The sequence below is a fragment of the Thermaurantimonas sp. genome (assembly GCF_046299575.1).
GTDB lineage: Bacteria > Bacteroidota > Bacteroidia > Flavobacteriales > Schleiferiaceae > Thermaurantimonas.
The window spans coordinates 131677-189347 of the sequence record NZ_JBKBHX010000007.1 but is presented as its reverse complement, the minus strand read 5'-3'; the positions used below and the strand labels follow the sequence as shown (position 1 = coordinate 189347).

At 43.9% G+C, this 57671-nt stretch carries 46 protein-coding genes (1 of these 46 running past the window's edge); 27 read left to right on the top strand and 19 right to left on the bottom strand.

Translation table 11 applies throughout. From position 1 onward, the window contains the following. From mgtE to ACK4EX_RS10250, 3 genes are all read left to right on the top strand, one after another. Positions 1 to 453, top strand: partial view of a magnesium transporter gene (mgtE, locus tag ACK4EX_RS10260; RefSeq protein WP_409772451.1) — the final stretch only. It extends 918 nt beyond the left edge of the window; 453 of the gene's 1371 nt are visible here — the last part of the coding sequence; the start codon falls outside the window, past its left edge; its stop codon occupies positions 451 to 453. Positions 454 to 489: 36 nt separating this feature from the next. Further along, positions 490 to 1950 (top strand): Omp85 family outer membrane protein, encoded by a 1461-nt coding sequence (gene omp85, locus ACK4EX_RS10255; protein WP_409772449.1) that lies wholly within the window; start codon positions 490 to 492, stop codon positions 1948 to 1950. Positions 1951 to 2326: 376 nt separating this feature from the next. After that, complete coding sequence (locus tag ACK4EX_RS10250; RefSeq protein ID WP_409772447.1) at positions 2327 to 2746, top strand: nucleoside-diphosphate kinase; 420 nt, start codon at positions 2327 to 2329, stop codon at positions 2744 to 2746. A gap of 56 nt (positions 2747 to 2802) precedes the next feature. Here the strand turns inward: ACK4EX_RS10250 and ACK4EX_RS10245 are convergent, their stop codons facing one another. Continuing rightward, complete coding sequence (locus tag ACK4EX_RS10245) at positions 2803 to 3363, bottom strand: thioredoxin family protein (protein WP_409772445.1); 561 nt, start codon at positions 3361 to 3363, stop codon at positions 2803 to 2805. Positions 3364 to 3424: 61 nt separating this feature from the next. On the opposite strand from ACK4EX_RS10245, the gene ACK4EX_RS10240 reads away from it, so the two are divergent. The 10 genes from ACK4EX_RS10240 to ftcD all read left to right on the top strand — a co-directional run bounded on the left by ACK4EX_RS10240 (position 3425) and on the right by ftcD (position 18384). Further along, positions 3425 to 4564 carry an OmpA family protein gene (locus ACK4EX_RS10240; RefSeq protein ID WP_409772443.1) on the top strand — a complete coding sequence of 380 codons (1140 nt, stop codon included), beginning with the start codon at positions 3425 to 3427 and terminating at the stop codon, positions 4562 to 4564. A gap of 124 nt (positions 4565 to 4688) precedes the next feature. Further along, positions 4689 to 7586, top strand: a complete 2898-nt coding sequence (locus tag ACK4EX_RS10235) for a glycoside hydrolase family 3 N-terminal domain-containing protein (protein ID WP_409772440.1) — start codon at positions 4689 to 4691, stop codon at positions 7584 to 7586. A 257-nt stretch (positions 7587 to 7843) separates the two neighbouring features. Beyond that, complete coding sequence (locus tag ACK4EX_RS10230; protein WP_409772437.1) at positions 7844 to 8341, top strand: MarR family winged helix-turn-helix transcriptional regulator; 498 nt, start codon at positions 7844 to 7846, stop codon at positions 8339 to 8341. 16 nt (positions 8342 to 8357) lie between these two features. After that, a complete protein-coding gene (locus ACK4EX_RS10225) occupies positions 8358 to 9410 on the top strand; it encodes an efflux RND transporter periplasmic adaptor subunit (protein WP_409772436.1) in 1053 nt (350 codons plus the stop codon). An 8-nt stretch (positions 9411 to 9418) separates the two neighbouring features. Beyond that, positions 9419 to 12490 (top strand): efflux RND transporter permease subunit, encoded by a 3072-nt coding sequence (locus ACK4EX_RS10220; RefSeq protein ID WP_409772434.1) that lies wholly within the window; start codon positions 9419 to 9421, stop codon positions 12488 to 12490. Beyond that, a complete protein-coding gene (locus tag ACK4EX_RS10215; protein ID WP_409772432.1) occupies positions 12477 to 13796 on the top strand; it encodes a TolC family protein in 1320 nt (439 codons plus the stop codon). The genes ACK4EX_RS10220 and ACK4EX_RS10215 overlap by 14 nt, the downstream gene beginning before the upstream one ends. Before the next feature lie 28 nt (positions 13797 to 13824). Then, positions 13825 to 14925 carry a glycosyltransferase family 4 protein gene (locus tag ACK4EX_RS10210; protein WP_409772429.1) on the top strand — a complete coding sequence of 367 codons (1101 nt, stop codon included), beginning with the start codon at positions 13825 to 13827 and terminating at the stop codon, positions 14923 to 14925. A 113-nt stretch (positions 14926 to 15038) separates the two neighbouring features. Further along, a complete protein-coding gene (hutI, locus tag ACK4EX_RS10205) occupies positions 15039 to 16280 on the top strand; it encodes an imidazolonepropionase (protein WP_409772426.1) in 1242 nt (413 codons plus the stop codon). Further along, on the top strand, positions 16264 to 17331 hold the full coding sequence (locus tag ACK4EX_RS10200) for a formimidoylglutamase (protein ID WP_409772424.1): 1068 nt from the start codon (positions 16264 to 16266) through the stop codon (positions 17329 to 17331). Before hutI ends, ACK4EX_RS10200 begins: the two co-directional genes overlap by 17 nt. 6 nt (positions 17332 to 17337) lie before the next feature. After that, the gene (gene ftcD / locus ACK4EX_RS10195) at positions 17338 to 18384 is read left to right on the top strand and encodes a glutamate formimidoyltransferase (RefSeq protein WP_409772422.1); all 1047 of its coding nucleotides are present in this window, start codon (positions 17338 to 17340) and stop codon (positions 18382 to 18384) included. Positions 18385 to 18431: 47 nt separating this feature from the next. Here ftcD and pheT read toward each other — a convergent pair whose 3' ends face one another. The 8 genes from pheT to ACK4EX_RS10155 all read right to left on the bottom strand — a co-directional run bounded on the left by pheT (position 18432) and on the right by ACK4EX_RS10155 (position 29932). Further along, entirely contained in the window at positions 18432 to 20855 is a 2424-nt protein-coding gene (gene pheT / locus ACK4EX_RS10190; RefSeq protein ID WP_409772420.1) for a phenylalanine--tRNA ligase subunit beta, read from the bottom strand. Positions 20856 to 20984: 129 nt separating this feature from the next. After that, entirely contained in the window at positions 20985 to 22181 is a 1197-nt protein-coding gene (locus ACK4EX_RS10185) for a peroxiredoxin family protein (RefSeq protein ID WP_409772418.1), read from the bottom strand. After that, a complete protein-coding gene (locus tag ACK4EX_RS10180; RefSeq protein ID WP_409772416.1) occupies positions 22171 to 23853 on the bottom strand; it encodes an ArnT family glycosyltransferase in 1683 nt (560 codons plus the stop codon). The genes ACK4EX_RS10185 and ACK4EX_RS10180 overlap by 11 nt, the downstream gene beginning before the upstream one ends. Positions 23854 to 23865: 12 nt before the next feature. Further along, entirely contained in the window at positions 23866 to 25578 is a 1713-nt protein-coding gene (locus ACK4EX_RS10175; protein ID WP_409772415.1) for a phospho-sugar mutase, read from the bottom strand. Positions 25579 to 25592: 14 nt separating this feature from the next. Further along, entirely contained in the window at positions 25593 to 26303 is a 711-nt protein-coding gene (locus ACK4EX_RS10170; protein WP_409772414.1) for a head GIN domain-containing protein, read from the bottom strand. 172 nt (positions 26304 to 26475) lie between these two features. Beyond that, complete coding sequence (locus ACK4EX_RS10165; RefSeq protein WP_124398579.1) at positions 26476 to 27219, bottom strand: succinate dehydrogenase/fumarate reductase iron-sulfur subunit; 744 nt, start codon at positions 27217 to 27219, stop codon at positions 26476 to 26478. Positions 27220 to 27236: 17 nt separating this feature from the next. Further along, positions 27237 to 29237, bottom strand: a complete 2001-nt coding sequence (locus ACK4EX_RS10160) for a fumarate reductase/succinate dehydrogenase flavoprotein subunit (RefSeq protein ID WP_409772411.1) — start codon at positions 29235 to 29237, stop codon at positions 27237 to 27239. Between the two features lie 11 nt (positions 29238 to 29248). Further along, the gene (locus tag ACK4EX_RS10155) at positions 29249 to 29932 is read right to left on the bottom strand and encodes a succinate dehydrogenase cytochrome b subunit (RefSeq protein ID WP_409772409.1); all 684 of its coding nucleotides are present in this window, start codon (positions 29930 to 29932) and stop codon (positions 29249 to 29251) included. A 244-nt stretch (positions 29933 to 30176) separates the two neighbouring features. Between ACK4EX_RS10155 and ACK4EX_RS10150 the strand changes: the two genes are divergently transcribed. From ACK4EX_RS10150 to ACK4EX_RS10140, 3 genes are all read left to right on the top strand, one after another. Beyond that, a complete protein-coding gene (locus ACK4EX_RS10150) occupies positions 30177 to 30734 on the top strand; it encodes a hypothetical protein (protein WP_409772407.1) in 558 nt (185 codons plus the stop codon). 184 nt (positions 30735 to 30918) lie between these two features. Beyond that, the gene (locus ACK4EX_RS10145) at positions 30919 to 31566 is read left to right on the top strand and encodes a response regulator transcription factor (RefSeq protein ID WP_409772405.1); all 648 of its coding nucleotides are present in this window, start codon (positions 30919 to 30921) and stop codon (positions 31564 to 31566) included. A gap of 129 nt (positions 31567 to 31695) precedes the next feature. After that, a complete protein-coding gene (locus ACK4EX_RS10140) occupies positions 31696 to 32994 on the top strand; it encodes an alpha/beta fold hydrolase (protein WP_409772403.1) in 1299 nt (432 codons plus the stop codon). Positions 32995 to 33021: 27 nt separating this feature from the next. Here ACK4EX_RS10140 and ACK4EX_RS10135 read toward each other — a convergent pair whose 3' ends face one another. Together ACK4EX_RS10135 and ACK4EX_RS10130 are read right to left on the bottom strand one after the other, a co-directional pair. Then, positions 33022 to 33825 (bottom strand): SDR family NAD(P)-dependent oxidoreductase, encoded by an 804-nt coding sequence (locus ACK4EX_RS10135; RefSeq protein WP_409772401.1) that lies wholly within the window; start codon positions 33823 to 33825, stop codon positions 33022 to 33024. After that, entirely contained in the window at positions 33822 to 35480 is a 1659-nt protein-coding gene (locus ACK4EX_RS10130) for an FAD-dependent oxidoreductase (RefSeq protein WP_409772398.1), read from the bottom strand. The genes ACK4EX_RS10135 and ACK4EX_RS10130 overlap by 4 nt, the downstream gene beginning before the upstream one ends. 89 nt (positions 35481 to 35569) lie before the next feature. On the opposite strand from ACK4EX_RS10130, the gene ACK4EX_RS10125 reads away from it, so the two are divergent. Continuing rightward, on the top strand, positions 35570 to 36106 hold the full coding sequence (locus tag ACK4EX_RS10125) for a TetR/AcrR family transcriptional regulator (protein WP_409772396.1): 537 nt from the start codon (positions 35570 to 35572) through the stop codon (positions 36104 to 36106). Here the strand turns inward: ACK4EX_RS10125 and ACK4EX_RS10120 are convergent, their stop codons facing one another. The 4 genes from ACK4EX_RS10120 to meaB all read right to left on the bottom strand — a co-directional run bounded on the left by ACK4EX_RS10120 (position 36107) and on the right by meaB (position 43056). Further along, a complete protein-coding gene (locus tag ACK4EX_RS10120; RefSeq protein ID WP_409772394.1) occupies positions 36107 to 37186 on the bottom strand; it encodes a hypothetical protein in 1080 nt (359 codons plus the stop codon). A gap of 22 nt (positions 37187 to 37208) precedes the next feature. Then, complete coding sequence (locus ACK4EX_RS10115) at positions 37209 to 38681, bottom strand: hypothetical protein (protein WP_409772391.1); 1473 nt, start codon at positions 38679 to 38681, stop codon at positions 37209 to 37211. A gap of 206 nt (positions 38682 to 38887) precedes the next feature. Further along, complete coding sequence (locus tag ACK4EX_RS10110) at positions 38888 to 41836, bottom strand: DNA polymerase III subunit alpha (protein ID WP_409772390.1); 2949 nt, start codon at positions 41834 to 41836, stop codon at positions 38888 to 38890. Between the two features lie 212 nt (positions 41837 to 42048). Further along, positions 42049 to 43056, bottom strand: a complete 1008-nt coding sequence (gene meaB / locus ACK4EX_RS10105; protein ID WP_409772458.1) for a methylmalonyl Co-A mutase-associated GTPase MeaB — start codon at positions 43054 to 43056, stop codon at positions 42049 to 42051. Between the two features lie 51 nt (positions 43057 to 43107). Here meaB and ACK4EX_RS10100 point away from each other — a divergent pair, with 51 nt between their 5' ends. The 8 genes from ACK4EX_RS10100 (at position 43108) to ACK4EX_RS10065 (ending at position 50598) form a co-directional block, all read left to right on the top strand. After that, positions 43108 to 44067, top strand: coding sequence for a 1-aminocyclopropane-1-carboxylate deaminase/D-cysteine desulfhydrase (locus ACK4EX_RS10100; protein WP_409772388.1), 960 nt, complete (start codon positions 43108 to 43110; stop codon positions 44065 to 44067). Next, entirely contained in the window at positions 44000 to 44884 is an 885-nt protein-coding gene (locus tag ACK4EX_RS10095; RefSeq protein ID WP_409772386.1) for a glucosaminidase domain-containing protein, read from the top strand. The genes ACK4EX_RS10100 and ACK4EX_RS10095 overlap by 68 nt, the downstream gene beginning before the upstream one ends. Before the next feature lie 76 nt (positions 44885 to 44960). Beyond that, a complete protein-coding gene (gene kynU / locus ACK4EX_RS10090; RefSeq protein ID WP_409772384.1) occupies positions 44961 to 46229 on the top strand; it encodes a kynureninase in 1269 nt (422 codons plus the stop codon). Further along, the gene (locus ACK4EX_RS10085; protein WP_409772382.1) at positions 46226 to 47578 is read left to right on the top strand and encodes an FAD-dependent oxidoreductase; all 1353 of its coding nucleotides are present in this window, start codon (positions 46226 to 46228) and stop codon (positions 47576 to 47578) included. Before kynU ends, ACK4EX_RS10085 begins: the two co-directional genes overlap by 4 nt. Continuing rightward, positions 47575 to 48234: a YggS family pyridoxal phosphate-dependent enzyme gene (locus tag ACK4EX_RS10080; protein WP_409772380.1), complete on the top strand. Its 660-nt coding sequence runs from the start codon at positions 47575 to 47577 to the stop codon at positions 48232 to 48234. Before ACK4EX_RS10085 ends, ACK4EX_RS10080 begins: the two co-directional genes overlap by 4 nt. 17 nt (positions 48235 to 48251) lie before the next feature. Continuing rightward, on the top strand, positions 48252 to 48599 hold the full coding sequence (locus ACK4EX_RS10075; RefSeq protein ID WP_409772378.1) for a hypothetical protein: 348 nt from the start codon (positions 48252 to 48254) through the stop codon (positions 48597 to 48599). A gap of 224 nt (positions 48600 to 48823) precedes the next feature. Further along, positions 48824 to 49852: a quinone-dependent dihydroorotate dehydrogenase gene (locus ACK4EX_RS10070; RefSeq protein ID WP_409772376.1), complete on the top strand. Its 1029-nt coding sequence runs from the start codon at positions 48824 to 48826 to the stop codon at positions 49850 to 49852. Next, entirely contained in the window at positions 49849 to 50598 is a 750-nt protein-coding gene (locus ACK4EX_RS10065) for a pyridoxine 5'-phosphate synthase (protein ID WP_409772375.1), read from the top strand. The genes ACK4EX_RS10070 and ACK4EX_RS10065 overlap by 4 nt, the downstream gene beginning before the upstream one ends. 7 nt (positions 50599 to 50605) lie before the next feature. Here ACK4EX_RS10065 and ACK4EX_RS10060 read toward each other — a convergent pair whose 3' ends face one another. Genes ACK4EX_RS10060 through ACK4EX_RS10045 form a run of 4 tightly spaced genes read right to left on the bottom strand, consistent with a single transcriptional unit; the run spans position 50606 to position 56383 of the window. Then, entirely contained in the window at positions 50606 to 52093 is a 1488-nt protein-coding gene (locus ACK4EX_RS10060) for a hypothetical protein (protein WP_409772374.1), read from the bottom strand. Continuing rightward, the gene (gene prmC / locus ACK4EX_RS10055; protein WP_409772372.1) at positions 52090 to 52950 is read right to left on the bottom strand and encodes a peptide chain release factor N(5)-glutamine methyltransferase; all 861 of its coding nucleotides are present in this window, start codon (positions 52948 to 52950) and stop codon (positions 52090 to 52092) included. The genes ACK4EX_RS10060 and prmC overlap by 4 nt, the downstream gene beginning before the upstream one ends. Then, complete coding sequence (gene scpA, locus ACK4EX_RS10050; protein WP_409772371.1) at positions 52947 to 55100, bottom strand: methylmalonyl-CoA mutase; 2154 nt, start codon at positions 55098 to 55100, stop codon at positions 52947 to 52949. Before scpA ends, prmC begins: the two co-directional genes overlap by 4 nt. Next, a complete protein-coding gene (locus ACK4EX_RS10045) occupies positions 55097 to 56383 on the bottom strand; it encodes a methylmalonyl-CoA mutase family protein (protein WP_409772369.1) in 1287 nt (428 codons plus the stop codon). Before ACK4EX_RS10045 ends, scpA begins: the two co-directional genes overlap by 4 nt. A gap of 178 nt (positions 56384 to 56561) precedes the next feature. Between ACK4EX_RS10045 and ACK4EX_RS10040 the strand changes: the two genes are divergently transcribed. Continuing rightward, on the top strand, positions 56562 to 56747 hold the full coding sequence (locus ACK4EX_RS10040; protein WP_409772368.1) for a Lacal_2735 family protein: 186 nt from the start codon (positions 56562 to 56564) through the stop codon (positions 56745 to 56747). A gap of 117 nt (positions 56748 to 56864) precedes the next feature. After that, positions 56865 to 57512, top strand: coding sequence for a M15 family metallopeptidase (locus ACK4EX_RS10035; RefSeq protein WP_409772366.1), 648 nt, complete (start codon positions 56865 to 56867; stop codon positions 57510 to 57512). Positions 57513 to 57671: the final 159 nt, after the last annotated feature.

The window sequence follows — 57671 nt, the reverse complement described above, 5'->3', positions numbered from 1 at the left end:
ATTGAAAAGCTCCTAATCCTGGCGCTCTACATGCCAATGGTGGCCGATACTGGCGGAAACGCCGGCAGCCAGGCTGCTACTGTAGTAGTTAGAGCTTTAGCTTTAGGACAACTTACCTTCAAAGACTGGCTGAAAGTCATTTGGAAGGAAACCAAAGTATCTACCTTATTGGCCATTTGTCTAGGAGTTTTGGCTTTTGCCAAAGTACTTTTCCTCAGCTGGGAGACCGAGATACCCTCTCAATATTCGTTGTCCGTCATTGCATTCGTTATCTCCCTTGCTCTTTCGTTACAAGTTATCTCAGCTACCATAATTGGAGCAGCACTTCCACTGGTAGTTCGAAGATTTGGAGGCGACCCGGCCGTAGCAGCCAGTCCGGCTATAACCACTGTAGTTGATATTACCGGTTTACTCATCTACTTTGGAGTGGCCACAGCCTTTTTCCACCTTTAATCAAATAGAAACCAAGTAACAATAAACCAAAATCCAATGAAACTTAAGTACCTCTTTTTAATTTTAACATTTTATAGCTTTACAACCATAGCACAACAAGTCACTGTAACTGAGCCAACTGAAGATCGCTTGCCGTTTTACATTGATCCGAGCAAGAGAATACCAGATTCAGAGCTCGAAGACAAGAAAGAAGGCTTTTTTATGACTGGTGTACCGCGCTTTGAGTTCGATCCCATTCGCGGCTTTGGAATCGGCGGTAACGCATTTTTATTTTGGAACAATACGAAAGACGATCCCTTTTTCGAATACACACCTTATCGCCATAGATTAAATGCCGAATTTTTCATCTTTCAAAACGGCCGCGTTCGCTATGCACTCAATTACGATGCACCTTATTTATTTAATTCTAAGTGGCGTATGCGTGCCGACATGGTCGTGTGGGAAGATCCCAACGCCCAATACTGGGGTATAGGCCGCGACTTCATTAAACCTCTAACTTTTCGAGACAAGCGCACCGGTCAGCTGCGCGAATTCCGCAATGTGAACGACTACGAAGAAAACCTGGAGCTCGCTGAGCTAGGCAGCGATGGCAACTACTACACCGACATCAACTATAACAGCATGATTCAGCGCGAGCGACTCTACAACATCCTGGGCGAACGTGTGTTAATTGGCGGTAAGCTGCGCCTAATGTTTGGTTATGAAGCCCTCTTCACATCTTTTTCCTCCTACCAAGGCGAACGCTTCAAAGTACCCACCGCCGATGGACAAACAGTTGAAGCTACTCACAACCCTACCCTAATCGATAAGCAAATAGCCGATGGCACCTGGCAGCGCTTCAATCTAACTGGCTTTACCGGCGACGAAACCTACCGCTTCACTTCTATGATCGCATGGGCAGTTATTTACGATACCCGCGACTTTGAGCCCGACCCCTCTAAGGGAATCTTTTTGCAGTACTCCCACGAGTATTCTGACCGCTGGTTTGGCTCTTATTTCAGCTTTAATAAATTTATGCTACAGGCACAGTACATCTCCACACTGCATCGCTGGCGTCGCGATAAGAATCGAATTACCTTCGCCGGTCTAGCCGCCTTTGGCCACATATTTGGCAGCCGCATCAATTTCATCGAAATGTGGGATCTCAGCTCCCAGGCCGAGGCCGGCGGCATACTCGTGCTCGGCGGTGGACGCTCCATCCGGGGATTTCGCGAAGCTCGGTTTTTGGCACCTACCGTTACCTTGGTCAATCTCGAGCTGCGCACCCGCTTCTACGATTTTACCATTGGTAAACAGCATTTCTCCCTTGGCCTCACTCCCTTTTACGATTTCGGGTCAGTTTTCGATTCGCCTCGCCAGCTTAGCTTTCAGAAGTGGGTCGGTGCCCCGGGCATTGGTGGTCGCATCAATTGGAATCAATCCACTATCTTGAGACTCGACTACGGCATTAGCCGCGAAGGTAGCCAGTTCTTTTTCGGCTTCGGACACATTTTTTAAAGTATTATCCGTCTACTTTCATAGCCCGAGTCTATAAATGGCACGGGCTTTTTTTGTTTATACCCTATAACTTCTAAAAAAGAGCCAGCGATTCTTTTTCTCTTGAACAGGCTCCAGCAGCTTTTAAAAACTTTAACCAAAACTAAGAATAAAGATTTACAAGAATTTAGCTTTAAATTTTTACGTTTGGATTATTGCTCACATTACATCCCTTTGTGCATCCTAAAGCTGTAGAAAGAGGAGGAAGTGGAAATAATAAATTAGTACCTCTTTACTCTGCAGGTATCAGTTTTTACGTATTTATAACACATTAAGTCCATCTCAATCGCTCTCCTCAGATAAACACGTGTATACTTTTGCCCGAAAATCAATTGAAATGAAAGGAAATATCACATTTACAATGATTAAGCCAGATGCTGTGGCCGATGGCAATACTGGTGCTATTCTCAGTAGAATTGAAGGAGCGGGTTTCCGTATTGTGGCTATAAAAAAAACCATGCTCTCAAAAGCCGATGCCGAAAAATTCTACGCTATCCATCGCGAACGCCCCTTCTTTGGCGAACTTGTTGAATACATGACATCTGGCCCTATCGTAGCAGCCATACTTGAGAAAGAAAATGCCGTAGACGACTTTAGAAAATTGATCGGCGCAACCGATCCGGCTAAGGCAGAAGAAGGCACCATCCGCAAAATGTTTGCAAAAAGCATTGCTGCAAACGCTATTCACGGCAGCGACAGTGACGAAAACGCCCAAATCGAAGCAAATTTTTTCTTCTCTGTTCGGGAAAGATATTAATTCACTAATCAAACTTCATAAAAACAACAAAGCCGCCTCATAAGGCGGCTTTTATTTTAGTTCCATTCCGGTTTAAAGTCCTTCATAAAATCTTCAAAACTCTTGCTCAGATACGCTTTAGAGCCAAAGTATTTTAAAATGGGCTCAATGTGTTGAGGAGTCAGAAATCCCTGAATTGGCTGCACCAGATGTCTGAGCTCTGAATCCATATAAGCTGTAGTTGGGTATGCCAATCCCCCACCCTGTACTGCGAAGTAACCCGCAAATGGATGTGTGGAATTGCGTGAATAGGCACGAGAGGGATCGTAATTTTCATTAATATACATCTTCCCTTGGAAGACAATGGTGTCATTTCCCTCAGCATTAAACTTTACGGGATAAAAATGTTTGTTAAGATACTCTGCTACCCTTGCATCGCCAAAGGTCTGAGCATCGAGCATCTTGCATGGCCCACACCAGTTGGTGTACACATCTACAAATATGGGCTTTTGTTGTTTTTTTTGCAGCTTTTGCACTTCGCTGAACTTGTACCACTGCACTTTTGTTTGTGCCTGAAGGCTGACAGCGGAAATCAGAAAGAGGAAAATGGTCAGATTTTTGAAAAGTCGGTAGTGCATTTTCGTTTATTTTGCAGAGATTTTACTAAAATTATACCACAAATAAAAGTCACAGCGATTAATGATTCTTCGAAAACTAGTCACATTTTTTCTCTTGTTTTTATTTCTAAAGTCAATTCAAGGGCAAAATGTTGAAATAAGAGAATTTGAAATTTATTTCATTTACGACTCAGATAAACTCACCCGCGAAGCTCGCAATCACATTGACGAGTGGCTCTTTGGCAAAGATCGTCTTCGACTCGTGGCTGTAGAACTAATTGGACACTGCGACTCTCTGGGAAACGACGAGTACAATCTCGACCTTTCGCGCCGGAGAGCTGAAAACACGCGTCTTTACCTTCTTAGCAAGGGATTTGAGCTCAACGATATCACCATTAAATATTACGGCCGCACCAAACCCAAATACAGCAACGCCACAGAAGAAGGTAAAGCCAAAAATCGCCGTTGTGAAATCATCGCTGAGTTTGTGGATGCATCACCCATCAAGACGGAAGAAAGAATAGCCGATCTCCCCTTTGAGACAGGACAAAAGTATGTATTGCCTAATCTGCACTTTATCGCCAATCAAATTGTGCCTCATTGGTATTCACTTGACGTAATGAATGAACTTCTGCTCGTTCTTCTACAGCGGTGTGGAATAAGAACGGAAATTCAAGGGCATGTGTGTTGTAACAACGACCATCGTCTTTCTGAAGCACGTGCTCGTTACATCACCCAGTTTTTGATAACTAACGGTGTCGATCCTCAGAGACTTCAATACAAAGGATTTGGCAATCGACGACCAGCAGAGAAGGAAATCAACGAAGAAACACGAATGAAAAACCGCAGAATAGAGGCTCTTATCCTATACGACAGTGGCGAACAAATAAAAGTCACCAATTTTAAACCCGTGACCGAGTGGACTTTTGAATTGCCTGATATTCGCTTTTTCCCGGCAAAAAACAATATGCCTCCCGCCTCTCGTTTCAATCTAAAACTCATAGCCGCTGACATCGAAAAAAGCAAATCGCTTCAGTACACTTTTTACATAAAAGCCGATAACGAAACACTTATGCGCCAACGAATAGCGTTTATAGAAAAAGAACTTTCGGCTGAAATATCCTCCAAACAAAAATTTCAAGTGCTGCCCTGGGAAGATATACCTATCAATAAATTTCATATTTTTCCAGATATGTATTTGGTAATTAAGAAAATAAAGTAATCCAAAATAGTTAACAATTGCATATCTGCATTAAATCTGCCCTATTGATATCTTTTTGAAAACCTGAGCAATAGTTCTGCATTTTCTTAGTTTTTTTGATTATCGCCTGGGTAATGTGCCGATCATGAAGAAAACACTTGCACTCCTAATTTTTTCCACGCAGTTGCTCTTAGCCCAGCAGCCGAAAGCTGTTTTTTGGTATGAAGATCAACGCTGGGCTGATAGCGTACTAAAAACCATGACACTGGAGCAAAAAATCGGTCAGCTCTACATGGTAGCCGCCTACAGCAATCGCGATGACAAACACTTGCGCGAACTAAAAAACCTCGTTGAAAAATACCATATCGGCGGACTAATCTTCTTTCAAGGCGCTCCTGTAAAGCAGGCTGAAATGACAAACACCCTGCAGTCGGTGGCCAAAATTCCTCTGATGATCGCAATGGATGCCGAATGGGGACCTGCCATGCGCTTGAAAACGTTAGAAAATCTCCCTTGGGCAATGACAATTGGTGCTACAGCCGATACCCTGATGGCTTTCGAAGTGGGTCGTGAAATCGCCCGTCAGTGCCGACGGTTGGGAGTGCATATCAATTTTGGTCCCGTCGTAGATATCAATACAAATCCCAAAAATCCCATTATCAATGCGCGATCTTTTGGCGAAGATCCTGACCTGGTCGGCCGAATGGCAAAAGCCTATGCCAACGGGCAACAGAGGCTTCGCGTATTAGCATGCGCCAAACACTTCCCTGGGCATGGAGATACAAAAGATGATTCACACCTTACCTTGCCTACCGTAGATCACTCACTACAGAGACTTCAACAAATCGAGCTCAAACCTTTTAAAGTTCTCTTTGATGCAGGAGTAGGCTCAGTAATGGTAGCGCATTTGAATGTTACATCTTTAGATGACTCAGGTACACCTTCTTCGCTTTCAGAAAAAATCAGCTCTGATTTGCTTGTAAAAGAGTTGAAATTCGACGGCCTAATCTTTACAGATGCTCTCAATATGAAAGGAGCATCTAGCTACAAAGGGAAAGAACACATCGATGTACTGGCAATAGCTGCAGGAGCCGACGTAGTACTCATGTCTGAAGATGTTCCTGGAGGCATCACTGCAATCAAAAAAGCCCTTGATAGCGGAAAAATTACCTTTGAGCAACTCGATCGGAAAGTTTTAAAAATTCTTCAAGCCAAATATTGGATGGGACTTCATCAACTCAAACCCATTCAAACCGATCAATTAGAAAAAGACCTCACTACAAATGAAACCGAAAACATACGTTTTCGAATTGCTGAAAAATCACTAACCCTTTTAGTAAACAAGGAGCGCGCGCTCCCAATTCTACCACCATACCCAAAATCTGTAATGGCGGTCAGTCTAGGAAAAGCCGATTCCCTTCTACTTCACCTTCTGAATATTTACGTACCAACCACACACCTCGAATTTGACAGCACCCGAATGCTGGAGATTTTAAACAATCTTTGGCAACACGATTACTTATTCATCATTGCCTCACCTGTAAGCAACTCGCCCTGGGTGCGATTTCGCTATTCAGAAAGCCTGAAAAAATTGATTAACCTTGCCAGTCTGCAAACCAAAGTAGTACTTCTGCATCTTGGCAACCCTTATGACTTAATGAATGTTGAAGAAATACGCTACACGGCTGCAACAGTAGTAAGCTACCAGAACTACAGAGAAACGAGCTTAGCCGTTGTAAACACCTTGTTTGGACACAGTTCCTTCCAAGGGCAGCTGCCTGTGAGTATACTACCCAATTTTCCCGCAGGTTACGGCATAAAAACTCCATCGTTTCCAGTTCTTGGCTTTGCTACGCCTAATCTTGCCGGGTTTAATCAACAAATTCTATTAAATATAGACAAAATCGCTCAAGATGGGATAGCTCTTGGTGCCTATCCCGGTTGTCAAATTCTTGTGGCGCGTAATGGCAAGGTGGTATATCACAAAGCCTTTGGAAAACAGACATATGCAGCCGGATCTTCTACCGTGCAGTTGCATCATCTCTATGATCTCGCATCGATCACTAAAATTGCCGCTGCTGTTCCTGCACTCATGTACCTGGTAGAGACCGGAAAACTCGACCTCGAAGGCAGTATCGGACAATATTATCCACCGGCCAGAGGAACCAATAAAGAAAATCTGATATTGCGCGACATCTTGACTCACAGAGCCGGTTTACAGGCCTGGATCCCTTTTTATCAATCAACCGTCACAAAAACAGGTTATAAAACAGGCATTTACTCCAGAACGCAATCTCTTGAGTATCCATATCAGGTAGCAGATAGCCTCTATATTCATAAGAATTATAGAGATACCATCAGAAAACGTATACTAGAATCGCCCCTGGGGGAATATGGCAAATATGTTTACAGTGATTTGGGGTATTATATGCTAAAAGATATAATTGAAAATCAATTAAATCAACCCTTTGATCAGTGGCTTTATACTAATATTTACTCAAAGATAGGAGCTAATACACTGATATTCAATCCACTTAAAAAGTTCTCCAGGAGCGAAATTGCACCAACAGAGAACGATCAAACCTTTAGAAATCAACTTGTTCATGGATATGTGCACGATCAGGGAGCAGCAATGCTCGGTGGTATCAGCGGCCACGCCGGCCTTTTTGGCAATGCTTTTGACCTTGCTAAACTGATGCAACTGTATGTGAACTACGGGCGTTATGCACAATCACAAATTTTTGATTCGCTGGTTATTTCAGAATTTATTCGCTGCCAATTTTGCGCTGAAGGAAATAGACGTGGCATCGGATTCGACAAGCCACAGCTCTCAGGGCAAGGGCCTACCTGTGGATGCCTTTCGTTCGAAAGTTTTGGTCACACTGGCTTTACAGGTACCCTAGCATGGGCTGATCCATCGGAAAAAATTGTATACATCTTCCTCTCAAATCGCGTACATCCAGATGCTTCAAATGAAAAACTGCTAAAAAATGCCTATCGCACACGCATTCAGCAAGTTATTTACGACGCCTTAGTAAAGTAAAACAACAATTATCACAAGAATTATTTCACTTTTTACTTTTAAAAAAATGTAGGATTACTTCTTAAAATTCATTGTGTTTAAAAGCATGAGTTTGCTGTAAAACCTGTAACTGTAAATTTTAACACTTTGATAATATTTTTAACAAATTGAAATCCAACCCTGGTATTAATTAATTGTTTTATTTGTATCAACATTCATTTAATTTTGCATCATTAATATCGAAACTAATTTAGTAATAAACTCTAAATCCCAAAACTATGAAAATCGATCCAAATCAGCCGCTGGCAATATATTTTGCCTACCTTACCAAACAATACATAGGCGCAGTTTCCAAAAAACTTAAGAATCTCGAAATCGATAGATATTATTACACCTTACTCACCATTCACGATCATCAACCAGAAATTACCCAGCAGCAACTCGCTGATAAATTACAAACCGATAAAGTAACTACTTTCAGAGTGGTTGATCACTTCTGCAAGGTGGGTTATGTGCGCAGAGAGGTTAATCCTGAAGACCGCCGTTCCATGTATTTATACCTTACTCCTAAAGGTATGAAAGTAATTCCTGAGATAAAAAAAGCGTACACGGCTTTAAACAATATCTGCTTAGAAGGTATAGACGAGAGCGAGAGAGAGATCTTTTTCAAAGTGCTCGGCAAAATGATTGAAAACATCGAAAGAGAACCAAAAGTTTCTATTAAAATCAACTACAAACAGGAAAAAACCCGCAAAAAGCTGGATTATGCGAGGTAATATGTGGGTTTATAATATGAAAATTCAGTTTACTTACCCTTTAATGGGTGTTTTGCTGATCTCATCAGGATGTGAAAACTCAAGTAAACAAAAAACAACAGTTAATAAACCCATCATTCAGGTTGATTACTTCATTGCAGCCTCTTTAAAAGCAGAAGAAACCTTTGTGACAAATGCTGAGGTTTTGCCTTTTGAGTGGGTCGATATCACGGCTGAAGTGGCTGCTAAAGTTCAGTCTATTCACTTTGATGAGGGAAAAGCCGTGAAAAAGGGAGACGTATTGGTAAAGCTCGATGCAGAGGAGGCCTTAGCACGTATGCAATCGCTTGAGGCCCAGGTAGAATTGGCTGAAAAAAACTTCAATCGCACCGAAACATTATATAAACAAGGAGGTGTTTCTGCTGAAGAATACGAAACAGCAAAGAGTAGATACCAACAATTAAAAGCTGATCTATCTGCAGCCCGTGCAATAGTAAATAAACACATTATCAAAGCGCCCTTCGATGGGATCACTGGTGTGAGAAATTTTAGTCCAGGTACTTTTGTCAATCCTCAGCAAGTGCTTGTAAAACTCTGGCAAACCAATCTTCTGAAGGTTGAAATCGACCTGCCCGAGCGCTACAGCGGGTATGTAAGCCCTGGAGATGCGGTCGAGATTAGAAGTCAGTTTCATCCTGAAGGGTTAATTGCAAAAGTTTATGCGATAGAACCGGTAATTGACAAAACACTTAGATCAAGTAAGGTGAGAGCTAAAATCGCCAATAGCGACCAAAAGCTGATACCCGGTACATTTGTAAAAGCCACACTAAAACTACAAAACAAAGGAAATGCACTTAAGATTCCGGCCGAATGCATCGTGCCTCAGCTCGGAAAATTGATTGTGTACACCATCGACAGTGGCTTGGTGAAGCCGAAACCCGTGGAAATTAGTCAACGAAACCCCGTATTTGTAGAAGTAGTCGATGGCCTTCAGCCGGGTGATACAGTAATTGCTTCCGGACTTCAGCAAATCAAACCGGGCATTCCAGTAATTCCTTCAAAACCGGTTTCTCTTCAAATTGCCCTGTAAGTGCATCCATGAGTAAAAAGTCTAAGTCATTAGCCTCTATTAGTATTGATAGACCGGTATTGGCCACTGTTATGTCGCTGGTCATCATTCTGTTTGGGGCAATCAGTTATATCTTTTTAGGAGTGCGGGAGTTGCCCTCGGTAGATCCGCCAGTTGTAACTGTTACTACAAATTATCCCGGTGCCAATGCCGAGGTTATAGAATCTCAAATTACTGACCCGCTCGAAGAATCCATCAACGGAATTTCTGGCATCAAGTCCATCACATCGACCAGTAGCGACGGACGCAGTACTATAAGTGTAGAGTTTGACCTAGATGTGTCGCTGGAGGATGCGGCAAATGATGTGCGCGACCGTGTTTCGCGCGCCATACGGCGTTTGCCAGCCGACTGCGATCCTCCAGTAGTGGTAAAATCAGATGCGAACGCCGATCCGGTGATATCAATAACTGTTCAAAGCGATCAGCGTAACTTACTGGAGCTCACAGATATAGGGATCAATATCTTCAAGGAGCGCCTTCAGAACATTCCAGGAGTTAGTGAGATCAACATTTGGGGCGAGAAGCGCTACTCGATGAAGTTGATACTCGATCCGCTCAAAATGGCCTATTACAACCTTACGCCTCAGGACATTCAGCAGGCATTAAACCGCGAAAATGTGGAGATACCGGCTGGACGAGTCGAAGGATTTCGCACTGAATTGTCAGTAAAAACTCTTGGCCGCCTGTCTTCGGTTGAAGATTTCAATAATCTTATAATTGCTGAAAGAAACAGTCGCATCATACGTCTCAGCGATATCGGGGTGGCAGAGCTCCGACCTGAAAACGAGCGCTCGCTCTTGCGCGGCAACGGAGGTCAGCCCATGATTGGAGTGGCCATCACTCCTCAACCCGGTGTAAACGTGATAGAGCTGGCTGACAGGGTTTATGAAAAAGTAGAAAAAATTAAGAAAGAGCTACCTCACGACCTCGTCCTTGGTATTGCACTCGACAGTACAGTGCCGGTGCGAAAAGCCATAGAAGAGGTGCAAAACACTATCATCATCGCCTTTCTGTTGGTGGTTTTAATCATTTATCTCTTTTTGCGCAACTGGCGCACTACCCTGATTCCCATTATTGCAATTCCCATTTCCCTTGTGGGTACATTTTTCGTCATTTACATTTTCGATTACACAATTAATATCCTCACGCTTTTGGGTATCGTACTCGCTACCGGTCTGGTGGTGGACGACGCCATTGTAATGATGGAAAACATCTATTCAAAAATCGAAAAAGGAGTTAAACCTCTCAAAGCAGCCCACAAAGGAGCTGCAGAAATTTTCTTTGCCATTTTATCTACTACCGTTACACTGGTAGCTGTATTTATGCCTATAGTTTTTCTTCAAGGCTTAACCGGTAAACTGTTTCGAGAATTTGCCATCGTTGTATCAGGAGCTGTAATTATTTCCACCTTTGTATCGCTTACCCTTACCCCTATGCTAAGCGCTCGACTGCTGAAAAAGCGGCAAAATGAGACCGCCTTTTTCAAAAAGTCTGAGGCTTTTTTCTTAATGCTCAATCGACGGTATCAGTATTTGCTTTCGAAATTTCTCGATAAACCGGCCATTTCAATTTCAGCTGTGGCGGCCACGGTAGTCATCACCATTTTGGCTGGCCGAAAAGTGCCAACTGAACTCGCTCCGCTCGAAGACAAAAGCCGACTGCGCATAGTAGCTACTGCACCGGAGGGCACTTCGTACGAAGCTATGTTTGACTACATGACGGAATTAATTGAGCTGACTGATACTTTGCCCGAAAAGGAACATTTACTCTGTGTGACTTCCCCGGGATTCGGAGCCTCCGTTTCAGTAAATACTGGTTTTGTACGCTTAATGCTCAAGGACCCCAAAGAGCGTAAAAAAAGCCAGCAACAGCTGGCAGATGAAATAAGTGCCATGTTGCAGAAGTACAACTTTTCTCGTGCTTTTGTGGCACAAGACCAAACCATTGGAGGCAACAGATTTACCAACCTTCCCGTACAGTTTGTTATACAAGCCCCAAATTTTGAAAAGCTTAAGGAGGCGTTGCCAATATTCCTGGAAAGGGCCAATGCTTCAGGCAAGTTTCAGTTTGTAGATGTCAATCTGAAGTTCAACAAGCCCGAGATGAACATTACCATCAATCGAGAGCGGGCAGCTACCCTCGGCATCTCAGTAGCCGATGTGGCACAGAGCCTTCAACTTATGTTCACCGGGCAGCGTTTTGGTTATTTTTTAATGAACAACAAACAATACCAAGTTATAGGTCAGGCAGATAGACTCTACCGCGACGAACCATCGGATTTTGAAAAAGTTTTTGTGAGAAATAAAAAGGGTGAATTAATACCTCTTTCAAATGTGATCGAATACCGCGAAAATGCAGCTCCACCTATTTTATACAGATACAATCGATATGTCTCAGCCACAGTATCAGCCAACCCAGCCAAAGGTATATCACTCGGCCAGGGCATAGATGAGATGAAACGCATTAGCCGCGAAGTGCTCGACGAAACGTTTTCATATTCACTTGCAGGGCCTTCAAAAGAATTCGAAGACTCCAGCGGCAGTTTAAATTTTGCCTTCATTTTTGCCCTACTGCTCGTTTATCTGGTTTTGGCTGCTCAGTTTGAAAGTTTTAGAGATCCGCTGATTATTATGCTCACTGTACCCCTGGCGCTCGCCGGAGCAGTGCTGTCACTGTATCTTACAGGTCATACCTTGAACATTTTCAGCCAAATTGGCATCATCGTATTGATAGGTATCGTAACAAAAAACGGTATTCTGATCGTGGAGTTTGCCAATCAGAAGCGCGAAGAAGGTGTACCGCTGAAGCGCGCTGTGCTCGAGGCCTCTGTTCAGCGTATGCGCCCGATCTTAATGACTTCGCTTGCTACCATTTTAGGTGCTGTGCCAATTGCCTTTGCCCTTGGTGGAGGGGCTACATCGCGTGTGCCCATGGGCATTGTTGTGATCGGAGGCTTATTTTTCTCTCTCTTACTTACCTTGTTCATCATCCCTTCTCTCTACCTCATTCTCACCCGACGCAATAAACATGAAACTGCTTAGATACCATTCGCTTTTAGTTTTTTTCTTGCTTTTTAAAAGCGCTTCAGGACAAGACAGTTTACTTAATTCCTTGATTAACAAGGCACTTTCGCACCATCCAACCATTCAGATTGCTCGTAACTCCTTAAAAATTGCTGATTTACAGAACTCAATAGGTCAGTCGGGCATGCTGCCAAGACTTGATGTCAGTTCGGGTGCTAATCAAAGTATTCAAAATACGGAATTAGAATTCTTTTCTGGCCAAAAAAATTCAGCCAATAATGCGAGAAGTCTAGGATTTTCAGCCAATGTACGTTTAGAGTGGATGATTTTCGACGGATTGAGAATGTTTGCCCTTAAGAATGAATTGAAACTGCAGGAATTAATTGCCCAAAACGATGTAAAAGAAGCGGTTGAATCTGTACTTTTTGATCTGATTACCACCTATTATTCTATTGCTGTACAGCAAAGCATTTTAAACCATACCGAAAATAACCTGAAAATCAGTCAAAACCGACGGGATTTAGCATTAGCCAAATACACTTCCGGAAAAATATCTTCTTTCGAATACCTGCAAGCGCTGCGAGATTTTAATCAGGATAGCTCGGTTTTTTTAAATGAAATACTTGTCTTAAATCGCTTAAAAGCCAGATTAGAACGCTTGACAGGTGATAAAATTACCTCAGAAAGCTTTGTAAACATTCCTTTGCCCGAAATCGAAATTCCTTCTAAAGAAGATTGGATCACTAAACTCAAAACTCAAAACACAGCCTTGCAGAGCATGCGTCTGAGAAAACTCATATCTGAATCGAGGCAGAAAGAACAGTTAGCTGATTTTTTACCACATTTAGGCATTTTTGGCGAGTACAACTTAAATAGACAGCAAAACGAAATAGGCGTATTAAAGTCGTTGGCCTCTAATGGCACGAACGCAGGATTGATGCTTCGATGGAATTTGTTTAATGGCATGGTAGATCGCAATCGACGCAATATGGCTATCTTAGAAAGTGAAAATGCCGAATTACAAGCGAAAAACTTTGAACTTGAACTTATTGAACTCTTTGAAAACACCTATCATCAGCTTACAGCGAATTATACTATTTACCAACTTGAGCTTAAAAATCAGCAAACAGTCGAGGATCAAACTTCTATAGCCGAAACACAATACCGCTCTGGTAAAATCAGTGACCTTGAATTTCGCAATGCCCAAACATCGCTGCTCAGCGCTAGAGTTCGAAAAGAAGAAGCATATCTGAGCAGCTTGCTTTCGTACCTGCACATGATGTTGATTACGGGGCAATTATCAGCCTACAACACCTTAAATTAATGGCTGAAAGCAGTCGTATCATTGCAACATGATACTTGCCTTCGATGCCAAGCGCGCCTTTCAAAACACCACAGGGCTGGGATCATATGCGCGCAATCACCTCGCAATGGTTGCAGCTATTGAGGATGTTAGAAAAATCATTGCCCTTACTCCTAAAGTAAACATCCAAGACCACCGGTTACATAATCCGAAAATTCAAATACTAAAACCAAAGCATTTTTGGCAGTTAATGCCCTCATTGTGGAGGCGCACTCGTTTGGGACGAATAGCTGAACAACACAAAGCCCAGATTTTTCACGGTCTGTCGGCTGAATTGCCGAATGATATTGGACTTTTTTCAGGTAAAAAGGTTGTGACTGTACACGATGTGCTGTTTAAAACGCGGCCCTGGGAATACTCAGCATTCGACCGAAAAATGCATGACTATAAATTGCAAAAAGCCATCGAGATTGCCGATAAAATAGTGTGCATCAGTCATCAAACTTTAAACGAACTTTCGATTTATTACCAAGTTGATTTAGCCAGGTGTGGAGTAATCTATCAACCCGTTCACCCGGATTTTTATAATGCAGAAACCTATAAAGAGCTCATTAATCCGCCTTTTAAAAAGTTTATTCTGTCAGTTGGCACAATAGAGCCGCGTAAAAATACCCTTGCCCTGCTCAAAGCCGTTGAACACTTAAATCTTCCTTTAGTTTTAATTGGACGTGTAAAAAAATCATATAGCAACAGCGTATTCCCCATTATTGAAAGGCTAATTAAAAAACAACTTCTATACAGAGCTTCGCCAAAAGATTCAAAGGAACTGGCTGCGTGGTATCATCATGCGTTTGTTGTTGTATATCCATCTGTCGCAGAGGGTTTCGGATTGCCGCCCCTTGAGGCAGCAGCTGCCGGTAGAGTCTGCATTACAGGTCATTCGCCATGTTTAATCGAAGCCTCGGGATTACCTGAGCTCCAAACAACGGGCAATTGGGTGGATTTAGCCAACATGATCCAGGCGCTTTGGAATGACCCCCAGCAAATCGACCAACTTTCGCAAAAAGCCAGAAAACACGCTGATAATCTTCGCCTAGAAAATATCAAAGAAATCTGGCGGTCTCTCTATTCATCTCTACTTCAGCGCTAAAGATGGGCTTTCAAGGCAAAATTCCCTTTCTAAATGCCTTTAAAAGAGAATTAGTAAATGCTTGATATGCCAATTGAAAATCGTGGATAATTTCGCCTGTAAATTCAGATACGATGGCCATCTATTATTTGACAAACGTTCGAAAAATTTACGGAATATCAGATGGCATCAATAGCCCACTGAAGGGCAAGGAATTAAATACTCTCGCATCTCTTGAAAACGCATACTTGAAAATAGAAGACGACATTATTGCTGATTTTGGGTCAATGGAAAAATTGCCATCCATGGAGCCGGGAGCTCGTGTGGTCGATTGTCAAGGCAGAAGTATAATGCCGGGGTATTGCGATAGTCATACCCACATCGTTTTCGCTAAGTCACGTCACGAAGAGTTTGTCGATAAAATAAAGGGGCTTACCTACGAACAAATTGCTGCCAAAGGCGGAGGAATTATCAATTCTGCCCTGGCCCTGCGCGAAATGGACGAATCTGAACTGCTCGATGGAGCTCTGATGCGGCTCGAATCGATGGTAAAAACAGGTACTGTGGCCGTTGAGATTAAAAGTGGCTACGGACTCGATCTGGCCTCAGAGCTCAAAATGCTAACCGTTATAAGACGACTGAGAGAGCTATCGGACGTTACGATCAAATCCACATTTCTTGGTGCACATGCAGTACCGCCCGAATTTAAAGGCAATCAACCGGGTTATGTAAATTATATCATTGAAGAAATGCTCCCCGTAATTGCTGACAGCGGCCTTGCAGATTATGTGGATGTATTTTGCGATAAAGGATTTTTCACTGTAGATGAAACTGCAAGAATCCTTGAAGCAGCTGACAAATTCGGCTTAAAAGCAAAAATTCACGCCAATGAGCTCGACTTCTCTGGAGGTGTGCAGGTAGGGGTAGCCCACCAGGCAGTAAGTGTAGATCATTTAGAGCGCGCTGGAAGTGAAGAATTTGATCTTCTCTCCAAGAGCAACACCATCGCCACTTTATTGCCGGGCACAGCATTCTTTTTAGGACTCCCCTACCCTGATGCAAAGGGTATGATTGAGAAAAACGTGGCCGTAGCACTTGCCTCTGATTTCAATCCAGGTAGTTGTCCTTCGGGCAACATGAATTTCGTTATAGCCTTGGCTTGTATAAAAATGAAAATGCTGCCAGAAGAAGCGCTTGCTGCTGCCACGCTGAATGGCGCTTATGCTATGGAAATAGGTAATACCCATGGCAGCATAGAACGCGGCAAAACAGCTTCTTTTTTAATCACCGGATTCATTGACGACCTAAGTCAAATACCTTATTATTTTTCAAGCAATCTCATTTATAAAACCATACTCAATGGAAAAGTGGACTGATGCAGCTGTAATGGAACGCCTCACCTATGTGAGCGATGAGGTCATCTCGGCACAACTCATCCGAAGGGCCGGTGAAACGCGTATTGGTCAAGTATGCTTAGTACCTCAAAACGAAAATGATTTTTATGAAATTTTACAAAACGAGCAAATAAAGTACATCGTACTCGGAATACCCGAAGACATTGGCATTCGAGCAAATTTCGGTCGTCCGGGAGCCGAAAGTGCATGGAGATATTTCTTACCTGCATTATTAAACATGCAGAGCAATCAACTCTTCAACGGCCGAAATATTGCTATAGCCGGAGCACTGAATCTGAATGACCTGATGTCAGCAGCTTCAGCACTTTCACCTCATTCGGAAGCAGATCTTCAAAAATTGCGAGAGCTTACAGCAGAAATTGACCCTATTGTAGCAGAGCTTGTAGAACTAATCGCTTCGCATGGAAAAATCCTCATTGCCATAGGTGGTGGTCACAACAATGCTTATCCGATTATTAAAGGTTTTTCAAATGCTATTTCAAAACCTATTGCCGTTATGAATTTTGATATGCACGCTGATCTCAGAGCTATGGAAGGACGACATTCAGGCAACGGTTTCAGCTACGCTGTAGAAGAACGATTGATCAAGTACTACCACATTTTTGGTCTCCAAACGGAGTTTAACAACGACCACATCTTTCAAACAATTTTGTCTAACGAAGCCATTACCTATACCTCATACGACGATTTACTCTCAGTGAAGCGCAGTGAATGGCTAAACATGATGGATCGAGCCTTAGAAAATTTTAGTATAGAGCCTTGTGGCTTAGAAGTGGATCTCGATGCAGTAACCGGCTACCCTACCAGCGCTTACAATCCCTGTGGATTTTCCCCCGAAATGATGCGCTCCCTGATCAAAAAAGCTGCTTCGCTCTTGCAAATCAAATACTTGCATTTATCTGAAGCTGCCCCTGAACTCGCTGCAACGCCCATCGAAAAAATGGCTGCAGGAAAATTTCTGGCGCAAATTGTTCTCGACGTGATTAAAAGCATTGAAATAAAACAAAGCTGAATTTGGATGACCACACCCCTTGTAGAATGCGTACCCAATGTAAGTGAAGGCCGCAACCACGAAATCATTCAGGCAATAGCTGATGCTATTACATCAGTACCAGGCGTCATGTTGCTAAATATCGACAGCGGCATATCGGCCAATCGAACTGTTTACACCTTTATGGCTCCGCTTGATGCTGTTTTTGAAGCTGCCTATCGCATGTATGTAAAAGCCTTCGAGTTGATCGATATGTCAAAACACAAGGGTTCTCATCCGCGTATTGGTGCTGTAGATGTGTGTCCCTTTGTGGCTTGGCAGGGAATTACTGATGCAGAACTAATTCCACGTGTGGCCGAATTTGCTCATAAAGTGGGAAATGACTTGGGTATTGCGGGCTATTTTTATGAAAAAAACGCTCGCAACAACATGCGCTCTAACCTTGCTAACATTCGCAAAGGTGAATACGAAGGCCTGAAAGAAAAACTTAAACAACGCGACTGGAGACCCGACTTCGGTAGTGTAAGTCCGGAGAATATATCAAAATTTGGCGTCACGGTAATAGGTACGCGAGGCATTTTGGTAGCATTCAATGTAAACCTGCTTGACAAGGACGATAAAATAGCCAACGAAATCGCTTATGAAATACGCGAACTTGGCAAAATCGTCCCTGCCCCGGGTGGAGGTTATGTAAGAGTGCCCGGCCTGCTGAAAAGCGTAAAAGCCATCGGTTGGTACATACCAGAGTTCAATCTATCCCAAGTATCCTTTAACCTGGTAGATATCAAAGTAAATGGAATGGGTGAGGTATATATGCTCACCGAAACTTTAGCTCGCCGTCACGGCATAGAATTAAAAGGATCGGAACTCGTTGGCATGGTTCCATTGGCAGAAATCCTGCGTAGTGCCCGTTACATGCTCGAGAGAAAATTTGTTCGAAACATCAATGAATACACCGAAGAGATGCTCGTGCAAAAAGCCATTGAGCTCATGGGTTTAGATAAAGTAAAACCCTTTATCCCCGATGAACACATTATTGAGTATAAAATGAAAAGGGTTATGCAAAGTGCATAATCCTTATGTATTTCGAATTTTATTCAAAAACCCCCTTTTTCTCTTGCTTATCTCAACATTGCTCCACACTCTGCTTGTAGCACCCCCAGGATGCGCTGCATGATTTGCTCTATTTCCGGGTCGTTAAGTGTCTTCTCGTCGTGGCGCAGTGTAAAACGCATGGCATATGACTTCTTGCCTTCGGGTAAATTTTTACCCTCGTACACATCGAAAAGGGTAATGTCGCGCAATTCTTTTATGTTAAGTTTTAATACAGCCTGTTCCAATGCTTGATAGGTAGTTGTCCGATCGATTACAAGAGCCAAATCCCGAACAACTTCAGGGAATTTGGGCAATGGTGTGAAGGTTGTTTTTATTTGCCCAGCGGCACTAAGCAGCGCATTCCAGTTGATCTCCGAATAGTAAACAGGTTGCTCGATGTCAAATTTTTTCAAAATCGAGCCGGAAACAGCTAATAGAATGAGAATGTGTTTACCGTCTTTTTTTATTGTGATACCCTCACCTTCATCGGATTGATAGTGTCTTTTATCTACTTTATGAAGTTTAAAGTACTGCAAAATAGCCTCCACGTCGTTGAGTAAATGATAAAAAGTGGCTTTTTTCTCAGTTTCAAGCCAAGTATCCGACCAATATGAGCCTGTAAGGACCAAAGCTAAAAACTCATCTTCTGCGTAGCGATCGTTCAACTTTTTGTAGGTTTTGCCAAATTCAAAAAGCCTTAAATCGGGTATTTGACGATTAATATTAAAGCGAATGTTTTCGAGCAATCCAAACAGCATCGTACCGCGCAGTACAGCTAATTCATTGCTCAGCGGATTTATTAGCTCTATGAGCTGTGCTTTATTTGCTTCGTTGTAAGGCTCAGCTGAGGTCAGGGAGTTGTTCATCGTTTCGCTATATCCTCTCGAGACCAGTAGTTTCGAAACATCTGCCTTTTTCGAAACTTTGGTGTGGTCAGGGCCAGGCTGATGCCATGCGAATTTGATTTTACGCGGAGGCTCCACGTTATCAAGTCCATAAATGCGCAGGATTTCTTCCACTACATCGGCTTCGCGTTGTACATCTACCCGATACGAAGGTACTTCAAGTCGTAGGGTGTCCTCAATTTCTGCTAAGATTTTGATTTCCAATGAAGCAAGGATAGATTTGATGTCTCCGTTGGTAATGTCTTTCTTGCCAATGAACCTCCGGATGCGCTGCAAGTTGGCATCTACCATGTGTGGGGTAATTGGAGCTGGGTATTCATCGTGAATGTTCATAGAAATCTCTCCCCCGGCTACTTCGCGAATGAGATTAGCTGCACGTTTCAGCGCATAAATGGTCATTTCGGGATCCACACCTCTTTCATAGCGGTAAGAGGCATCAGTCTGCAAACCATGTCTTCTTGCTGAACGGCGGATATGAACTGTGTCAAACACCGCAGATTCCAAAAACACATTTGTAGTCTGCTCATTTACACCAGAATACAAACCGCCATAAATTCCCGCCAAAACCAGTGGTTTTTCAGCATCGCAGATCATGAGGTCTTCGGCTGAGAGCGTTCTCTCTACGCCGTCGAGAGTAATGAATTTTTCCCCTTCTTCAGCTTTTCGCACGACGATTTTTCTGCCGGCAATACGGTCGGCGTCGAAGGCGTGTAGCGGATGCCCGCATTCGTGTAACACAAAGTTGGTGACATCCACCACGTTGTTTATCGGATTCAATCCTATAGATTTTAATCTTTTTTGAAGCCATTCGGGCGACGGCCCAACCTTAACACCCGTGATACTTACACCAGCATAGCGCTTACATGCTCTACGATCAGCGATTTCAATGTCAATGGTCAGCTGTGTATTGCTCACTTTAAAGCCCGCAACAGAGGGCAGACTTAATTCAACCTTTTTCTTTCGATGAGCAAGAGCTGCAAACAAGTCGCGCGCCACTCCGTAATGGCTCATCGCATCAGCTCGATTTGGAGTAAGGCCAATTTCGAGAATGTAATCAGCATCGGATGCGATATACTTGGCCAGTGGAGCTCCCAACTCATATGATTCGTCGAGAACCATAATTCCTGAATGATCAGCGCTGATGCCTAATTCATCCTCCGCGCAAATCATTCCCTCGCTGATTTCACCGCGTATTTTGCCTTTTTTAATTTTAATTACCTCGCCACCGTAGGTTCGCAGGGTAGCTCCATGAAGAGCTACAGGTATTTTCTGGCCTTCAGCCACATTTGGTGCTCCACATACGATCTGCAGCAATTGTCCATCGCCAGTATCTACCTGACAAAGAGTTAGTTTATCGGCATTAGGGTGCTTTTGTGCAGAAACTACAAATCCCACTACCACCTTATCGTCGATCTCCGGTCCTCTTCCCAGTGGAGTCACAGCCTCGCATTCTAAACCTATTTCTGTAAGTAATTCACCAACTTCATTTACAGTTAAACCTTTTAAATCAATGTATTCTTTAAGCCAATTATAGGAAATTTTCATTTGTCAGGTTTCAATAAGTTGGGCAAAAATACTGGTTCTTAACGCGTGTTTATGCTAAACAATTCTTTTAATAAACCCAAAACGCCTTGGGAGCTTATAGAAAAAGGAACAGAAAAAATTTAATGTTTATTAATCTCCCACCACTTTCTCTATCCACTCGACCATTTCGCGCTCATAATCGGCGAAAAGGCTGGTGCCGGGTCCATAAAAACCGGTGTAGGTTTTAACAATGTTACCCTGTGCATCAAGTGCAATAAGTGTAGGATAAGCCAATACCTTGTGAATTTGCGGAAAAACTCGAGCTGCGGCTTGCTGACGAACACTGCCTCCGTAAAGTATAGGAAAATCGAGTTTCAGCTGAGTGGCCATGCGTTTTAATGTGGGTAATGCAACTGACTCTTTATCTGTGTATTCAAAATAGACTCCAATAATTTTTACTCCTTTGTCTTTATATTTCTGGTACAACTGATTTAAAAAGCGGGCTTCATCCATGCAATTGGGGCACCACGAGCCACCAATAGTGATGAAAGTGAGTTTGGCTAACGGAGCGTTTGCATTGAATTCCACTATTTTACCGTCAGTGTCAGGTAAGGCGAAGTGAATTTTTCCAGCGTCGTTGTTTAATTGAGTCAAAGCCTTCGGATCAGGCAGTTTGGCAACTTTGCTTTTTATACCGACAAACCTGCGGGGTGTTGCTTTAGTGTAATATTGGTAACCAAAAATGCTATCGCCTTGTAAGCGGGCGGCAAATACGTAGGCAAATTTTCCATCAAAAGTGCTCATAATCAGTGAATCTGAGGAAACGCTACCTTGTAAAAAGCGATAATCGCCTGCTGCAGTAAGTATGGAACCACGAATTTCATTGCCATTGTAAGGAAAATACTCTAATACAGCAACGCGTTCGTTAGAAGTGCCCGGTTCGAAGATGATTTGAAACTTATTTTCTAAAGTTTGGGGATTTGGTAAAAAATAGCGAGGTGTATCTTTTGAAGTAGGTTTAAATACAATCGGAATTGTATCGCCCTTGTCCTCATCGTGAAAAGTGCCAACCCACTGTTTTATCACCCTATGCAATCGGATGTGAGTGTTAAAAACGGGAAAATCAAATCTCCAACCTTTAGACCCAGAAATAGGTTTTCCATCGAGTTTTATGGTGTCTCGAGCATTTATGATGCTTAATTCAACTGAATTTTTTAAGGGTTTAATGATGGCATTAAAGCGTAAGGGAGCCCCTGCATTCATTTCCAATTCGCCCAGGTATATCAGTTGTGCGGACGCAGTAATAGATGATACTGCATAGAGTAGAGCAAAGAGTTTATTCATCATTGATTTCAATTAAATACACCTTTTCGAGTTGGCTTTCGCGCGTGGCAGGGTTTAAGAAAGCAGCGTTGAGCAAGGTGATGTGAAAAGCAGGCCTTTCGTAGAGAATTTTGTATGAGATGTTTTTTGCTTCAATAATTTTTAATTGATCACCCGAACAAATCCAAAATTTGCTTTTATCGGGGTCTATATCTGGGTTTTTGCAAAAAATATGTTGGCTGTAGAACTCCAGGGCGTGAATAGAGCGCACAAATGAGATGCAAACATCTGAGGGTGAAATGTGGGATTGATGAATTTTTTCAGCAAGGTAAAAACCTGGTTGATATTCCATAAGCTCGGGATAAAAGCGAAAGTTTAGAACCCCATTAAACATAACGCCCGTAAATGCTCCCGCGGCCAATATTGCACGCGTATATGGCAATTTGAGCAATGAGATGATAATCGCCACTACACCCGTTAACCAAATAATTACTGATGTATATTCTTTTTCTGGAAAAACTACTGCCATAAGCAACACAGCCACGAGAGCACTTACCAGGGCAAAAACGTACTGCTGAACAACAGCCAAAGTTTTAACCCAGCCCTTAAGTTTAGGCAATCGCATTACTACGAAGTAAGCCGTAAAGAGGGCTGCGTACGGAAAAGCGATAAACAAATAATGCGGCAACTTGAATCTGGAGGCAGAAAAAGCAAAAAAAGCCACCACGAAGGTAACCGGCGAAACCCACTCCTTGTAGCGATTATCAGAGGCAAGATTGTTTTTTACTCGTGAATAAAGCGCCAGTATTGCTAAAATACTCCAGGGTGCAAAAGACCATAGAAAATTATGAACAAAATAAAATGTGGAGCTCTCGTCTTTCCAATCGCTTTCTCCAGTAATTCTGCCAAAACTTTGTGTCCAGAAGAAAAATTTTATCCCTGATAAACCTTTATACGTTTGAGGGCCTGAACTTGTGATTAATTCCACTTCTTTTTCCGGCTGAGCGTCGTACTGAGTATATAAACCATAAAGCATTGGCAGAAGTAAGAGAAGTGTCCAAGCCAATCCAGCCAACCACCGCCAATGGAAAATCTTTTTCCACTTCCCTAAACTTATTAAATATGTACCAACTGCTATGGCTGGTATTACCAAACCAATGGGCCCTTTGCTCATCATAGCAACGGAAATTCCCGTAAAACCGCCTATAAAAGGCCAGGGCTTTTTGCTTTTTAAATAATATAAAAGCTGCCAGGCCGCAAAGGTTGCTGCACCTGTCAAAATGGTGTCAGTTCGCACATCGTGATTAAATAGAAACCACGCCTGACAAGTAGCCAGAATCAAAGCCGAAACTTTTCCTACCCAAACATTGTAGAGCAGCCTACCCAACCTGTACGTAGAATAAACGCCTAAGATGCTGAAAAGGAAAGAGAAAAATCGAAATCCGAATTCATTGACACCAAAAATTCTGAAACCGAGTGCTGACGTCCAAAATAAAAATGGCGGTTTATCGAGATAGTCTCGCTCCTGATGATACACTTTGAGGTAATTTCCCGTTTCATACATCTCTCTGCTTATAGAGGCATATTGAGCGCTGTCTACATCCATAATTCCGAGAAAAAGGCCTCGCGTGTACACAAGGCTCACTGTGATGTAAAAGAACAGCCAAAGGGTATTTTCAAACTTCCAACGCGTCATCCTAACAGGATTTTACAGTCCGAGGGAAGTCATATAGCCGTTGATCTTTTTTTCAACTGTAAGCGATGCCTGAGGAATATCGTCATAGGAATGCACCGGAACTTTCACGCTGAAATAAAACTTAATCTTCGGCTCTGTACCACTGGGTCGAGCTGTGATGCGTGCTCCTGATTGCGTATAAAATTGCAAAACGTTTGAAGATGGCAGTTCAATCGCTGTAACTTCACCCGTTAACGTATTAGTGTGCCTAAGGGATTTGTAATCAAGTATTCGCACTACCTGTTCTCCTCCTAATTCCTTGGGAGGCTGACGGCGAAGATTTTCCATCATGCGATCGATTTCTTCCAATCCTTCTTTACCTTTTTTGGTAATTGAAATGAGTTTTTCTCCGTAATAACCAAATTTTAACCAGATGTCAGTAAGCAATTTGTAAAACGAGGAGCCTTGACTTTTTGCCCACGCTGCAGCTTCGGCGATCATCACAGCCGATCCGATGGCATCTTTATCTCGTACAAAATCGCCTACCAGATAGCCATAGCTTTCTTCACAACCGGTAATAAATTCTTTTACGCCTTCGAATCGGCGAATAAAATCAGCAATCCACTTAAATCCTGTAAGGCACTCCATGCATTCCACGTTGTAGGCCCGAGCGATTTCGTTGATTAAGTCGGTTGTAACGATGGATTTTGCGATAAAACTGTTAGTACGTAAACGCCCGGCCTGTTTGTATTGGTCGAGTATATACCAAATCAATACAGCTGCTGTCTGGTTTCCGTTGAGCAAAATCCATTGGTTATCAAGATTTTTTACTCCAATGCCCACGCGATCAGCATCAGGATCTGTACCAATGATCAAATCAGCATCTTCGTCCTGAGCCATTTGTAAAGCCATGCTCAGTGCTTCAGCTTCCTCAGGGTTAGGCGACTTCACAGTGGGAAAATTCCCATCAGGAGATGTTTGCTTTTCAACTATCTTAATGTCAGAAAATCCCGACACTCTTAATGCGGCAGGCAGAAGCTCCACCGATGTGCCGTGCAGAGGTGTGAACACAATTTTTAAGCGATCTTTACCTGCCTGGTTGAGCGAAAGACCTTTAATGCAAGCTATGTATTTTTCGTCAATTTCTTTTCCTACAAGCTGAATGAGCTCAGGCTTTTTTTCAAAACGGATGTCTTCGAATCGCACAGCACGCACCTCCTGAATCACCGCCTTGTCGTGAGGAGGTACAAGCTGACCCCCATCGCTCCAATAGACTTTGTAACCGTTGTATTCCGGTGGATTGTGCGAAGCTGTAAGCACGATTCCCGACTGGCAACCAAGCTCACGAATAGCAAAACTCAGCCAAGGTGTTGGGCGAAAACTTTCTGACAGATAAACCTTTATTCCATTGGCGCTAAGAACTTCAGCAGTCAACTCTGAAAGCTGTCTGCTGCCATTTCGAGTATCGTGCGCTATAGCTACAGATATGGATTGATTCGGAAATTGCTTAATTAAATAGTTTGCCAACCCTTGAGTAGCCTGACCTACGGTGTATTTGTTAATCCGATTGGTACCACAACCCATTATGCCCCTTAATCCACCCGTACCAAAATCAAGATCTGTGTAAAAGGCATCTATCAATTCCTTCCCGCCGGCATCTATGAGCTGTTGGGCTTCTTTGCGGGTTTGCTCGTCAAAAGGGGGAAGCGTCCATACTTTGGCGCGTTCGATGATGTGTGTTTCCATGCTCTAAAAGAGTTTTATTCGATTACTGATAGAGTTGCATTGCCCGATATGCTGGATTTGATAGCCGGACTGCCAAGATACTTCAGCGACGAAGCACCAGAAAGAGTTACGTTCAAACGATCGATGGCAAAAACCTCAGCTTTTGAAGCTCCGCTAACTGTTGTTTTTACATTACGAGCTGGTAAGTTTTTAGCATCTGTAAAAGACGCTCCCGTGGTATTGAGGATTAAATTTTCAACTGCACCAGCTATTTTTAGTTGAGCAGCTCCACTTTGATTGATAAATGCCTCGTTAGCGCGCAAACTCAAGTCGGCATAAGAAGCTCCGGCCATATCAATTTGAAACTTATCAACCGATATACGTCGATTGCTTATCACTTTTACGACACCGGCTACTTCCATATGCGTAATAGGAGCATCCGTATTGACCTCGATAACGGGTGGTTCGCCCCCCTTCCAATCGCGTTTTGTCTCAACGATTAATTTTTTTCTTTTTACAGAGTATGAGATGTTTTCTAAAAATGCACTGTCGCCTTTAAGGACAATGGCTGTGTTTTCACCTGGCTTTAGATGAAAAGTGAAATTACCAGCAAGGATAATATGTGAAAAATCTTCGAGTGCAGACGACTTTTCTACTTGAATTCCAGAAGCATCTACTGTACGTATTGAGCACGAAGGTATAAGGGTGAGGGCCAGACTGATAAATACGAGAAAGTGAAATTTCATAAAAAACAAATTTCAGGGCTAAAATATTTAAGCATTTTTATTTTTCGACACGAGGAAAAAGGAAATGATTAAATCGCATTAAGCCTGGTTGAAAAAAGTGCTTTAATATTTTTGAGCTAAAACAAAAAAACCCGGCCTTAACCGGGTTTTACTTCATCATGAAAAATTATAATTACGACAATGTGGCTTTCAGATATTCTCTGTTCATTCTGGCAATGTTTTCAAGGCTAATGCCCTTAGGACATTCAACCTCACAAGCTCCTGTATTGGTACAGTTGCCAAAGCCTTCGAGGTCCATCTGATGTACCATCTTGAGCACACGCTCTTTAGCCTCTACTCTACCCTGTGGCAAGAGTGCAAACTGGCTCACCTTAGCTGCCACAAAGAGCATGGCTGAAGAGTTTTTACATGTAGCTACACAGGCACCACAACCGATGCACGTTGCCGCGTCAAAAGCTTTATCTGCATCTTCTTTTGGAATAGGTATCGCATTGGCGTCGATGGTATTTCCGCTTGTGTTTACGCTTATGTACCCACCAGCTTGAATGATGCGATCGAAGGCTGAGCGATCTGTCACCAAATCTTTAATCACCGGAAAAGCCTTTGCTCTCCACGGTTCGATGGTAATGGTATCTCCGTCTTTAAACGAACGCATGTGCAGTTGGCAGGTTGTAATTCCACGACCTGGGCCGTGTGCCTCACCATTTATGTAAAGCGAACACATTCCGCAAATACCTTCTCTGCAATCGTGATCAAATGCTACCGGGTCTTCGCCTTTGGCGATGAGATCTTCATTCAGAACATCCAGCATTTCAAGAAACGACATATCTGGGTTAACATTTGAAACCTTGTAGGTTTCCATTCGTCCTTTGTCATTTGGCCCGGCTTGTCTCCATATTTTCAATGTCAGGTTCATACGATCCGGATTTTTCTTTATTTGTAACTACGAGTCTTTAATTCAACGTTTTCAAATACAAGTTGTTCTTTGTGCAGAACAGCCTCTGAAGGTTTACCGGTGTACTCCCATGCTGCTACATAGGCGTACTCGGCGTCGTTTCGAAGTGCTTCTCCGTCTTCTGTTTGATATTCTTCTCTAAAGTGGCCTCCACAGCTCTCATTTCTATGCAAAGCGTCGAGACACATCAGCTCTCCGAGTTCAAGGAAATCGGCTACTCTACCAGCCTTGTCGAGCTCCGGATTGTACATATCGGCTCTGCCTGGTACCTTCACATCTTTCCAGAATTCCTCGCGAAGAGCCTGAATTTCGCGAATAGCTTCCTGAAGTCCTTGAGCATTGCGGCTCATTCCGCATTTATCCCACATAATTTTTCCCAACTCACGGTGGAAGGTATCGACGGATGTCTTACCATTATTGCCGAGCAAGTGGGCGATTCGATCGCGAGCGTCTTTTTCAGCAGTTTCAAATTCAGGAGCACTTGTATCCACCTTTCCACTTCTAATCTCACCTGAGAGGTAATTGCCTATTGTGTATGGAATGATAAAATATCCATCGGCAAGGCCTTGCATTAGCGCAGAGGCTCCGAGTCGGTTTGCCCCATGATCAGAGAAGTTGGCCTCTCCAAGAGCGAATAGGCCGGGAATGGTAGTCATAAGCTCGTAATCAACCCATATACCTCCCATGGTATAATGCACTGCCGGATATATCATCATGGGACTCTTGTACGGATTGATGTCGGTAATTTTTTCATACATCTGGAAGAGATTGCCGTACTTGGCTTCAATGATTTTTTCTCCAAGCTGGCGAATCTTCTCGGGAGAGGGATTTTTAATTCCCTGTAGATTGGCTTCGATCTGCCCATAGCGCATAATGGCGCTTTCGAAATCAAGATAAACCGCCTTACCTGTAGGATTGACGCCATAGCCTTCGTCACAGCGTTCTTTTGCAGCCCGGCTGGCTACGTCGCGTGGTACCAGATTACCAAAAGCCGGATATCTCCTCTCTAGGTAGTAGTCTCTTCTTTCTTCAGGTATATCAGTGGGTTTAAGTTTGCCTTGCCTGAGTAATTCAGCGTCTTTGCGATCTTTTGGTACCCAGATACGACCGTCGTTTCGCAGAGATTCAGACATTAGCGTTAGCTTGCTCTGGTACTCGCCTGACTGCGGTATGCAGGTGGGATGAATCTGCGTAAAGCATGGATTTGCGAAGAGTGCACCTTTTTTGTGTGCCTTCCATGCCGCTGATCCATTACTACCCATTGCATTGGTTGAGAGATAATAAACATTGCCATAGCCGCCTGTAGCCAGAAGTACAGCATGTGCACCATGCCTTTCAATCTCTCCGGTTACTAGATTACGCGCAATAATACCTCTTGCTTTTCCATCGATCACCACTACATCGAGCATCTCATGGCGGGCATACATTTTTACGGTGCCTTTTGCAATCTGACGGCTCAGTGCTGAGTAAGCTCCTAAAAGGAGTTGCTGACCGGTTTGACCTTTGGCATAAAAAGTTCGGCTCACCTGAGTACCACCGAAAGAGCGATTGTCGAGCAATCCACCGTAGTCGCGCGCAAAGGGCACGCCTTGAGCCACGCACTGGTCTATGATGTTAGCCGAAACTTCAGCCAATCGATACACATTGGCTTCGCGCGAGCGGTAGTCGCCACCTTTTATGGTATCATAAAAGAGTCTGTAAACGCTGTCACCGTCGTTTTGGTAATTTTTTGCAGCATTTATACCGCCCTGAGCGGCAATAGAATGTGCTCTGCGCGGTGAATCTTGAAAGCAAAAGGCTTTTACATTATAACCAAGCTCTGCCAGCGAGGCAGCAGCCGATGCGCCTGCCAGACCGGTACCAACTACAATTACGTCTAACTTGCGCTTGTTGGCAGGGCTTACAAGGTTTACCGAACCCTTGTAGCGAGTCCATTTTTCTTCTAACGGACCTCCTGGAATTTTTGAATCCAACTTCATGTGTTCAAAGTTTACTGTAAATAAATGAAAATCGGAATGATCGCAAAAAGGATAGAAACAAGGACGCTGAAAAGCACTCCTATGTTTTTAATTATAGGATTGTATTTTTTATGGTAAAGACCCAATGTTTGAAATGCTGAAGCAAAACCGTGCAGTAAGTGAAATCCTAAAGCAATCATGCTGACAACATATAAACCAACATAAACAATTCCCAAACTCGGATCTTTAAAGAAAGTTACCACCACTTCATATAAATCTTTATTGCCATTAGCATCCAGAGGAATATCACCAAAGTGCATTTTATACCAAAAGTTGGCCATATGTGTTACAATAAAAGCCAGAATGATGGTACCAAGCAAGGCCATATTTCGCGATTGCCAGGTGCTGTTGGCTTCAGGTCTGTTGTAAAAGTATTTCACAGGACGGGCAGCTCTGTTTTGAATAGTAAGCAAAATACCGTCAAACGAATGAAATAAAATGCTGAAATACAATAAATATGAAATAGCTTTGACAACAGGAAAGGTCGTCAAAAACTTCGCATAAGCGTTGAAATCCAACCGAGCCTCTTCCCCACGCAATAAAACCAGATTACCTCCTAAATGCACCACGAGAAATGTACACAGAAAAAGGCCCGTGAGAGCCATCCAGTACTTTTTTACAATCGAAGAACCCAACAAAGCACTTTTCACTTCCATAACTTTTTTTTACTTTATGGGGCAAAAATAGACATCAGGTGTATGTGACATGATGCCACTTGAAAAAATTTAAAACACTTAAATCAATATAGAAACGCAGCTACCTAAAACAGAGTTTAATAAATTTTTCTACTGAATCATTAACTAAAATCTATAGCAAACTGAAAAATATGACGAATTTCCTAAAATAATTAACTAATCTTTTTAACAAAATATGTAACTTTGAATAGTTAATTTTTTTATTATGAGATCACAAATTTTTTATGTCATACTACTTGTATTTTTGTATTCATGTACTTCAAAAACTAGTAATGAACAAAATGATGAAATAACCTCCGCTCAGGAAGAAGTAAGTTTGAATCTTTCAGTAGAGGAAATTGATTCAATAGTTGCATTTATCGATTCCAGAAGAGCCCTAGCTGAAGACAAAAAAGACAACCGAATTGAGCTTACGACAAAAGACCTAAGAGAAAAAATCAAGCAAAAATGGAGTAAAATCCACTACTATTTTGATGGAACTTCAGTAATCCGAATCAAAACTTATCCCCATGAAAATATTTCCAACCGCACTGAAGAGTTTTATTTTCACAACGGAAAGTTGATACTTGCCATAATCAGAGATACCGGCGTAGAAGATCTTGCTGATCGCAACAAAGAGATAGATAAAATGTATTATTTTTATAACGATAAAAAACTTAAAGAAGTAAATTTTTCTGAAGAGCAGGAATTCAGCATTCGTCAAAGCGACGGAGAAGAATTACTTTCAGAGGCTGCTGAATATTTAACCCTGATGCCCAAATAATTTAGAAAAAGCTCCTTTGAAAATATGCATTTTACAATATTTTTTATGTAAAAAAAGAAAAACTGCGCCATAAAATAAGAGTACTAAAATATCGTATTTAACTGATAAAAAAATACAATAGTAACTTGATTTATAAATTTTTTCGTACTTTTGACCTGTGTAAGCCTGACAAAAACAAATTATAATGACAAAAGTAATAATTTGCGATGACCACGTCATGTTCCGCAAGGGCATGATCCTCTACCTTAATCGCGACAAAGAGGTAGAGGTAGTGGGTGAAGCATCAAACGGGGAAGAACTGCTGAACATGCTCCCTAACGTCGATGCAGATATGATATTTCTCGACATCGAAATGCCTGTAAAAAATGGCATGGCTGCTCTGAGAGATATCAAAAAAATAAAACCCAACATCAAGGTTTTAATGGTCACCATGTATCCGGAAGAGTTGTATGGACTAGCAGCTAGAAAATTGGGTGCCGATGGATATATCACAAAAAGTACCGAACCCAGAATGATCCTTAAAGCCGTAAGGAAAATAATGGCAGGCCAAGAATACTTCGACCGTGATATTTTAGCTCGAGTAAGAGCCAAAGCTCCTGGACGACCTGTAGTAAAACTCTCGAAAAGAGAGAGTGAAGTATTAAGCCTATTAGCTGCCGGAAAATCCAATAAAGAAGTCGCAGATGAACTCAATATTTCAGATAAAACTGTGAGTACATACAAACTTCGTTTGCTGAAAAAATTAAAAGCAAAAAGCCTTGTTGATCTAGTTAATTTTGCCAAATACTACGTTCAAGGCGAAGATATGCCTGAAGGCAAGGTTTTGTTGTAAAATTAAAACAAAATTATAACAAAAAGCCGCTGTAAGAGCGGCTTTTTTATTTTGTTTAACTTTATTTAAAGCTATTAATGAAATTTTTTACTTTTACTCAGAAAAAAAATTTTGTTTATCTCAAAAGCCATGAAAAAAACATTAATCTTCAGCGCTTTACTTTGGCTTTCATTAATGGCATGCCGAAAGGATAAAAATTCAGCTAATGACAATCCTAACCCTTGCAATCAGCACACGCCTATTGTATTCGTTCACGGATTTCTAGCTTCAGGTGATACATGGGCGAGGCAGGTGATGAGATTTACTTCCAATGGATATTGTGCCGAACGATTGTACGCATTTGATTGGAATACCCTTGCGCAAGGTGCCGATAATGCCGCACTGCTCGATCGTTTTATCGATTCTGTTCTGCAAATTACAAAGTCAACGAAGGTAAATCTTGTGGGACACTCAGCCGGTGGAGGATTGGGATATACCTACCTCTCTAATTCACAAAGAGCCGCCAAGGTGGCCTATTATGTCCATATAGGCAGTGCTGTGCAGAATGGTCCGGCTGGAAATGGATCTGTACCAACACTCAACATCTGGTCGCCACAAGATCTGATCGTTCAAGGCGGTGATATCAACGGAGCGACCAATGTCAGACTGGATGGAAAAGACCACTATGAAGTCGCCACGTGTAAGGAAGCGTTTCAGGCAATGTACTCGTTTTTCAACTCCGGCGCTATTCCGGAAAATCCTGATATAGTCTCAGAAAATGCCAATAAAGTAAGTGGACGAGTGCTCACATTGGGCGAAAATCAACCTCGTGCCGGAGCAGAAATAAAAATCTATGAAGTCGATATTGCCACAGGATTCCGAAAATCGAATACACCTGAGCACTCGCTTACAGCTGATGGACGCGGTAATTGGGGACCAGTTCAGCTGCGCAGAAATGTGTATTATGAATTTGAAGTAAACACAAAAATCAGCGGTGACAGAGTGGTCTATTACTATCGCGAGCCTTTTGTGCGGAGCAATCCATTAGTCTATCTGCGCACACTTCCACCGGCTAATTCGTTTGTTGGTTTGCTTTTCAGCGGTCTGCCCAACAGTGCTAACCAATCACTTGTCACTGTATTTGCAGCCAGCCAAGGCGTGTCTGCAGGCAGAGACACGCTGAAGGTCAATAACTTGTTAGTTTCCACTTCTGCATTGACACCCCCGAGCAAAAATGCCATTGCCTTTTTTCTGTACGACGGCAACAACAACGGTCAGTCAGAACTTACACCTGTTGGGCTTTTTGCGCAGTTTCCGTTTCTGGTGGGCGCAGATATGTTTTTTCCCACCACACCTCGGGGCACCATCACCTGCACACTGAACGGCAGATCAATCCATGTAGAAAATAAGCCATCAAACAGCGGAATCTCAATTGCCGTTTTTGACTGAATTTAGGTGGCTTGCTGTTGATTGATATTATTGATTTGCGGCAAGCATTTTCTTCATTTGGCGGGCGATGATGCCAATGGATCTCTCAGGCATAAGTCGGTAGAATAAGTCTAGAAAACGTGCATCGTTACCCAGGAGTAGTCGGAATGTATTTTTTTCAATGGCGTTGCAGATTTTAAAAGCAGCTTTTTCTGCACTGAGAATATTTCTTCCTTTAGAAGTAGAGTTAACAGGCTGTTTAATCCCTGAATTTTCCATGATGTTGGTTCTGACAGCACCGGGTATTATAAGTGTCATCCTGATATTAGAATTCATAAGCTCAGCATACATGGCCTCCGTAAGGAGTTTCACCGCAGCTTTGGTGGCACCGTACCACGACTGACCGGGGAACGGAAATATTCCGCCCATGCTGCTCACATTGGCAATATGAGCTTCAGGTCGATCTTTTAAATGAGGATAAAAAATGCGGAGCAGGTAAACGACACTCAGTAGATTGACATTCAGGATTTTTAAAATTTTATCATCGGTCAGATCCGTAAAATCTACAAACGGCTGAATAATGCCGGCGTTATTGACCAATCCATCCATCTGGCCGTGATGTTGGAGGATTTCTGAAGGCAGCGACTTGATTCGTTCGAAATCCGAAATATCCGTCTGATGGATGCTTACTGCATTTGTATTTCCAAAATCACTCTTTGCCCTATTGAGGGCCTCACCTGAAATATCAATCAGAGCTACCCTACCACCGCGATTGAGAATTTCACGAGTAAGGGCAAGACCGATGCCACTGCCTGCACCGGTCACGGCCCAAACTTTACCTTCAATTCTCATAATGTGTTTGTAAGGTGTTTAATGGCGATATATCCAAACGTGCACGCCGGGCCGAGTGTAGAACCAGGTCCCGGATAGGTGCGTCCCATTACAGAAGCAGTAGTATTACCTGTAGCGTACAGATTTTCAATAATACTTCCGTCGGTTTTTAACACCCTGGCAAACTCATCAGTCAAAAGTCCGCCCTTGGTACCTAAATCGCCGGGATAGAACCGAATGGCGTAGAAAGGTGGATTTTGAATCGGAGCCAGATTACTGTTTGGTCTGACAAAATCGTCGGAATAATACCTGTCGTAGATGTCTTGCCCCCGGCCGAAATCTTCGTCTTTGCCGTGCAGGGCAAAGCTGTTAAAGCGCTTAAGTGTAGTTTTCAGATTTTTGTAAGGCATCTTACACTGGCGGGCCAGGTCTTCGAGCGTATCTGCTTTAATGACTTCCCCGTTTCTGATGTACTTCTTTGGTGTGACTCCTGGGGGCATCATTCCGAAGAGATATCTCTTGCGGTACAATCCATCCATGATCAGCCAGCAGGGTATGGCTTTGCCGGTCTTTTGATGATGCCTGAGGATTTCATGCCCCAGATCGACATACGATGTGGACTCATTTGCAAACCGGTAACCGTCCTGGTCCACCAGGATGCATCCAGGCATTGAGCGCTCTGTCACGGAGAAGTTTATTTTGCCGTCGAGAATGAAACTTGCACCCCACCAGGCATCGTCCATCAGAGCCGTAGCTGCGCCTATTGCTTCGGCAGCAAGTATGGCGTCACCTGTATTTCCGGGTGTGGCTGACGACCACTCTTCATCAATGCCGTGGTATTTTTTACGCATCTCTTTATTGTGTGGAAATCCGCCGGCAGCTAAAATTACTGCCTTATTGGCTCGAACGACTACGGTCTCTCCCTGGAGTTGCACTTCCACACCTGTTACTTTATCGCCTTCGACCAACAGCTTTTTCAAGGACGAATTAAGCCACACTTCCGTGGTTCTTTTCTGCTGTATCAGATACATGAGCTGCCCACAAAGGGATCGCCCTAAGGTGAGAGGCTGTCGGCCGGTGAGCTTCCAACGAAGAGTCTGTCCGGCAATTCGCATCATAGTGCTGAATCCCTTCCAGCTTCGGGTGACCATTGGCAGCAGATAGGCATCTCCGGATTTGAGTGCTATATCAGGCATACCTGGCGCTTTATTAAGGCTCTTTGCAAGGTGTTTCAGCTTTTTTCCATCGAAAACATCGCCTTCGATCACTCTGCCCGTCTTGGCTCCTTTTACATTAGGGTAATAATCGGGATACAAATGTGCCCGCACCCATCGAAAACCAAGACTCTGAAGCCAATTGACCATTTCGGGAGCATACTTTACGTAGAATCTTCGCTTAACGTCGCTACTTGCCGGCCCCACGTCACCAATTACAGCATTCATGTACTCGAGTGCCTCCTCTTCCGAATCAAGAGCTCCTGCCTGCTGCATCAGAAAGTTGTTTGGAATCCAAAGGCCACCTCCCGAATAAGCCGATGAACCGCCCCAGTAGGAAGTCTTTTCAAGGATCACTACTTCCAATCCCTGATGTACCGCTGTGAGGGCAGCAGTGAGGGCACCTGCTCCGCTGCCTACGATTACAACGTCAAAAGTTTTTTCCTGTTGGCTGGTTTTCATGATTTAAAATTTTAATTTGTGCATCAAAACAAAGATGTCTATCTGAAACAAATTGTAACATTTATCAGTTTTTTAATAAAATTTTCTCAATGAAGAGAGCCGATGCCGAGCGCAATAGAAACGCCATAGTCCGAACAGCCAGAAAGTTATTTCTCTCAGAAGGGCCGCAGGTTAATCTCAGTGATATTATTAAGAGGTCCGGACTTTCGAGAATCACATTTTATCGCCATTTTTCCAGTAAATCAGAATTAATTCACGCCATTTTCGAACGAAACCTGATGATCCTTCGTTGGTATGCACAGAAACTGCAGTGCGATGAAAAGGGTTTTGAAAAACTACTTTCGATCACAGCCTCAATGCACCTTTATTTTCACGAATTATCCTTGTATGTAGATGATCCTGAGAGAAAACTTTTGAATCAGCTGATCTCTATTTTCAGACCGTTGGCAGACTGCGCTAAAAAACAGAATAAAATAAGAAAGGATTTTGACCCTGAAAACGATTTGGTTTTGCTCATAATGATGATTTCCGGCGCTATTGTGTTTTCTGAATCAAATGAAAAGAAACGCGATTTGAAAAGAGCCTATCAAATGCTGTTGGAAGGGATTAAAAACAGGGATCAGTAATCACAATTCTTTCATGGATTCAAGTATCTTTAAAAGGCTTTGTTCATACCAGTAAACGATCTCTCTTCCAGTGTGCTCTGCACTGAAGTTTGAATTTTGATATCCTCTAAGAAATTTATCTGTTTTTAAAGGTGCCATAAACAACACCATAAATGGTTTTCCGCGGTATTCAAACGTATAATAAATTTCGTAAAAGGGATAGGTATTTCCTGACTCAAATGTTCTGTTGAATTTATGAGTGTATTTTTTTCCATTGGTAAACTTCTTTTTGCCCTCACCTGGCCATACGATATCCGTTTGATCCCATTCGAGTAGCTGACTTCTGTTTTGCAAAAATTCCAGTTTTCTCAGGTCAAAAAACTTTTTTACTTCACCCTCGAGAGGAAATATTCTGAAAACGGGAAGTTCTTCAGGATTTTCTGTACATCTTACAAATTCATATCCTTGAATTTCACCGGGCATTTTAGCAAAAAAATAAAATCCCTGGGCTTGAAGTGAAACGCCGAGTTCTTTCATATTTCTCTGCAAGGGAAAAGGTTCAAATGAAGATCCATCGGACTTATCTGCTACTGTGTTATAACCCACATCCCAGAAACCGTCATTTTTCATGAATGAACGAATAACTACTACATAATCAAGACTCATGTACACATTGTAAAAATGATATATGTTTTCGTCACCAAATTTTCGCGCAGTACCTTTAAAGACAAGCCAGCCGAATGGTGATATGTATTTCTCGGAATTCACATCCGAAAAGGTAAAAGTTGTATTTTTTCCACCTCTAAGAGCATTTTCAAAATCTTCAAATAATATTTCCGGTTTTACACATTCGCCTTTATAAATTTCAAGGACGATATCCACTACATTATTACCATTATTTCTGACGAAATTGTACCCTTTTATAAAATATGAGCTCGAACTGAGTCTTGGGCTCGAATGGGTTGAATAACCGGTAGGAAATTTATGTCTGAATCCAAATTCTGGCAAGTTCAGATAGGTAATCGATTGTGCATGTACAACAAATGTTAAAAGCACAAAATATATCAGAATTAAAAGTTGATTTTTTGGAGTATAAGTCATTGTATTTTGCTTTTTAAAAAAATTACTCCGGCAATTTGTCAATGTAATCAAAAAAGCTGTCCGACCCACTTTCAACCCTTACGGCATTAACTCCTTTATCGGTGAAAAAAAAGTATTTTTTGCCGCTGGAACAGACATAAAACAGTCCTGTTTTTCCTCCGAAAGTTTCCTGTTTGTTATGTACGATCGTACATGGCCCACCCCAGGCGACGTACGCACCATTCCCCCAGATGTATTCCTGGATGGTGGAAGAGGTAACGACTATTTTAATAGCCATCGGTTTGTAATTTCCTGTTTTATTGAACCATTGATAAGAATATTCCATCGAGAAGCTGCCGGTCAACTCCTTTACACCGTTGATCGGTGCAGAGGGGGCCTGTGTTGATGGGGTGGTCGTTTGTGCCGTCTGTTGCTTGCTTTTTAAATAAGGATTCTGGCGATACATTCCGTATTCGAACATTTTCTTATAATCAGATATTGAAACCATAAGTACCCAACCATTTTGCTCTGAAAAAACATATTTCTTCCCGTCGGGTGACACTTCGATGTCATCAAATTCGTAATACAAATCCATTGGTATGACATCTTTCATTCTGTTGTCATATACCTTCCACTGCTCAGTTCGTGACGAAAATTCCGATGATGTCATGATTTTTTTTCGTTCAATGTCATAAACTGAAAATGACAGTGTGCTTCCGCGGGATATGATGTAGCGTCTGTTCTGACTCAGGTAGTGATGACAGCACTGTATGTTTGGGTTGGTCAGGCTGTTGACCCAATCGTAAAATTCACCGGTTTTAAGATTCATAAATGTGTACTTTCCGTCGTACACAAATGCAATAGTATCTGATACAGCAATAACTATTGATACTTGTTTTACGTTTTTCTGCTCATTGGATTTCAGATGAATAACTATATCACTGTTGTTCTCTTTTTTGCGATCGTATTCAGTTTTGATATATACATATGTAGCGTTTACCGGAATCAGTTTATCGCCTTTATTGCATTTAATTTTTATGGATTCTAACTGACCGTTTTCGGCATTCAGAAGGTGGACTGTTTTCGTTTTGTTATCGGTCAAGACGAAGGTATTGGTAAATCTGTCAAACGTAAATTTCTGTAACGGATAATCGTCGCTTTTTTTCTTTGGTCTGAGTTCGATTTTTAAATCGGAAATTTTTCTGATTTCCTTGAAAAATGTATGGTGATAAATACCCGATCCATTGATGATAAACTGATGATCTAGATACAGTAGATTTTTAAGCAAATTTTCGTCAAATGAGTATTGATCTGTATTTGAACTAGTACCTGAAAAAGTAAATCTTCGTACCTTATTTTCTATACGAACGACAAGTTCGTCGTCGCCTACAAAAAAAATGCTTTTGAAATTCCTCTGAGGAATGTAATTGTCATAATTATCGAAAATTTGAGAAAATCCCTCTGCGGGTAGGCATAGTTGCCACCCGAGCAGTATTAGTCCAAAGTATTTTTTCATAGTTCAAAACAAATAGAACTCTTCCTGAATAATGCTACTGCATATGCAGTATTTGGAAGAAGATTTAGCCCATATTTTTTACAGACCGAAGAGAAATACCAGTTCGCTTTTGGCGCTCAAAAACACCTATCACTTTGATCAGAGAAATTTTGTTCACTTCCACATTATTTGAATGTGAATCGTGTCCCGGATATGTAGAAGGTTGTTTAGGCTGTTACTTCTGTTCTGGACTTTATTCCCAGCTTTTCCATATAGCTGACCTCGATGGAGTACACGCCAAACTCTTCGCATACGCGGCCGCGGAGGTGATAGACCCCCTTGCCCCTGAAGGGATACTGAAGAGCTACCTGCGGAAAGTGCACACTATCAGCCCAGTGGCCATCCACATCGATCCAGGTGCCGAAATACATGCGCTCGCCTTTCACCGTGCGGGTGGGCTTGATGGTGACCAGATAGCCGTAGAAGTCCACTTCTCGGCCTGTGAAATGTGGCAGATCGCGTGCCCTAAGCAGATCAGCCGGCAGCCCCACAGCCAGTTCAAAGGGCGAGCAGAGCGGAAAACCCAGCAATTCCATCTGGTCATAGGCCTCCTCGATCGGATCGGTCTTCAGATGAGGAAGTGTGAAGTCTATAGCAGGCTCAGCAAAGAGCTCAGGCTGAGCAGGGCGTGGCTTTTCGCCGGATAGCAACCAGTAAGCCTGCCAGTATAGCTCTTTCTTATCGAGACCGGTAAAGCGAAAAGCCCCTGCCTTAATCAGGATTTTGAGCTGCTCGAGACCCGGCCGCACACGGCGGTAGAAGTCTTCCAGGCTAATATAATTGCCATTTCTCTCACGATCGGCCAGCAGGCGCTCCATCAGCGGAGCCTCCAGCGATTTGAGCAGACCCAGACCAAGCCAGAGTGTGCAGCCTGTAATGCGCGTGAGTTCACGGCTGTGGTTTACACAGGGAGGTTGTACATCGGCGCCGAGCATGCGGGCCTCGTGTACATACATCTCTGTACTGTAAAAACCACCAAAATTGTTTATCACGGCACACATAAACTCCAGTGGGTAGTGTGCCCTCAGATAGAGGCTCTGATAGCTCTCCACCGCAAAGCTGGCCGAATGTCCCTTGGCAAATGAGTAGCCGGCGAAGCTTTCGATCTGCCGCCAGATTTCAGCGGCCTCCCCATCAGGATAGCCCTTCTGGCGGCAATTTTCGAAAAAGCGGTTTTTTACTCGTTCAAACTCTTCGCGCGAGCGGTACTTGCCACTCATGCCCCGGCGCAGTACATCGGCCTCTGCCAGAGTGAGCCCGGCGTAGTAATGCGCGACCTTGATTACGTCTTCCTGATAGACCATCACACCGAAAGTCTCGGGCATGATGTCGTAAAGAATGGGGTGCGTATCCTTGCGAGCTTCCGGAAACCGGTAACGCCGGATGTACTCGCGCATCATGCCGCTGCGCGCTACACCTGGACGTATAATACTGCTGGCAGCCACCAGACTTATGTAGTCGGTGCAGCCCATCTTTTTGAGCAGCTGGCGCATGGCTGGCGACTCTACATAGAAGGCGCCCATCGTGCGCCCTTCGCTGAGCATGCGGCTGATGGTGGGGTCTGCCTTAAAGCGCGGTATGTCGTGAATATCGATGGATTCACCACGGTTTACGCGCACCAGCTCTACGGCATCGCGTATGTGCCCCAAACCGCGCTGACTGAGAATGTCAAATTTGTACAGGCCCACATCTTCGGCTATGTACATATCAAACATGGTAGTAGGCAGACCTTTGGGAGGCACGAAAGTGGGTGTGTACCAGCTCATGGGCTTGTCGGAGATGAGCACTCCGCCGGCATGCACGGTCAGGTGATTGGGGTAATCGTGCAGATACTGCGCATACCGAAGGATGATGCGGCTGATGTCATCGAGATTGTGAGCCGATAGGTCGCCTTCGGCCAGGCGATCAATCTCCGGCTTGGGCAGTCCGAAAACCTTGCCCAGCTCCCGCACCACAGCGCGGTACTGAAAGGTATTGACCGCTGCCAGAAGTGCAGTGTGACGCCTGCCATGTCGCTCAAACATATAGGCCAGCACCTCGTCGCGGTCGCGCCAGCTGAAGTCGAGGTCAAAGTCCGGCGGATTCTCCCGATAGAGATTGATAAACCGCTCAAAATAGAGGTCAAGCTCCACCGGGTCCACATCGGTGATGCCCATGCAGTAGGCTACCAGGCTGTTGGCCCCACTCCCCCGCCCTACGTGGAAAAAACCTCGGTGTGCCGCATAGCGCACCACATCCCAGGCAATGAGATAATAGCTCACAAATCCCTTTTGCACAATGATTTCGTATTCCTTTTGCAGGCGCGCGCGCAGCTCCAGAGTTTCGCATCCATACCGGCGGATCAGACCCTCTTCGGTGACCTGTCGGAGCAGATTCCAGTCATCTTCAGCTGAGGTACCGAAAACCCGCTTGTTCTGCATCTGGCCGAAGGTGTAGTGAAAGCAGCAGGAGTCCATCAGCCGCTCCTGTTGATTTACCAACTGAGGATGTCCATCGTATGCATGCCGGAGTTCATCGGCTGAGAGCACTCGATCTTCCGGCGTGGCCTGTTGCTCAGGTGGCAACTTGCTCAGCAGGCAGTTGAGGTCCACGGCACGCAGCAGGCGATGGGCATTGTAGTCGCGCTTGTGGCGAAAAGCCATCACCGGCCAGGCGATGAGCCGCTGTGCGTGATAGCGCCAGGGCGATACACTCAGCAGTGGCAGGTCGTGCGGACGTATGCCGATGTATTCGTGCGGTTCGGGTGAAAAAAACCAATCCCTTCTCAGTGGATACACGGCAAGCACCCCTTCCATCGCGGGGGCACGCCCCGGAATAGGCTCTCCGGAGTGCAGATAGCCGGTGAGCCACTCGTTGATGGCGGCAAATCCGGCCCAGGTCTGCGCCACCAGTGTATAGCGCCTCTCCACTCCCTCCCGCACATCGATGGCCGGTATCACCTGCACGCCAGCCTTCTGCCCCCGGCGCATCATGTCAAATACGGCCGATGTACTGTTGATATCAGCCACTACCAGCCGGCGAAAGCCTTGCTCCACAGCATATTGTATCCACCAGTCATCGGGCACAACCCCATATCTTAGGGAGTACCACGTCATCACCACAGGAGTAGCTTTCATGTAGTTTTGATAATATAATTATCAAATTTTAGACTACAATATAATCTAAATTAATCTGACTACACCCGAATTTTTTCCAATAACCAGAGCCCCTTCAAGGAAATTTATGGGTTTCTAAATACCGGTGTATTTGCTAATCAAATTTTTAGAGCACTATTTGAAAGCATTAAAAGTTTTGCCGTAAGTATCAAAAAATCATAAGACTCATTATTTCACAAATCCTCAAACAGTTCTTCAGCGGCCAAAAAAGGATCAGTCTCACCAGATTCAACCAAGGATTTTAGGTGCTGATATAATTGAAATTTTTCCGGATTTTTATGCAAAAAATATTTCCATGCGCCGGCAATGGCCTGCTCGTACCAATAGCTCTGCTGCATCAGGCGATTTTGCTGCCAGTATCCGTTGGCATGTGTGAGCCGCCTATATTGATCGATGAAGTCGTACACCTGCGCCATGCCAGCGCCGGTGAGGGCACTTGTGGTACACACCCGAGGGCTCCACTGCGATTGTCCGGCTTGCAGCAGGTGCAGAGCGCGGGCGTATTCTGCAGCTGCTCTGCGCGCAGCCGTCAGATTTTCACCATCGGCCTTATTTATCACTACCAAATGAGCCAGTTCCATAATGCCGCGTTTGATGCCCTGCAGCTCATCGCCGGCATTGGCAAGCATAAGCACCATAAAGAAGTCGGTGAGATGATATACGGCAGTTTCACTTTGGCCTACACCTACAGTTTCCACAAGAATAACGTCAAAGCCTGCAGCTTCACATAAAAGCAGGGACTCGCGCGTGGTGCGATTCACACCACCCAATTGATTTCCTGATGGACTTGGACGTATGAAGGCTTCAGACCTTGAAGCAAGGCGAGCCATACGTGTCTTATCGCCCATAATGCTTCCTCCTCCCGTCTGGCTGCTGGGGTCTATAGCCAACACTGCCACACGATAATCAAATTCATCGATCAAAAAATTGCCAAATGCCTCAATGAAAGTGCTCTTTCCTACACCTGGTACGCCCGAGATACCTATGCGCAAGGTATCAGCCTTCAGCTCTACACTTCGGCGGATAAGTTCTGCGGCCAACTTGCGATGTGCTGGATGGGTACTTTCTAAAAGTGAAATAGCCCTTGCCAAAGCAAGCCTGTCACCGTTTTTCAGCGATTCAAAAAGTTCATCGGCCGATGGCAGTTCGCCGGGATGGTATTTAAAATTTGGATTTAGCACGCCCAAAACTATGCAAACTTTATCGGTTCTTTGTCTGATGAAAGTCTTTTGATGAATGCATTTTTTGAGCAATTCCTTCGCACAAGCTGGTTAAATGCTGAATTTCATGAAGTTCAATTTAATGAGAAGCGCTTCTCAGTCCTGCGCGACGATTTGATTCACCCGGTCATCTCTGGTAACAAGTTGCGAAAACTCTGGCTTTATTTAAAAATAGCTCTTGAGAATCACAAGGGCATTGAAACATTTGGCGGTCCATTTTCAAACCATCTCGTCGCTACGGCCAACGCTGCATATTTTTTAAAGATACCATGCCGGGCTTTTGTACGCGGATTTCATCAAATTACGCCTACCCTCGAAATCTGTCATCGTCTGGGTATGCAACTCCTAAAAATGAATACTGATGTGTATCGGCTCCAAAAAAATACTGAGCATTCATCCGATCCAAAATGGATTGCTGTACCAGAAGGGGGCAAGGGACCTCTTGGAGTGGAGGGGGTAAGACTTAGCTATGAAAACACTTTTATAAATTATGAAGAAATATGGCTTGCAGCCGGCACACTGACCACGGCCATCGGGATAGCACTTGCAGCACCGCATGCACGGGTAATAGCTGTTCCTGTGCTAAAAGCTACCGGTAGAGAACTGGCTGATGACTTCTTAACCCATTTCCCGATTAAACTACCCGAAAATCTAAGCTTCGCTGACGGTTATCACTTCGGCGGCTATGCAAAATGGACATCCGAATTGCTGGAATTTGCCAATATCTTTTACAAAGTGACAGGCATTATGACCGATCTGGTGTATACGGCTAAATCATTGTTCGCGTTTTTGCATAAAAATAATTCACCGTCGGGTGTACGAAAATTGTGGATTCACACCGGCGGACTGCAAGGAATGATGGGTATATTGCCCCAAATTAAAAAGAAAAAGCTTCATTTGGCCTATGAAAAACCTCTGGTGGCTCATCTCACTGCTACTCACCTGGCCATTAATGGGCCAGAACCTAAATAAACGCCGGTTGGAGTACTTCCAAAAGCACAAACCGCTGGCCATCGAAGAAATGAAGACCTATAAGATACCAGCAAGCATTAAACTCGCTCAGGCAGCTCTTGAGTCGGCAGATGGAACAAGCGTCCTTGCAGTAAAAGCCAATAATCACTTCGGCATTAAATGCCACCGTGAGTGGGACGGCCCAACCGTATATCACGACGACGACCAGAAAAATGAGTGTTTCAGAAAATACAAGTCTGTGGAAGAGTCGTATCGCGATCATTCCCTCTTTCTCAGCGAGCGACCTCGCTACAAAAAACTCTTCTCATTGCCCATCGACGACTACAAAGCCTGGGCTTATGGATTAAAAGAAGCAGGATATGCCACCAATCCACGTTATCCAGAACTACTCATCAAAATCATCGAAGATTATCAACTCTACATCATCGACCAGGAAGCACTTGGTTCACTCGTAGTTTCCGAAAGACGTCTAAAATATCACGAAAACCGCATCAAATACGTAATTGCAGTAGCTGGTGATACCTGGGAGACGATCGCTGAAGAATTTGATACCAAAGTTGAGTACCTTTTAAAATACAACGAGCTAAACTACACCCATGCCCTGCAGCCCGGCGACATCGTCTTCTTACAACCCAAGCGCTGCCGGGCCCGAAAAGTGAAAACCTACACCGTAAAACCCGAAGACGATATGTACAAAATCAGCCAGCAATTCGGAATAAAACTCAAATACCTATACAAACGCAACAACCTGAAGGCAGGAGAGCAGCCGAAACCCGGCGATGTACTCTATCTTAGGGGGTATAAAAAAGTTGATTAATCTCCTTTGCTTTTTTTTAGTTTTAATTGCCCTTAATCGTATTTTAAATGATAGCCGGCCCTATACCTTTGCCCTCATGCACTGGAAATCATTTGACTATCGCAAGGCCGATGAGGCTGATGTTTTAAAAGACTTTCGCTCAAAATTTCACATACCCACTACCAAAGAAGGAGCCCAAAAAATATATCTCACGGGCAATTCCCTCGGCCTTCAGCCGAAGACTGTGCGTGACCTTCTGCTCGAGGAGCTCGACGACTGGGCTACTCTTGGCGTAGATGGTCATACACACGCGCGACGTCCCTGGATGCCCTATCACGAGCTGCTTACCGACCACCTGGCTTATATCGCTGGCGCACTGCCTGCCGAAGTCGTGGCAATGAATACGCTGACGGCCAATCTTCACTTTCTGATGGTTTCCTTTTATCGTCCTACAAAGTGGCGGTACAAAATATTGTGTGAAACAAAAGCCTTCCCCAGCGATTACTACGCACTTCAGAGCCAGGCGCGCTTTCATGGTTATCCCGAAGCAGTGGTTGAAATTCCCACGGATTCAAACGGAATTATATCCGAAACAACTTTGCTCGGCTTCATTGACGAACATGCTGACGAAACAGCCCTGCTGATGATGGGTGGTGTAAATTATTACACTGGTCAAGTGTTTGATATGGAGAATATCACCCAATTTGCCCGTGAGCGGGGCATTGTGGTAGGCTGGGATCTGGCACACGCAGTGGGTAATATTCCCCTCAAACTGCACGACTGGGGTGTGGACTTTGCTGCCTGGTGCAGCTATAAGTATCTGAACGGCGGCCCGGGAGCTGTGGCCGGTATTTTCGTTCACGAGCGGCATCACGGCAAGGTGCTTCCAAGGTTTGAGGGTTGGTGGGGACATTCAAAATCCACAAGATTTGAAATGCCGCATGACTTTGAGCCAATAAATACGGCGGAAGCATGGCAGCTGTCAAATCCTCCCATTTTGTCTATGACACCCCTGCTGGCCTCTTTGCCACTGTTTCAGCAGGCCGGTTGGGAAGCTCTTCGAAACAAAAGTCGAGCACTCACAACATTGTTAGCCAATGGTTTACGTGAAATCAATGAAACTTATAATGCTGATATCAGCATTCTTACCCCTTTTGAAAATGAAAAATCTGGCTGCCAACTAAGTGTGGTATTCCATGGCTATGGCAGACCAATGTTTGATCATCTTACTCTGCACGGGGTCGTCGTTGACTGGCGCTACCCCGACGTGATCCGTATGGCTCCTGTACCGTTGTACAATTGTTTTGAAGATGTTTTTAGAACTTTGGAAATCATAGAGAAAGGAATTTTAATCCATAAAAAATGAATGCTAAAAAAAGTATTGTCATTGCTGGTGGAGGGCTTGTAGGTTCACTCTTAGCAGTGTATTTTGCCGAAAGAGGTCATCGTGTCCGCCTCTTCGAACGACGCCCGGATGCACGTAAAACCAATATTTACGCGGGTCGTTCCATAAATCTTGCCCTTAGCGACCGTGGCTGGAAGGCCCTCCGTGGAGTGGGTCTCGAAGAAAAAGTGCGTCAAATAGCCCTGCCTATGTATCACAGAGGCCTGCATCAGCCAGACGGCAGTTATGTTCGCCAGCCCTACGGACAGCCGGGTCAGGCCATTTATTCCGTTTCGCGTGGTGGTCTTAACATCCTGCTCCTCAACGCTGCCGACGCCTATGAAAATGTAGAGCTGTTCTTTAACCACAAGTGTGTGGATGTGGACTTCCTTACTAACGAGGTAAAATTTATCGAAGAAGCCGGCGACGAAGTCGTAGTCAAGGCCGATTACATCTTCGGGGCCGACGGGGCTTTCTCAGCCATCCGCGGTGAAATGATGAAGACCGACCGGTTCGACTACCAGCAGCAGTACATCTCGCACGGTTATAAAGAGCTCACCATACCTGCCGGTAAGGGCGGCACCTTCCTGCTAGAAAACAACGCACTCCACATCTGGCCACGCCATGAGTTTATGCTCATTGCCCTTCCGAATATCGACGGTACTTTCACAGTTACACTCTTTCTCCCCTTCGAAGGCCAAAATTCCTTCTCAGCTCTCGACACCGTTAAAAAAGCCAGAGAATTCTTCCGACATACCTTCCCCGATGCATTGGATCTCATGCCTGACTTCGACCAACAGTGGCTGCAGAATCCTGTCTCATCCCTATGCATCATCCGATGCTATCCGTGGGTGCGCAATCAAACTGCACTCATAGGCGATGCAGCACACGCCATCGTCCCCTTCTACGGCCAGGGAATGAACTGCGGCTTCGAAGATGTAGACGTACTATTCCAGCTCCTCGACACCACCGATGACTGGACCTCAGCCCTGCAGCAATACCAGCAACTGCGAAAGCCCGACGGCGATGCCATTGCCGAGCTCGCACTTCGAAATTTCATCGAAATGCGCGACCTTACAGCCGACCCAAAATTTCTGCTTCAGAAAAAAATCGAAGCCCGCATTCAGCAGAAGTATCCCGACCTCTGGACACCCCTTTACTCAATGGTTACCTTCAGCCACATGCGCTATTCTGAAGCCCTCGCCCTCGGTAAAATCCACGACCAAATTATGGCCGATATCATGAGCCGTCCTGACATCGAAACCAATTGGGACAGCCCCGAAGTAGAATCAGCCATTATCGCTAAACTCCGCGAAATACAACCAGTATGAGCTCTGTAGCCGATAACATCGCACGGATTCGCTCTGAAATAGGCCCGTTCGTCACCCTTGTGGCAGTATCAAAATTCAAATCGCCGGAGCAAATACTCGAAGCCTATTACGCCGGCCATCGCGACTTCGGCGAAAACCGCGTTCAAGAACTCGTCGAAAAAGCTGAAAAACTCCCCAAAGACATCCGCTGGCACATGATCGGCCACCTTCAGACGAACAAAGTCAAGTACATCGCACCTTTTATTCACCTGATACACAGCGTCGATAGCGAAAAGCTCCTCACCGAAATCCAGAAACAAGCCCTCAAAGCAAACCGCACCATCGACATACTCCTTCAGGTCTTTATCGCCGACGAAGAAACCAAATTCGGCCTCAATGACACCGAATGTCTTCACCTAGCTCAAAAAATCTACCAGGGTCATTTCCCAAACGTCCGCCTACGCGGTCTGATGGGTATGGCCACCAATACCAATCAAACTCAAAAAATTGAATCCGAATTTCTGCACCTCAAAAATCTGTTCGACCAACTCCGCACCACCTATCCCGACACACAACTTGACACTCTATCCATGGGCATGAGTGGCGATTATCCCATAGCTCTCCGCTGTGGCAGCACCATGATTCGCGTGGGCAGCGCCATCTTCGGGAGTCGTTAATATTATTTTTTAATTTTTTGGGCGTGCCCCCTGACAAGGCGCCTTTGGCGCCTTCGTCAGGGGTCGGTCCCCTCTGGGGTACGCTTCGCTTCCGTGCTATGGCAGCTTGCAATGCTGCCATAGCACCGCGCTGCCGCGCGCCCGCCGGGCACCTCACGCGTTTATACTGTTGCCCGATCCGCCACTCCCAATTCCCACTCCGGCCATATATCACACCCCACACAAATGAATGCAATTCCTGCAACACTTGCCCAAACCCTTATGAAATCAACGGACACAATCCAATGCTAATCCTTTCACCATCACTGCACAATTCAATCAGAAACAGCACCTTACCACCTCCATCCAATCCAACATCCACCTAATTCCCTTTAACTTTTTCCATTCGTCAATACCCCTCCCTTAAATACCTAGCCTTAATTTATTAAACACAGCATCTTATAAGATCACATTACCATCTAATCCTCACTCTCGATTTGGTTGTCTCCACCCCTTCTTCCCAGAGCAAACCTCACACGTTGAAGTTCTGTCCTGCTTTGTGATATTTGCAACCCATTTTTTTTATAAATATCTACACATCATTTCACTCATGTATTCAGCAGTTCGCCGGTTGCTATTCACCCTCGAGCCCGAAAAAGCCCACCATCTCACTATGTCAGCCCTTAGCGCTCTGTACAGCATACCTTTCGGCGAATTACTGCTCAGAAAAACTTTTTATACCCCTGATTACAAACCATTCGACTGGAAAGGACTTCACTTTCGCCATCCCATAGGCCTGGCAGCCGGATTTGACAAAGATGGTAAATATCTGGCACCCCTGTCGGCTCTTGGATTCTCATTTATAGAAGTCGGCACCGTAACCCCCCTGCCACAGCCCGGCAATGAAAGACCAAGACTATTCCGTCTGCCGGCAGACAGAGCCCTCATCAATCGCATGGGCTTTAACAACGAAGGCGTACATGCACTTGCAGCCAGACTAAAAAAAGAAAAGCCAAAAAATCTCATCATCGGAGGCAATATCGGCAAAAACAAAATCACTCCCAACGATGAAGCATTGCGCGACTACGTCACCTGCTTTGAAGTTTTACACGAACATGTGGATTACTTCACTGTAAACGTCAGTTCGCCCAACACTCCCGGCCTTCGCGCCCTTCAAGACAAAAAGCCGCTGGAAGAAATCATCACACACCTGCGAAAGCATCCCCTTCAATCTGCCATCTATAAACCCGTCCTTTTAAAAATTGCCCCGGACCTCACTGACGAGCAAATCGATGATATAGCAGAAGTATGCGCTAATACAGGACTCGATGGCATCGTAGCCACTAACACCACCATTTCGAGAGATGGGCTTAAAACTCCGAAAAGTCAAGTTAACTCAATAGGCTCTGGAGGTCTTTCGGGCCTACCCATACAAAAAGCCTCAGATGAAGTTTTGGTCAAAATAGCAAAAAGGATCTCCACTGATACCCTTCTGATTGGTGTCGGAGGCATTTTTACGGCCGACGATGTACAGCGGAAATTCGACTCCGGTGCGCGGCTCGTACAGGTATATACCGGATTTGTGTACGAAGGTCCACGTATGGTTCAACAAATTGTAAAAAATCTCAGTAAAAAATGATTCAGACAAAACTCAGTGTAAACATCAATAAAATAGCTACCCTCCGAAATTCCAGAGGTGGCAATATTCCAAATGTTCTGCAGGCAGCTATCGACTGCCAGCGCTTTGGTGCTCAAGGCATTACCGTTCATCCACGGCCAGATGAGCGCCACATTCGCTACAGCGATGTACGCGAAATAGCCCCAATCATTACTACAGAATTCAATATTGAAGGTTATCCCTCAGAGCGTTTCTTGTCTCTCATTGAAGAAGTAAAGCCACACCAAGTAACACTTGTTCCCGACCCTCCCGGTGTGCTAACCTCCAACGCCGGTTGGGACACCTATGCACATTTAGATTTTTTAAAACAAGTAATTGAGCGCATAAAAAAAACGGGTGCGCGGGTATCACTCTTTGTCGAAACCAATGAAGAAGACATTAAAGGGGCAGCTGAAGCGGGTGCCGACCGCATAGAACTTTACACTGAGGAATATGCCCGTGGATTTTTGCGTGATCCTGAAAATGCTGTAGCGCCCTATGCCGTGTGCGCAGAAATCGCTCAAAGCCTCGGACTGGGCGTAAATGCAGGCCACGACTTAAATCTCGAAAATCTGCGCTACTTCGTAGCTGAAGTGCCCTACCTGCTTGAGGTGAGCATAGGACACGCCCTTATTTCTGATGCCTTATATTATGGCCTTGAGAACACCATTCAGATGTACCTGCGCCAAATTGCCTTAGCTGCTGAAGGCAATGGATTAAGTCGGTAATCCAACCTCATCGCAACCGTAGCCTGGGAATTTTAAACGAATACTCGCTCGTAGTTTTAGATGTTGATTTATAGCGTACTTCTGCCGGAAGGAGTATGCCGTGCAGCGTTGTAGCACCAAGGTATTCCTTTTGAAAACTTCGAGACATTCGCTTCAGTGCTGTAGTAACGTTTTTTATTCCAAAATCCACAGGCCTCCGGATGGAAGATGGAGTAACTGTGTTGATTTCCAAGTGATTCTGGCCCATTAAGAAAAGTACTGGACCGTCAATTCTGTTGTTGATAAGGGCTATGCGATGGGTATTCGGTTCTATCACTGAAAAACCATTGCGACCTATGTGATTTTTGAAGAAAACGTTATTCGGCCCTGAAAATCCGTGCGCGTTGTCAGCTATTGCCATAACAGCACGGTTTCCTTCAAAGAGATTGGCATATGTATAATTACCATGCAACACCATATCGCCGGTCAGGCTATTTTCTATGTCGATTCCAAAAAGGGTAGTTGTTTGGCGTGGATTCAGAGAATAATTAAACGCGAAGACATTGCCATTGGCTCCGGCTTGAGTAATCATCGAATGTCTCAGCACATCGAAGGTATTGTCCCACACAAGACAATTGACCGATCCGAGGTGTATCATAGTACCATAGCCCCTGCCTCCACCTCCATAGCCATGCGATAGGGTAAAATAGCAGCCTGATACTTCGATATGGGCACTATTGCGAGCCTCTACATGGGCGTAGTTTGTAAAGTAGCTTGCAACCCCCGAAACCCTACAGTTTACGGCATAGTTAAAGTGAAAATTAGACGACTGACTGCTTGTGCGATCGAGCCTTATAATGGAAAAATCTTCAAAGAACACATTTTCAGCCGGTTGCATCACAGCTACTACGTGCTTGGCCGTGGGGCGTGTACTGTCGCGAATGGCATCGTGTAAATAAATCACGTTGCCCTTGCGTCGTTCGATAAGAAAGAATTGTCCTGTCATCGAATAGCACCAATTGGCATGACACAAGTCTTGATCTTCTCTAATCCATCGGATCCATCGCACATATTCGGGTAAGGGTTCTTGTAAAGTAATTGTGCGATCGCCTTTTTTGGGAGCATCAATAGCATACCGAGTACTTTCCATTCCACCTTCAACGCTAAAGCCATGTCCGTTGCCTCCATTGTTGATATACACCACCGTTTTTCCCGGGCCCATACCTTTGATGAGTGTATTTGAAGGAACCTGTAATGTTTTTGTAATCAAGTATTTACCTTCGGCTAATAAAATAACTCCTGGCTTTCCTTCTAATGCCCTGAAGGCACTCTCAAAACTTTCGTTTACAGGCACTGAAGTATCGGCATTAGGTGATAATCGAATTACGTGTGCAGATTTAAATTCAGGGTTAAGCAATCCCGCCTTATTCCAATCACTCAAATAACTGTTTACTTCTGATTGACCGAAACCTAAAAAACTTAATAATATGAATTTATGTAGATACAAGGATTTCATTCTAATCGTTTGGTTGCAAATAAAAATCTGTTTTTACCTGATAGGTCTTTCAAAATTTTAACGTGGTAAAAGTTGGAAAATATTTCTACTAACTTATTGTCGTATAAAGGGTTAATTTCAAAAGCCATCAAACCAGCCTCATTGAGTGTATTTACAGATACTTCTAATATCCTTCGATAGAATACTAAAGGATCATCTGAAGGTACAAACAGCGCTAAATGCGGTTCATACTTCAGTACGTTCATATGCATTGAAGCTGCTTCCGATGGCAACACATATGGAGGATTTGCGACTATTAGGTCAACCCTTTCGGGCAAGAGTTTTACTGCATCTTGTTTCAACAAATCCACCTGTAAAAATTCCACAGGCGCATTCAGAGCCTCAGCATTTTTTTTAGCTACCTTAAGTGCATTTTCTGAAACATCAGTACCCACCACCCGGGCATCCGGAAACACTTTTTTCAGTGAAACTGCCAGACATCCGCTTCCAGTGCAATGATCTATGATAATTGAAGGTGAGAATGCTCTTTCTTTACACCACTCCACCAAAAATTGGAATAGCTCCTCTGTCTCAGGACGTGGAATAAGCACATCTCCATTTACCTCAAACCAGTGACCAGCAAAGAGTTGCTTTCCTAAAATGTATTGATAAGGTTCGCCTTTGCCCAATCTGTCCAGCACCTCAAAGAGTTTGAAGATTTGGTCTCGGCTTAATTGTACATTTTCATCATTCCACTTCCATTTTTTTAACCCTGCAAAATCTTCTAACAGATATCTAATCAATGTTTCAGCTTCTGAAAGGTCATATTGTACAGATAAAGTGCGTAAAGCCTTGGATTTAAAATCAGCTAAATTCACTGAAGTTTATTTAATTCCCTTTTTGCTTTTAGCATCATTTCCAGAATTTGTACGGCTGCTTCAGCCAGATTCGTACCTGGTCCAAAAACACCGGCAACGCCTTTTTCAAACAAAAAGTCGTAATCCTGGCGTGGAATCACTCCACCGGCAATTACAATGATATCATCACGGCCCAGCTTTTTAAGTTCTTCGATCACAGCTGGTACCAAGGTTTTGTGACCAGCGGCCAGACTCGAAATTCCAAGAATGTGCACATCGTTTTCAGCTGCCTGTTTGGCGACTTCTTCCGGTGTTTGAAAGAGTGGCCCTACATCGACGTCAAAGCCAAGGTCGGCAAAGGAAGTTGCTACCACTTTGGCCCCGCGGTCGTGACCGTCCTGACCAGTTTTAGCCACCATGATGCGTGGCCTGCGCCCATCGACCTCAATAAACTGCTCGACCAGTTTTCGGGCTTTTTTAAAAGTATCGTTTTCTTTCATTTGCTGGGCATAAACTCCTGATATTGTTTTCACTACTGCCTGATACCGACCAAATACTTTTTCCATTGCTAAGGATATCTCGCCCAAAGTAGCTCTTGCGCGCGCTGCCTCTACGGCAGCTTCAAGTAAATTTCCTTCTGTGTAATTGGCAGCAATATCAGTAAGGCGCTTAAGGGCGGCTTCTACCGCCTGAGCGTCGCGCTTTGCTTTAATTTCATTAATTCGGGCAATCTGCTTGTTGCGCACAGCCCGATTATCCACCTCTAATATTTCTATTTGAGTCTCTTTTTCTGGCTGAAACACATTTACACCTATAATCCATTCTTTACCGCTCTCGATCATAGCCTGCCTGCGAGCAGCCGCCTCTTCAATTTTCAACTTTGGCAATCCGGCTTCGATGGCCTTTGCCATGCCTCCAAGCTCTTCGATCTCGCGAATATGTCCAATAGCTTTTTGGATGAGATGGTGGGTTAAATACTCCACATGATATGAACCTGCCCAGGGATCAACTGTTGCGCAAATTCCACTCTCGTATTGTAAATAGAGCTGAGTATTACGGGCTATACGGGCTGAAAAATCCGTAGGCAGTGCAATGGCTTCGTCCAGCGAATTGGTATGTAAACTCTGCGTACCACCAAAGGCAGCCGCTAATGCTTCAATGGCTGTGCGGGTTACGTTGTTAAATGGATCTTGCTCTGTAAGGCTATAGCCCGAGGTTTGGCAGTGAGTGCGCAATGCCAGCGATTTCGGATTCTTGGGATTAAACTCACGTACGATGCCGGCCCACAACACTCTACCTGCACGCATCTTAGCGATTTCCATAAAAAAATTCATACCGATAGCCCAGAAGAAACTCAAGCGTGGAGCGAAATCGTCAATGTCGAGACCGGCTTGTATGCCGGTGCGTAAGTATTCGAGTCCATCGGCCAATGTGTAAGCCAGTTCCAAATCGGCCGTAGCACCTGCTTCGTGCATGTGGTATCCAGATATTGAAATACTGTTGAACTTCGGCATGTGGCGCGCCGTATACTTAAAGATATCGCCAATGATGCGCATTGACGGTCCTGGCGGATAGATATACGTATTGCGCACCATAAACTCTTTAAGGATGTCGTTCTGAATCGTACCTGAGAGTTTTTCAGGGCTTACCCCTTGCTCTTCAGCCGCTACGATGTAAAAAGCCATGATCGGAATCACTGCCCCATTCATGGTCATACTTACCGACATCTGGTCGAGGGGTATGCCGTCGAAGAGTATTTTCATATCCTCTACAGTGTCAATGGCCACTCCGGCCTTACCGACATCGCCTACCACTCGTGGGTGATCGCTGTCGTATCCTCTATGGGTAGCAAGGTCGAACGCCACGGAAAGCCCTTTCTGCCCGGCAGCCAGATTTCGGCGATAGAAGGCATTTGACTCCTCAGCCGTAGAAAAGCCGGCATACTGACGGATTGTCCAGGGTCTGATTACATACATACTGGCGTAGGGCCCACGCAAGTAAGGTGGCTGACCTGCACCATAGCCCAGGTGAGCTGTACCTTCCAGCAGCTTCTGCTCAGCCAGATGTGGAATTTCAATACCTTCAGGGGTTTGATGCACAGTGTTTGGCCCACTTCTCTCCCCGTTCGGCTTCACATGTAGAATGTCGTTTTTATCAATCAAGATCTTCATACCAAGTGATTTTGAATTACGAAAGGTTCAAAAGGTGAACCCTCTCTAAACGTTATTTTTAGCTCTTCCATTTTCTCAGCAGTGGGGTTATACTTGGATATACCTACCATTATTTTACCCCCTTTCTTATATTCCTCAAGGATATTTTGGCGCGCCTGTATGAGAGCTTCGCTGTAGTACCCAGAGGTAAAAAGGTCTGAAAGGGTATTATACTGCTGGATTTCATATTGATACTCTATTGCAGCATCGATGAGTTGCTGTGTCAGACTTTCAAGAGCATAACTACCTGCAACTGGATCACTGTAATAAGTAAGTTTTGATTCGTAAATAGCTATTAATGCTTGATTTCGCGCCCATCTTAAAGCATCAGGATCAGCTGAGGTTTTAAAGAAATTGTACGGAAGTACCGTTACCGCATGGGTACCGCTTACGATGGCTGACAAGGTTTTAATCGAATTCCGAATCAAATTGTTATACACGTCTGCCGAACCCAAATCAGTTCTACCAGTGCGGGAATGAATGTACACTTCGTCAGTTCGACTGTTTGCCTTTTCCGTCCATGCCCTTGCTAAAACTTTTATGGCCCGATTAAAAACCAAATCTTGATATGTGTTTCCAACAGTAGCCGTAAGAAAACCTATGCGCTTCAACAAATGGGGCTTGATTTGCTTAATTGTATTGAGCATTTCTAGTCCGAGTGCCAGTACCAAGCCCGGTGGTAAACCAGCCTCCAAAGGCTCAGCCAGGTCGATCAGCAAACCATGAAAGTCCGTTTGAATTTCTTGCAGTGTTTCTCTCAATGTCTCTTGGTCGCTGAACCAAGGTAGCACTACATGTACTTTATTCGCAGAATTTTCGTTGCGCGTAAGCGACAGAAAAGCTTCTAAACTGCGGTAACCGTTGTGAAAATCTGTTCTAAAATCTATTGTTGTTTGAATATACTCTAATCCTACATCTCTGAGCAAAAGCTCCCAATTGGGCTTTTTATACACATTGAGGTATAAACCAGAAGCTCCTGAATTTAAAGCCTTTAAAATCAAAGTATTTACATGTTCATTCTTTTCTTCCGGAAGATCTACCCACTCAGAAACAGCAATTTCATTAAAATTATCTGACGTGTATTGTAAAGTGATATTTTCGGAAAAATGATAAAACGGTTTAAGCTCAACTCCTCGATCCAGCTTTTTTATAAATTCTTCTGGCTGTTTACCTCCAGACTCTTTAAACCAAAGTTTTAGCCAGTCGCTGTAGGTTTGATTGTCAAAGCGTAAGTTAAAGTCCATTGATACATCTTAATTGACCGTGCTAAATTACACCATATCAAGTCCGAACCGTGCAGTGGTTGTTAACTGCGTTTAATATGAAAAGATTATAAAACTTCATAAATCTTTCCGTTAAATCATTAAAACTTTTTATATAATATAACTTTAGAAATGAATATTTGCACAAACTCTACTACCAATGCTCTTCCGCCTCCTGAAGAAAAAATCAAAACTTGAAGAATTATACGAAAAATACGAAGAATTAAGAATCGAAGCCTATCGCATAAGCCAAATCGACAAAGCCAAAAGTGAAGAACTTTTGAAAGAGGCGAAAAAAATCAGTGACGAAATCGACAAACTGAATGCATCTCACGAAAACAATTAACAGGGGCATCTGAATAAATTCTTTTCATATCAGCTGTAACTAATGCTGATATTTCGATTTTTGAAGAAAAGTCAGTGCATGCAGGTTTGGGCAATTGCTTTTTTCATATTCTCTAGTTTGATTGGATATTGTCAATACACTAAAGAAGAACTTTTAGGTCGATTCGATCCCGAGACACACCCTGACTTTGTGCGCATCAAAACCGAATTTGCCAGTCATTCGAATCATTATTTGCGCAGAGAAGTAGCCGAAGCTTTCTACAAAATGGCTGAAGCAGCTCAGAAAGATGGTCTTTCGCTCACCATAGTCTCCTCGACTCGCAACTATACTCGCCAAAAGACCATTTGGGAAAATAAGTATCACAAATTTAGCGGCACTGCGTTTGACCGTGCCCATCGCATCTTGCAGTATTCAAGCATGCCCGGCACATCGCGCCATCACTGGGGTACCGACTTCGACCTCAATTCAGTAGATCCTGAATACTTTAACACCCCTACCGGTCAGCGCGTATACAAATGGCTGCGCGATAATGCTTGGAAATACGGATTCTTCCAACCATATACGCCTTTTGACGAAACGCGTAGCAGTGGATATTTCGAAGAAAAATGGCACTGGTCCTACAAGCCGTTGGCAGATTTGTTTCTGTGGGCATACCGCATGATGGTATCGTACGAGGATATCTACGGATTTGCAGGCGCTGAAACTGCCAAATCGCTAAATGTGATTGACAACTACGTATTGTCGATTTTACCTGATGAGAGGTAATGAGTTTAATTTATCTTTCAATGCTCTCTTAAGTCGTTTTAAATTCCAGATATGGCATAGCGTTTCTTTTTCATTTTTCCGCTGTGTGCCTCCGTGTACTCTGTGGTGTTTTCTAAACCACTGAGGGCACAGAGATACACAGAGATTTTTATTCATTTC

Bases quoted from the DNA above. Each gene is read 5' to 3' on its own strand.
- omp85 (WP_409772449.1), top strand. From the start codon at position 490: ATGAAACTTAAGTACCTCTTTTTAATTTTAACATTTTATAGCTTTACA.
- ACK4EX_RS10250 (WP_409772447.1), top strand. From the start codon at position 2,327: ATGAAAGGAAATATCACATTTACAATGATTAAGCCAGATGCTGTGGCC.
- ACK4EX_RS10245 (WP_409772445.1), bottom strand. From the start codon at position 3,363: ATGCACTACCGACTTTTCAAAAATCTGACCATTTTCCTCTTTCTGATT.
- ACK4EX_RS10240 (WP_409772443.1), top strand. From the start codon at position 3,425: ATGATTCTTCGAAAACTAGTCACATTTTTTCTCTTGTTTTTATTTCTA.
- ACK4EX_RS10235 (WP_409772440.1), top strand. From the start codon at position 4,689: ATGAAGAAAACACTTGCACTCCTAATTTTTTCCACGCAGTTGCTCTTA.
- ACK4EX_RS10230 (WP_409772437.1), top strand. From the start codon at position 7,844: ATGAAAATCGATCCAAATCAGCCGCTGGCAATATATTTTGCCTACCTT.
- ACK4EX_RS10225 (WP_409772436.1), top strand. From the start codon at position 8,358: ATGAAAATTCAGTTTACTTACCCTTTAATGGGTGTTTTGCTGATCTCA.
- ACK4EX_RS10220 (WP_409772434.1), top strand. From the start codon at position 9,419: ATGAGTAAAAAGTCTAAGTCATTAGCCTCTATTAGTATTGATAGACCG.
- ACK4EX_RS10215 (WP_409772432.1), top strand. From the start codon at position 12,477: ATGAAACTGCTTAGATACCATTCGCTTTTAGTTTTTTTCTTGCTTTTT.
- ACK4EX_RS10210 (WP_409772429.1), top strand. From the start codon at position 13,825: ATGATACTTGCCTTCGATGCCAAGCGCGCCTTTCAAAACACCACAGGG.
- hutI (WP_409772426.1), top strand. From the start codon at position 15,039: ATGGCCATCTATTATTTGACAAACGTTCGAAAAATTTACGGAATATCA.
- ACK4EX_RS10200 (WP_409772424.1), top strand. From the start codon at position 16,264: ATGGAAAAGTGGACTGATGCAGCTGTAATGGAACGCCTCACCTATGTG.
- ftcD (WP_409772422.1), top strand. From the start codon at position 17,338: ATGACCACACCCCTTGTAGAATGCGTACCCAATGTAAGTGAAGGCCGC.
- pheT (WP_409772420.1), bottom strand. From the start codon at position 20,855: ATGAAAATTTCCTATAATTGGCTTAAAGAATACATTGATTTAAAAGGT.
- ACK4EX_RS10185 (WP_409772418.1), bottom strand. From the start codon at position 22,181: ATGATGAATAAACTCTTTGCTCTACTCTATGCAGTATCATCTATTACT.
- ACK4EX_RS10180 (WP_409772416.1), bottom strand. From the start codon at position 23,853: ATGACGCGTTGGAAGTTTGAAAATACCCTTTGGCTGTTCTTTTACATC.
- ACK4EX_RS10175 (WP_409772415.1), bottom strand. From the start codon at position 25,578: ATGGAAACACACATCATCGAACGCGCCAAAGTATGGACGCTTCCCCCT.
- ACK4EX_RS10170 (WP_409772414.1), bottom strand. From the start codon at position 26,303: ATGAAATTTCACTTTCTCGTATTTATCAGTCTGGCCCTCACCCTTATA.
- ACK4EX_RS10165 (WP_124398579.1), bottom strand. From the start codon at position 27,219: ATGAACCTGACATTGAAAATATGGAGACAAGCCGGGCCAAATGACAAA.
- ACK4EX_RS10160 (WP_409772411.1), bottom strand. From the start codon at position 29,237: ATGAAGTTGGATTCAAAAATTCCAGGAGGTCCGTTAGAAGAAAAATGG.
- ACK4EX_RS10155 (WP_409772409.1), bottom strand. From the start codon at position 29,932: ATGGAAGTGAAAAGTGCTTTGTTGGGTTCTTCGATTGTAAAAAAGTAC.
- ACK4EX_RS10150 (WP_409772407.1), top strand. From the start codon at position 30,177: ATGAGATCACAAATTTTTTATGTCATACTACTTGTATTTTTGTATTCA.
- ACK4EX_RS10145 (WP_409772405.1), top strand. From the start codon at position 30,919: ATGACAAAAGTAATAATTTGCGATGACCACGTCATGTTCCGCAAGGGC.
- ACK4EX_RS10140 (WP_409772403.1), top strand. From the start codon at position 31,696: ATGAAAAAAACATTAATCTTCAGCGCTTTACTTTGGCTTTCATTAATG.
- ACK4EX_RS10135 (WP_409772401.1), bottom strand. From the start codon at position 33,825: ATGAGAATTGAAGGTAAAGTTTGGGCCGTGACCGGTGCAGGCAGTGGC.
- ACK4EX_RS10130 (WP_409772398.1), bottom strand. From the start codon at position 35,480: ATGAAAACCAGCCAACAGGAAAAAACTTTTGACGTTGTAATCGTAGGC.
- ACK4EX_RS10125 (WP_409772396.1), top strand. From the start codon at position 35,570: ATGAAGAGAGCCGATGCCGAGCGCAATAGAAACGCCATAGTCCGAACA.
- ACK4EX_RS10120 (WP_409772394.1), bottom strand. From the start codon at position 37,186: ATGACTTATACTCCAAAAAATCAACTTTTAATTCTGATATATTTTGTG.
- ACK4EX_RS10115 (WP_409772391.1), bottom strand. From the start codon at position 38,681: ATGAAAAAATACTTTGGACTAATACTGCTCGGGTGGCAACTATGCCTA.
- ACK4EX_RS10110 (WP_409772390.1), bottom strand. From the start codon at position 41,836: ATGAAAGCTACTCCTGTGGTGATGACGTGGTACTCCCTAAGATATGGG.
- ACK4EX_RS10100 (WP_409772388.1), top strand. From the start codon at position 43,108: ATGAATGCATTTTTTGAGCAATTCCTTCGCACAAGCTGGTTAAATGCT.
- ACK4EX_RS10095 (WP_409772386.1), top strand. From the start codon at position 44,000: ATGAAAAACCTCTGGTGGCTCATCTCACTGCTACTCACCTGGCCATTA.
- kynU (WP_409772384.1), top strand. From the start codon at position 44,961: ATGCACTGGAAATCATTTGACTATCGCAAGGCCGATGAGGCTGATGTT.
- ACK4EX_RS10085 (WP_409772382.1), top strand. From the start codon at position 46,226: ATGAATGCTAAAAAAAGTATTGTCATTGCTGGTGGAGGGCTTGTAGGT.
- ACK4EX_RS10080 (WP_409772380.1), top strand. From the start codon at position 47,575: ATGAGCTCTGTAGCCGATAACATCGCACGGATTCGCTCTGAAATAGGC.
- ACK4EX_RS10070 (WP_409772376.1), top strand. From the start codon at position 48,824: ATGTATTCAGCAGTTCGCCGGTTGCTATTCACCCTCGAGCCCGAAAAA.
- ACK4EX_RS10065 (WP_409772375.1), top strand. From the start codon at position 49,849: ATGATTCAGACAAAACTCAGTGTAAACATCAATAAAATAGCTACCCTC.
- ACK4EX_RS10060 (WP_409772374.1), bottom strand. From the start codon at position 52,093: ATGAAATCCTTGTATCTACATAAATTCATATTATTAAGTTTTTTAGGT.
- scpA (WP_409772371.1), bottom strand. From the start codon at position 55,100: ATGAAGATCTTGATTGATAAAAACGACATTCTACATGTGAAGCCGAAC.
- ACK4EX_RS10045 (WP_409772369.1), bottom strand. From the start codon at position 56,383: ATGGACTTTAACTTACGCTTTGACAATCAAACCTACAGCGACTGGCTA.
- ACK4EX_RS10040 (WP_409772368.1), top strand. From the start codon at position 56,562: ATGCTCTTCCGCCTCCTGAAGAAAAAATCAAAACTTGAAGAATTATAC.